Here is a 56,123-nt window from a genome sequence, read left to right as displayed (position 1 = left end):
GGCTCCATGCTGCACGACCTGCACGGCTCCGCCGCCTACCGCGCAAACCTCGTCACCGTCATGGCAAAACGAGCCGTACAAAAAGCAGGCTGACAAATACACCTCATCGTCATCCTTGTGGGAGCCCGGTTCGTAAGAGAACCGGGCTTTCGTTTTTTCACGGGAATACAAGGAAAAGGTCACACAATAAGTGTGATATAGACCGCGGAACGAAAATCCGGTTTGTGCTAGAACGATGGGTGAATTTGGGAAAACCAGAATTTTTGGCCCATAAAGGGACACAAATTCGTCTAATGGATGCATTGGGACGAGTCGGTGACTTTCAGATCGGGCGGCAAGAGGCCGAAAGGCGGGACAGAGGTATAAATGGCGGTATCAAATCAGCGGGCACCCAAAACCGGTGCTCCTCGGGAAAATCCCGTCGCGGTAGCCTTCCGGCCGATCCGGTCGGCATTCTGGGGGGTGGCGATCGTCAGTTTCGTCATCAACATCCTGATGCTCACCGGCCCGGTGTTCATGCTTCAGATCTACGACCGGGTCCTTGCGAGCGGCTCCGTCCCGACTTTGGTCGTGATCGGGTCCCTGGCAATCGTGCTTTACGTTTTCTATGGCATCCTGGAAGGCGTGCGCGGACGCATTCTATCGCGTCTCGGTCAGCGCGTTGACGCGCGGCTGTCCGGTATCGTCTACAAGGTATCCAACAGTCTGCCGGTGCGGTTGGGCCGCAAGTCGGCGCGCCTTCGGCCGGTTCAGGATCTCGACACAATCCGCCAGTTTCTGTCCGGACCGGGGCCGGCGGCCATTTTCGATATCCCCTGGCTGCCGCTCTATCTCGGCATCGTGTTTCTGTTCCACCCGCTTCTGGGGGCCGTCGGATTGGCCGGGGCAGTCATTATCTCGATCCTGATCGTGGCAAACGAATACATGTCCCGCGGACCGACCGAGGATGCGGCCGGTCAGTCTGGGCGCAGAACCGCGGCGGTTGAAAGCGGTCAGCGCAATGCGGAAGTCGTTGCTGCCATGGGCATGCAATCGACCCTCACGGCCCGCTGGGATGCGCAGAACACGGAATACCTGGCCACACAGCGCCGCGCCTCCGACACGACGGGTGTTTTCGGGACGGCCATCAAGACGATACGCTTCATCCTGCAGTCGGCCATTCTCGCTGTCGGTGCCTGGCTGGCCATTCAGCAGGAAATCACACCGGGTGTGATGATCGCGGCGTCGATCATGACCTCTCGCGCCCTGGCTCCGATCGAACAGGCTGTGGCCCAGTGGCGCGGTTTCGTCGCCAGCCGCCAGGCTCTGCGCCGCCTGCGCGAAGTGCTCCAGGTTGCCGATGCGGAGGAGCCCAAGATGGATCTTCCGCAACCGTCCAAGGGCATTACGGTGGAACAGGTCTTTTGCGGTCCTTTCGGTGAGCCGACACCTTACGTTCAAAACGTCACGCTTGATCTGCAGGCTGGAGACGGTCTGGGCGTGATCGGCCCGTCCGGGTCCGGCAAATCGACATTCGCGCGGGCTCTTGTGGGCGTTACCACACCGCTGCGCGGTGTGATCCGGTTCGACGGCGCGGAGCTTTCCCAGTGGGAAAGCAAGAAGCGGGGAGAATTCATCGGATACCTGCCGCAGGACCTGCAATTGTTCGACGGCACGATTGCCGAAAACATTGCCCGGTTCCGCGAAGACGCCGCACCGGAAAAAATCATCGAGGCGGCAAAGCTGGCCGACGTCCATGAAATGATCGTGGCGCTGCCGGAAGGATACAACACGGTCATTGGCAGAAGCGGGCGCTCCCTGTCCGCCGGGCAGCGCCAGCGGCTGGCGCTTGCGCGGGCGCTTTACGACAATCCGTTCCTGGTGGTTCTGGACGAGCCCAATTCCAATCTGGACGCGATCGGTGAAAGTGCGCTGACAAATGCCATCAAGGCGATGCGCGAAAAAGGTTCGATCGTTGTCGTGATCGCCCACCGTCCGAGTGCGATTGCAACGGTCGACAAGATCCTATGCCTCAAGGAAGGCAAGATGGCCGGGTTCGGTCCAAAGGAAGAAGTCCTGAAACAGGTTGTGCAACCCGTTCAGCCGATGCGCCAGGGAGCAGGAGCGGCCCGATGAAGAACTCAGATTCCATGAAGCATGCAGCGGCTGCCAATCCGGCCGACGAAGAGCTCAGCAAAACCGTTCGCAAACATCTGTTCTTCTCGCTGTTTGTCACGATTTTTGTTGTTGTCGGTATCGGTGGCTGGGCAACCTTTACCGAGATCTCCGGTGCCGTCGTCTCCTCCGGCACGGTCGTGGTGGAGAGCAACATCAAGCAGGTCCAGCATCGGGAAGGCGGCATTGTCCGCCAGATCAACGTCAAGGATGGAGATCTGGTTGAATCCGGTGATCTGCTGCTCAGTCTCGATGACACCGTCACGAGAGCCAACCTTGCCGTCATCACGAAGCAGCTCCGCGAACTGACAGCGCAGGAACTGCGCCTGGAAGCGGAGCGCGATGAATTGCGCGCGATTTCCTGGCCCGGGGACCGCATTGAAAGCCTGGGCGATATCGAACGCGGCCAGCAATTGCTGCTGGAAGCGCGCCAGAATTCGAAGGAAGGCCGCAAGAACCAGCTTGAGGAACAGATCCGTCAGTTCAACAAGCAATCCGAGGGGCTGGAGGCGCAGGTGACGGCCAAGGACTCCGAGATCGAGTTGATCAAGGAAGAACTGGCCGACCTTGACGGTCTGCTGAACAAGCAGCTGGTGTCCAAGAGCCGCGTATCGGCGCTGCGCCGGGAACAGGCGCGGCTTTCCGGAGAATATGGCGACCTCATCGCCCAGATCGCGCGAACCAAGGAGGCCATCAGCGAACGGCAGATCCAGATCCTGCAGATCGAGGAATCCTACCGCGCCGAAGTGCTGGAGCAGCTTCAGGAAGCGCGTTCGCGCATTGCGCAGCTGGAAGAACAGAAAATCGCGGCGGAAGACGAACTGACCCGTGTCGACATCCTGGCGCCGCGCAGCGGATTTGTGCACCAGCTTTCGGTTCATACGATCGGCGGCGTGGTCGCTCCGGGTGAAACGGTCATGCAGATCGTCCCGCGCGAGGATCAGCTCATTATCGAGGCACAGGTGCAGCCTGTCGACATCGATCAGCTTGCGCCTGGACAGGAAGCCAGGATCCGCTTTCCGAGTTTCGATCAGAGAACGACGCCCGAACTCAATGCAAAACTGCTTACGGTGGCTGCCGACCTGACCCAGGATGAACGGACAGGGTTGAGCTATTACACGGCAAAACTGGTCATTGACGACGCCGAAATGGAAAAACTCGGTTCCCAGACACTGGTCCCCGGCATGCCGGTCGAGACGTTCCTGCAAACGGGAGAAAGAACGGTGCTGAGTTATCTGGTGAAACCGGTCACGGACCAGATTGCGCATGCGATGCGCGAGCGATAATTCCTGTATATAAATGTCAAACATGAAGGGAGGCCGGCCAGCCTCCCTTTTTCGTCAGAGCACAAGCACGTCCACCGGCGACCCGGCTTTCAGCGCCGGCGCGTGCGGCGGTCTGACGATGAGAGCCCCGGATCTTGCCAAAAGGGCGAGCATTGAACTGTCCTGCTTGGAAAACGGAGTGGCGACGAGCCGTCCGCCGGCATCTTCATGCAATGTGGCGCGTATGTAGTCCTGACGCCGGTCGTTTTCGGGCAGATCACCTCCGAGTATTGCGTGTTTCGGGGCGGACGTACCGGCGGAGGAACCCAGCATTGCGTGGATCAACGGCTTGAGAAACAGCAACCCGCAAACCAGGCTGGAAACGGGATTTCCGGGCAGACCCAGAACCTTTGTGGTACCCAGCCTGCCAGCCATCAGCGGCTTTCCCGGACGCATTGCGATGCGCCAGAAGGCCAGATCCATGCCTTCCTGGCCGAGAACGTCCTGCACCAGATCGTGGTCACCGACCGATGCGCCACCGAGCGTGACCAGAATATCGGCCTTTTCGGTGATTGCCCGGCGAACGTGATTGGCAAGTTCAATCGGATCATCCGGCGAAATGCCAAGGTCCAAAGGTTGGCCGCCGCAATCTTCAACGAGGCCTGCAATACCGGCGTGATTGGAGGCAATGATCTGATCCGGACCCGGTTCCGCACCTGGCCGCACCAATTCGTCGCCGGTTGCGAGTATGGCCACTTTCGGCCGCCTGACGGCGGGAATGTCCGGGAAGTTCATGGCAGCTGCGAGCGCAAGGTGGCGATATGTCAGTTCAAGCGGCGGCTCAAGAAGAACCTGGTCCTTTTGAAAGTCGAGGCCGGCAGGGCGTACAAATGCACCTTGCGCAGGAATTTCCAGTACGGAAATACGGTTGCCGTCTGTTTGCGCGTTTTCCTGGATGAGGACTGTGTCGGCACCTTCCGGCAAAGGCGCACCGGTAAAGATGCGAACGGTCTGGCCCTTTGCGACCCGACCGGAAAAGCCATGGCCCGCAGGTGCTTCACCGATGACATCGAGTTTGGCGTCTCCGCCGGCAACGTCCTCGTGCCGGATTGCGTAGCCGTCCATTGCCGAGGCAGCAAAGGGCGGCTGTGTGCGCTTTGAAACCAGGTTTTCGGACAATGTCCGCCCGTTTGCCTGTTCCAGCGGGACATGTTCCGTTTCAAGCTTTTCAACGTCCGACAGGAGCTTTTGCAGCGCCTCGGCGACAGGCATCAGGCTCATCAGGTGCCGCCTTCGCTGCCGTCTTTTTCGAGCGTCCAGTGCCCGGATTTGCCGCCAGCCTTTTCGACCAGGCGTATGTCACCGATCACCATGCCCCGGTCGACCGCCTTGGCCATGTCGTAGATCGTCAGGCAGGTGAGGGAACAGGCCGTCAGGGCCTCCATTTCAACCCCGGTCTGTCCGCTGACCTTGGTCGTGGCCGTCACGACCAGCCCGGGCAGCGTTTCGTCCGGTTCGATATCCACCTTGACCTTTGACAGCATCAGCGGATGACAGAGGGGGATCAGTTCATGGGTTTTCTTGGCAGCCAGAATGCCGGCGATCCGTGCGGTGCCGATCACGTCACCCTTCTTTGCGTTTCCGGAGCGGATGAGCTCCAGGGTCTCGGCGCGCATTGTCACCGATCCGCGCGCAACCGCGATCCTGTGGGTGTTTTCCTTTTGCGAGACGTCGACCATGTTGGCAGCGCCCGCGTCATCAAGGTGCGTCAGTTTCCGGTCTTGCTGGGACATGGTGTTTCAGACCGCCGCGGAAACAGGCGAGCGGGACAAGAGATCCCGGGTGGCACCTGCGACATCGCTCTGGCGCATCAGGCTCTCGCCGATCAGGAACGTGGATATCCCGGCCTTGTTCATGCGGGACAGATCGTCCGGCGTGAAGAGACCGGATTCGCCGACGATAATCCGGTCGCCAGGCACCTGTGGGGCCAGAGCTTCGCTGGTTTCGAGGCGGGTTTCGAAGGTCTTCAGGTTCCGGTTGTTGATGCCAAACAGTCTTGAAGACAGTTTGAGCGCGCGCTCAAGTTCTTCCTGGTTGTGGACCTCAAGCAGAACGTCCATGCCGAGCTCAAACGCCGTCTCTTCAAGCGCCCTGGCAGTATCGTCATCGACGGCCGCAAGAATGATCAGGATACAGTCGCCGCCCCATGCACGGGCTTCGTAGACCTGATACGTATCATACAGAAAATCCTTGCGCAGCGCCGGCAGAGACACAGCGTCCCGGGCTTTGGTCAGAAATTCCGGTCTGCCCTGAAACGACGGCGTGTCCGTCAGCACCGAAAGGCATGCAGCGCCGCCGTCTTCGTAGGCCTTTGCCAGAATCGGCGGGTCAAAATCTTCCCTGATCAACCCCTTTGACGGGCTGGCCTTCTTGATTTCGGCAATCAGCGCGTAGTCACCGGCTGCATGCTTTGCCTCTATTGCGGCCTGAAAGCCGCGGGGAGGTGACTGGTCGGCAATCCGGTCCTTGAGATTTTCAAGGGATATGGCCGCCTTGGCAGCAGCGATTTCTTCGCGCTTGTAGGCTTCTATTTTCTGGAGGATGTCAGACATTGTCCTACCCGTTTGATGCCGCGACCAGCTTTTCCAGTGTCTGGGCGGATGTGCCGTCGTCGATGCTTGCCGCCGCCATTTCAACACCTTCCTTCAGGTTCTTTGCCTTGTCGGCGACCATGAGAGAAGCCGCGGCGTTGAAAAGGACGATATCGCGGTAAGCGTTCTTTGCACCTGCAAGAACCTGGCGCAGGGCCGCTGCGTTTTCTGCGGGCAGCCCGCCTTTCAGGTCCTCGGCCCTGGCAAGCGGCAACCCTGCATCCTCAGGTGAGATCTCGAATGCGGCGACGGTACCGTCCTTGAGTTCACTGACATATGTGGGGCCGGTGGTGGTGATCTCGTCCATGCCGTCGGATCCATGTACGATCCAGGCTTTTTCCGATCCCAGTTCCTTCAGGGATTGGGCAACCGGATCAAGCCATTTTTTGGCGAAAACACCGACCATCTGACGCTTGACGCCCGCAGGGTTCGAAAGCGGGCCGAGGAGATTGAATATTGTCCGCGTGCCCAGCTCCATGCGCGTCGGTCCGACATGCTTCATGGCCGCATGGTGGAGCGGTGCGAACATGAAACCGATACCCGCCTTGCGGATACAGTCCGAAATCCTGTCCGGGGCGATGTCGATATTCACCCCAAGTTCGGAGAGCGCCTCGGCGGCCCCGGACTTGGATGAAAGGGATCGATTGCCGTGTTTGGCGACCGGTACACCGCATCCTGCGACGACGATCGCGGTACAGGTTGATATGTTGTAGCTGCCGGAACTGTCGCCGCCGGTGCCGACGATGTCGATTGCGTCGTCCGGGGCGTCCACGGTGAGCATCTTGGAGCGCATCGTAGCCACCGCGCCAGTCACCTCGGCCGTGCTCTCACCGCGCACCCGAAGCGCCATCAGGAACCCGCCCAGTTGCGAGGGCGTGGCCGAACCAGACAGGATGACATCAAATGCCTGTCTGGCTTCTTCCGGCGTCAGGGTGTGACCATCTGCGACCTTGGCGATGAATTCCTTGAAAGTGGTCATGATCGTCGTCCGTTCCGGGTCAGGTCACTGCGGGTTCAGACCGATTGCCTGCGAAATACCGACCTCGTTAACCTCGACACCTGCCTCGTTCTGCCGGTCGGTGATGAACTGACCGAGAAGTGAATCGCTCATTTGCTGAGACAGCTGCTCGTTGAGAGCTGCGTTGGCCGAAGACGTCGCATCGAAATCCGGAACGGCCACCTCAGCCACCTTGAAGACAATCCTTTGCCCGTTGGCGGACGTGGCCACGGCACTGGTGCCGAGCGGGCCACCGAATACGGCTGTCATTGCCTCCGCGCCGAAGTCACCGGAAGGTGCATTGCGGGCAAGGTTCTCAGCCCGCTTGACTTCCAGTTCCGCTTCGCCCGCGAGGGTCTCCAGCGGTGTACCGCCCGCAAGCCGTGTCTGGATTTCTTCTGCCTTCTCGCTCAGCCGCGTCCGAGACTGGTCTGCTTTCCAGGCCGTGATGACATCGTTGCGGACTTCGTCGAGTGTCTGATCGCGTTCCGGGATCACATTGTCCACCTCGTACCAGAGGAACCCCTGGTCACCGAAAGGGAGAACATCGTTCTCAATCCCGACGTCACTTTCAAACACAGCCCTCAGCAAACCCTCGGCAGCCGGAAGTTCAACATCGTCGCCGGATGTCGACTTGCCCGACTGATCGAAAGCGGCAAGTGTTTCGACCGGGAGCGAAAACCGGTCCCCGACTTCATCGAGCAGCGCTCCGCCGGCGCGCGCATCTTCAACTTCGTCAAGCAGGTCAAGGATTTCGCGTTCTGCCTGTTCGGCTGCCAGATCCTGGATGATTTCGTCCTTGACTTCATCATAAGGGCGCGTGCTTTCCGGCAGCACTTCCTCCACATTCAAGATGACCGTCGAGAACCGGCCTTCCACGGCGCCGCTCGTTTCACCCTGGCCAAGCGAGAAGGCTGTGTCCCCGAGCGTTTCATCGAGAAAGTCGTCCTTGGACATGGTGCCAAGGGTGACGTCGTTGTTGCTCAATCCACGTTCGCCCATCAGGTCTTCGAAGGTCTTGCCAGCTTCGATCTCCGCGGCAGCTTCCTGCGCGGCCTCGCTGGAGGGAAACGACATCTGGCGCACCTTGCGCCGCTCGGGCTGGAAGTAGCGTTCCGCCCTTTGCTCGTACTCGTAGCGGGCGTCTTCCTCTGCGATGTCATCGGGTCTGGCAACCGTTTCCGGGGTCAGGGAGAGGATCTTGATTTCCCTGTATTCGGGTGCGCGGAAATCGGGCTTGTTCTCGTCGAAATAGGCCGTCAGCACCGGGTCTGTCGGTTCTTCGATTTCGCCAATGTTCGCGTCTGTCAAAAGCACGTAGTCGGCGGACCTTGTTTCGAACTGATAGGCGGAGAGAGCTTCCAGGTAACTGACCGGTGCCCTCAGGTTTCCGGCAATACCCTGCGACAGCTGATTTCTTTCCGCCGTGTGACGCCGTTGCACGACATATTCGTCTTCCTGATAACCGTAGGCGCGCAGAACCTGATCGAGCCTGGCGCGTTCGTAGCGGCCGCTCGGGCCACGGAAGGCCGGGTCCGACTGGATGAGCGTCGCAAGGCGCTGGTCCGAAACGCCCAGTTTCAGATCCTGAGCCGTGTTGCTCAGCGCTGCCTCGGCAATCAATCTTCCGAGAGCCTGTTGCGGAATGCCGAGCGCGGCACCTTCCTCGGCCGTCAGCGGCCGGCCGAATTGCTGCGCCAGCCGGTTGAGATCCTGGCGGTAGGTGCGGTCGAATTCGAATATACTTACTTCGGTCTCGCCGACCTTCGCAGCCGTGTTCTGACCGAAGCCCTGCAGGAAGTCGGTGACGCCCCAGATGGCGAAACTAAAAATCAGCAATGCGATAAACAGTTTGGCAACCCAGGTGCCGGCGCCTTTGCGCAGTGAGTCAAGCATGAAGACTTCCGTTTTATTTTCTTGTCCAAGGCCGTATTCGGCGATGCTCTACCAGGCCGCTTTGACCGGGGCGGGCGGATCATAATGACGTGGCGGCTTCCCCGCAAGACGGTCGGGAACAAAGTTCGAAGAAGAAAGAATGGTCCGCAAACCAAGGTGATTGCAACGCGGTTACGCATCTGCTCTAAAAGCGCCAGTTCCATCATCGGATATCTGGGAGACGAAAACAGATGAGCGCCAATATCAAGCCGCTTGTGGCCGGCAACTGGAAAATGAACGGGTTGCGCGCCAGCCTTGCCGAATTCCACAAGATGAAGGCCGGCTTGAGCGACGAGATGGCCGACTCCGTGGACACGATGATTTGCGCCCCCGCAACGCTCGTTGCGGCGCTGGCGGAGGTTGCGGGAAAAGGCGCGCCGGCCGTCGGCGGGCAGGATTGCCATGCGGCTGCCTCCGGTGCCCACACCGGAGACACTTCTGCCGAAATGCTCAAGGACGCGGGTGCAAGTGCCGTGATCGTCGGGCATTCCGAGCGCCGGACCGATCACGGGGAGACCGATGCTGACGTAAACGCCAAGGCCCGGGCCGCCTGGCGCGCGGGCCTGATTGCAATCATCTGTGTTGGCGAGACGGAGGCCGAACGCAAGGCCGGGCAGGCGCTCGATATCGTCAAATCACAGCTGGCCGGTTCTGTTCCCGATGGCGCGACCGCAGAAAACAGTGTCATAGCTTATGAGCCCGTGTGGGCTATCGGAACCGGACTGACACCGACAGCCGCAGACGTGGAGGAAATGCACACCGCCATGAGGGAAACCCTGGCGGCGCGCTTCAGCGGTGAGGGAAGCGCCATGAAACTGCTCTACGGGGGATCGGTCAAACCGGCCAATGCGGCTGAACTCATGTCCGTCAGCAACGTGAATGGAGCGCTTGTTGGCGGGGCAAGCCTGAAGGCGGACGATTTTCTCGGCATCCTGGCGGCCTATTCCTGAGCGCCCTGCACTTGAAGCTTTCGTCGCGAAGTCGCAATTGAAGGGTAGAAAGCGCGCGCCGACTGGTGTAGAAGGCCGCCAAACCCGAAATACAGATAGAATGGCATTCGATGGAAACCGTAGTCATCGTTATCCACCTTATGGTCGTGTTGGCCCTGGTGCTGGTTGTCCTCCTGCAACGCTCTGAAGGCGGCGCACTCGGTATTGGCGGCGGCGGTGGCGGCGGCGGCCTCATGTCGAGCCGCGGCACTGCAAATGTTCTGACGCGGGCAACAGCGGTGCTTGCCGTTGCATTTTTTGCAACATCGCTGACGTTGAGCCTCATCGCCCAGAACGAAGAAGCACCGAGCTCCATTCTCGATGCCGCACCCGCTGCAATTGACGGTGCTCCGGCAGGTACTGACGGCGCTCCGAGCGGCTCCGGCGGCATTCTCGATCAGCTGAGACCCCAGGGCGAGCCCTCCGGGCCGCAGGTGCCGGCCGCGCAATAAGCGCCTAGGCCACTTCCAAAGACATCTGCCCTGCGGCTTTGCCCGCAGGGTATTTTTATGTGTTGAGAACGCAACTCCCGAGTGGCCAAACGGCGCTCGGCAAGGATATGGTATTGGTCCATGGCGCGATATATTTTCATCACCGGCGGCGTGGTTTCCTCGCTTGGAAAAGGTCTGGCATCAGCGGCTCTGGGGGCATTGCTCCAGGCGCGCGGCTACAAGGTCAGGCTCCGCAAGCTCGATCCCTACCTGAACGTGGACCCGGGCACCATGAGCCCGTATCAGCACGGCGAGTGCTTTGTGACCGATGACGGGGCGGAGACCGATCTCGACCTGGGTCACTATGAGCGTTTCACCGGCCGGCCCGCCAATCAGCAGGACAACATCACAACAGGCCGGATCTACCAGAACATCATCGCAAAGGAACGTCGCGGCGACTATCTCGGCGGCACGGTTCAGGTGATCCCGCATGTGACCGACGCGATCAAGACCTTCGTCCTGGACGGGAACGAGGGTTATGATTTTGTTCTGGTCGAGATCGGCGGAACCGTCGGCGATATCGAAGGCCTGCCGTTTTTCGAAGCGATTCGTCAGCTCGGCAACGATCTGCCGCGAGGGGACGTGGTTTATGTCCACCTGACCCTGATGCCATACATTCCGAGCGCCGGGGAAATGAAAACCAAGCCGACACAGCACTCGGTCAAGGAACTGCGTTCGATCGGCATTCAGCCCGACATCCTCATGATCCGCTGCGACCGTCCCATCCCAGAAACGGAAAAACGCAAGCTGTCCCTCTTTTGTAACGTGCGGGAGAGTGCCGTCATTCCGGCCTATGACGTCAAATCGATCTACGACGTGCCGATTGCCTATCACCAGGAAGGGCTTGACGACGAGGTGCTGGCGGCATTCGGGCTCAAGGGCGCCCCGGCACCGGTGCTTCAGCGCTGGCAGGACATCTCGCAGGCCGTGGCCAATCCCGAGGGGGAGGTCAAGATTGCGATTGTCGGCAAATACACCGTTCTGAAAGACGCCTACAAATCTCTGATCGAAGCGCTGGTACATGGCGGTATCGCAAACCGGGTGAAGGTCAACCTGGAATGGATCGAATCGGAAACCTTCGAAAAAGAGGATCCGAGCCCCTATCTGGAGGGCGTTCACGGCATTCTGGTTCCCGGCGGTTTTGGCGAGCGCGGAGCGGAAGGCAAGATTGCGGCGGCGAGTTTCGCCCGCAACCGGAAGATCCCCTATTTCGGGATCTGCTTCGGCATGCAGATGGCGGTGCTTGAAGCCGCGCGCAACATGGCCGGGATCACCGACGCCAATTCCACCGAATTCGGCCCGACGAGCGAGCCGGTTGTCGGACTGATGACGGAATGGACCAAGGGCAATGCCAAGGAAATTCGGAACGAAGACGGCGACCTTGGGGGTACCATGCGGCTCGGCGCTTACCCGGCAAGTTTGAAGCCGGGTTCGAAGATTGCCGAGATCTATGGTGAAACGAGCGTTTCGGAGCGTCACCGGCACAGATATGAGGTCAATATTGGCTATCGCAGTCAGCTTGAAGATTGCGGTCTGATCTTTGCCGGAACGTCTCCAGACGGCATTCTCCCCGAAACCGTTGAAATTGCGGACCACCCCTGGTTCATCGGCGTGCAGTATCATCCCGAGCTGAAGTCGCGTCCGTTCGAGCCGCACCCGCTGTTTGCATCGTTCATCGGGGCAGCGCTGCAGCAGAGCCGTCTGGTTTAAGCCGACTTACCGGGAGGGGATGTCTTGCTAAGAGGTCTGGACCATATTGTCGTTGCCGTGAATGACCTGGACGCCGCAGGCCGGGCCTATGAAGCGCTCGGCTTTACCGTGACGCCTGAAAACAGACACCCCTGGGGGACCGCCAACCGGCTTATTCAGTTTGATGGATTTTTTATCGAACTGCTCAGTGTGGCCGAACCGGATCTCATAACGGAAACGGTCGGCAGGCAGTTTTCCTTCGGAGCCTTCAATCAGACGTTTCTCGCCAAACGTGAAGGCGCCAGCATGCTGGTGATGGACAGCCGGGATGCGGGCGCGGACAGGCAGGACTTCGAGAAAGCAGGGCTGTCCCTGTTCGACCCGTTTTCGTTTGAACGCGTCGCGCACCTGCCTGACGGATCGACTGCAAACGTTGCGTTCGACCTGACGCTTCTCCAGGACCCCTTAAGTCCCGGGATCGGCTATTTCACCTGCCACAACAAGTATCCGGAAAACTTCTGGAAGCCGGCGTTTCAGTCACACATAAATGGTGCAACAGCGATCAAATCGATCTACCTGATTGCCGAGGACCCGTCCGACCATCATGAGTTCCTGGGTGGTTTCACCGGTCAGAGGGAAATGCGTGCAACAAGCCTGGGGCTTGAGGTCGAAACCGCTCGGGGCAGGATTTCGGTTCTTAATCCGGCAGCGTACCGGGCTCTGGTCGGCGAACCTGCTGCCGAGGCCCTGCAGGGCGACCTTCCGCAACTTGCCGCAATAGAGATCGGGACGGATGCAGCGGACAGAACCGGAGTGTTTCCCGCAACCGGATTGCATGGCCTCACGGTGATCCTGTCGGCGGAAGAAAGCTGACCTGCGCCACATTCTCAACGGACCATTGGGAAAACAACCAAGGGCGATTGCGGATTGAAAACGCAACGTTAGACGATCGTGTGCCCTGAGCGGTGTGACATGAAAATTCGCTTGTTGAATCAATCAGTCCTTTTATAGTGAACTCCGATCAAGCGCGCGACCCTAAGGTCTGACAGCGGAGTTCTCGAATGCCATTTCAGCGTATTGCTTCTCGTTCCCGTCATCTTCTCCTAGCTGCTGCCGCACTCAGCCTGCTCGCAGCCTGTTCGGATGATTCGAAGCAGGCCGAGGCTCCGCCGGCGCCACCACCTTCAGTCACGGTCGCCAAGGTTGCCTCGCAGGATGTGCGCCAGAGTGAATCCTTCGTCGGACAGATTGCAGCGGTCGATCAGGTTGACCTGGTCGCCCGCGTAAGCGGGTTCCTTGAGGACAAGGCAGTCCCGGACGGGTCATTCGTGAAAAAGGATGACCTGTTGTTCACGATCGAGAAGGCCGAATACGAGGCACAGCTGACAAAGGCAAAAGCGGACCTTGCCAGCGCAAAGGCGGACGCAGCCCTCAAGGCCGCCGATGAAAAGCGGGACAAGGACCTGCTCGACAAGGGGCACGTCTCGGAAGCTGCCTACGAGGCGACACTCGCGCAGAAACAACAGGCCGAGGCATCGGTTGAAGCCGCGCAATCCTCGCTGCAGCAGGCAGAACTCAACCTGAGTTACACCGATATTTCCGCACCGTTTCCCGGGCAGATCGGCAAGAGTACTTTCAGTGTCGGGGAACTCGTCGGTCCGAACACCAGCTCACTCGCCAAGTTGATCAGGCTAGCACCGGTCTATGTCAACTTTTCCGTCAGCGAAGCTCAGTATCTGAACGCAGTCCAGACGCACAACATCAGCCCGGCCGATCTGTCTCCCGATGAAGCGCCGTCCATCAGTCTCGTGCTTCCCAACGGCGACAAGTACGGAGAGACCGGGAAAATCGTCTATATCGACAACGAGATCGATGCCACGACGGGCACGATTTCCTTCCGCGGTCAATTCGACAACAAGGACGTTCGCCTGCTTGCCGGAACCTACGTGACCGTGCTTCTGGAAGCACCGAACACGGAGACCGCTCTTGTCGTTCCCCAGGCGGCGATCCAGCGTGATCAGCAGGGTGCGTTTGCTCTAGCTATCACGTCAGACAAGAAGGTCGAGCAGAAATACGTCGAACTCGGTCAGCAGATAGGGACGAATTTTGTCGTCACGAAGGGGCTGTCGGAAGGCGAAGAAGTCATAACGGAAGGTCTGCAAAAAGTCCGTCCGGGTGTCGAGGTCGACCCCGTCCTCGCGTCCCAGCCGGCGGAGCAGAGCTAAATGTTTTCTCGCTTTTTTATCTACCGGCCAAAATTTGCGCTGGTGATTTCCATTGTCATCACGATCGCCGGTATTCTCGGCTATGTGTCGCTGCCGGTTGAGCAGTTTCCGAATATCACACCTCCCGTGGTGAACGTGTCGGCGACCTATACGGGCGCCAATGCCGAGGTTCTGGAGGAAACGGTCGCAGCTCCGATCGAGGGGCAGGTCAACGGCGTCGACGACATGATCTACATGCAGTCGACCAGTAATGACAGCGGCAACTACTCGCTCAACGTGACCTTCGCGGTCGGGACGGACCCGGACATTGCCACGGTCAACACGCAGAACCGCGTATCGCAGGCGACCAGCCAGCTGCCGAGCGAAGTGACCGCGAACGGTGTGACCGTTCAAAAAGCCAGCACCAATATGCTGCTGGTGATCACGCTTTATTCGCCGAACGGCACCTATGATCCCGTATTCCTGTCGAATTACGCCTCGATCAACCTGAAGGACTCGCTTGCGCGTGTTCAGGGTGTTGGCCGCGCGGATGTGATGACGGATTTCGCCTACGGCATGCGCATCTGGCTTGATCCGGACCGCCTGACCAGCCTCGGCATGACCCCGACAGACTTCATTGCGGCGGTGCAGGACCAGAACATCCAGGTCGCCGCGGGTCAGATCGGCGCACCGCCGGTACCGGACGGGCAGCAGTTCCAGTACACGATCAAGGCGAAGGGCCGGCTCGCGACACCGGAAGAGTTTGAAGACATCGTTCTGAGAACCGGTGAGGACGGGGCGATTGTGAAGATCGGGGATGTGGCCCGGGTCGAACTCGGTGCCCAGTTCTACAACGCCTCCGGTGAGTTCAACGGCCAGCCTTCCACCGTTCTCGCGATCTATCAGGCACCTGGTGCAAACGCGCTGCAGGTTTCTGAAAACGTTCTTGCCCGCCTGGAAAACCTTGCGCAGGCATTTCCGGATGATGTCGAATATGCCGTTCCCTTCAACACGACGGACTTCGTGCAGGCATCGCTGGACGACGTGATCGCGACACTGTTCCTGACGTTCCTGCTGGTTGTGTCCGTGGTGTTCATTTTCCTCGGAAACTGGCGCGCAACGATCATTCCGACCGTTGCCATCCCCGTGTCTCTGATCGGAACGTTCGGTGTGCTGCTTGCCCTCGGCATGTCGCTCAACACGATTTCCCTGTTCGCGCTGGTCCTGGCGATCGGCATCGTGGTCGATGACGCGATTGTCGTCGTGGAAAATGTGGAACGCATCATTGCGGAGGAGGGGCTCGCCCCCAAGGAAGCCACCGCCAAGGCGATGGAGCAGATCACCAGTCCCGTTATTGCAACGACGCTGGTGCTGCTCGCCGTCTTCGTGCCGACGATCTTCATGCCCGGCATTACCGGCCGGCTCTATTCACAGTTCGCCGTAACGATTTCCGTATCGGTCGTGATCTCGTCGATCAACGCCCTGACGCTGTCGCCGGCCCTCTGCGGTCTCATCCTGAAGGCGCGTTCCGGCCCGCCAAAAGGGCTCATGGGCCTGTTCGACCGCGGCATTACCGGTGTGCGCGACGGCTATACGGCCATCATCCGGCGCCTTGTGCGCGTTGCCTTTGTCGGCCTGATCATCGTTGCGGGTGCGATTGCCGTGATCATGTCGCTCGGCAGCACCTTGCCCCAGGGCTTTCTGCCGTCGGAAGATCAGGGCTACCTGATGGTCGATGTGCAGCTTCCGGACGGTGCCGCCCTTCAAAGGACGGAAACCGTGACCGAGCGCGTGGTTGAACTGACGCAAGCGGTTCCGGGCGTTGAGAACGTCGTTATCGTGAACGGCTATTCGATCCTGAACGGCGCGACCTCGTCCAACGCTGCGCTCGTGATTGCAACAATGAGCAACTGGGAAGAGCGGCAGGAACCGAACCTCCGAATCAATGCCATTCTGGCGAAGTTCTGGGCCGATTTCTCAACGATACCGGGTGCCAATATCATCGCCTTCAACCCACCGCCGATCCCCGGTCTCGGGACGACCGGCGGCGTTCAGATGATGATGCAGCAAACGGGTGGCGGCACGCCGCAGGATCTGGCGTCCGCGGTCGGGTCGATGGTCTATTCGGCGAACCAGAGCCCCGATATCGCGCGGGCCTATTCGACTTTCCGCGCGAATGTTCCTCAGGTGTTTGTCGACCTTGACAGGGAAAAGGCCAAGACGCTCGGGATCGGTGTTTCCGATGTCTTCACGACGCTGCAAGCCTATCTCGGTTCGTTCTATATCAACGACTTCAACATCTTCGGGCGTGTCTACAAGGTCATGATCCAGGCCGAAGGGCAGTATCGCGACAAGATCGAGGATATCGGCCGGCTTTACGTCCGGTCCCAGGACGGCACCATGGTGCCGCTGCGCAGCATCCTGACAACCGAGAACGTGCTCGGTCCGCAGATCCTGACACGCTACAACATGTTCCGTGCTGCGGCCGTCATGGGTGATCCGGCCCCGGGCGCGTCGACCGGTGTTGTCATCAACGAAATGGAATCGGCGGCCGAAGAAGCCATGCCGCCGGGATACACCTATGAATGGACGGGTACGGCGCAGCAGCAGCAGGGTGCGAGCAACATCGTTCTGTTCATTCTGATGCTGTCGATCCTGTTCACCTATCTCTTCCTGGTGGCCCAGTATGAAAGCTGGTCAATGCCTGTCGCGATCCTCATGTCCGTGTCCTTCGCGATCATGGGGGCGCTCGTGGCGGTGTTCGTGACCGGTGGGGACGTCAACCTCTATACCCAGATCGGCATGATCATGCTGGTCGGCATGGGGGCGAAAAACGCGATCCTGATCGTGGAATTCGCGATGGAGCAGCGTGATACCGGCAAATCGATCATGGAGGCTGCCACCGAGGCTGCCCATCTGCGTTTCCGCGCGGTGATGATGACGGCGCTCTCGTTCCTGCTCGGCGTGGTGCCGCTGATGACGGCGTCCAGCGCCGGTGCGGCCAGTCAGAAGGCCATCGGGTTCGCCGTCTTTGGGGGCATGCTGTTCGCGACCGTGATCGGTGTCCTGATGATCCCCGTGCTCTACGTCTGCCTTCAGTACATTCGCGAGAAAGCCAAGAAGATGCTCGGCGGGCAGGGACATGTCAGCCGGAGTGCGCCGGCCGGGTAAAGAGACCTCAGGATGGCTGAAAAGTGCGAAACCAGGTGAGATTGCCCGTTCGGTTGGTGAACAAATATACGGCGCTTTCACCTGGCAGGCGATTTCTGCTTGTTCAAGTGCCTTTCGCGGTTGTCGCAGTTTTGCTTTTGCTCACCTTGCCTGAACCAATAGGGGAATACTTGGGCGGAACTGTCTTGCTGGCGGTGTTTGTCGCTTTCATTTGGGACGACGTGAAGTTTTGGCCTCGGCTTTTCACGAGGATTCTGAAAGGAGACGGACCGCGACGTTGTCCGAAAAGCGGGAGATTGTGCATCCTGTGCGAGGGAAGCTGCCAATCCGCACACCAAGACAAAACGCTGTGAGGATTTCCTTTTTCCTGAACGGGACTTTGTTCGTGGCTCGGTCGGAGCAATCCAATTCCTCGCCTTTCCCGTAGATCACTCCAAATGGTTCTTTCTGATTGGTGAGATCGTTGATCGAAGTTTACTACGACGGCAAATGCGGGCTCTGTTCACGGGAGATCGGCTACTACAAGCGGCTGACACCGAAAACCAGCATTGTCTGGAATGACATTGCCACCCATCCGGAGTTGCTTCAGGGCACCGGGATGAGCCAGTCCGATGCTCTGCTTTATCTCCGCGTGCGCGATGATGACGGCGCAATACAGACCGGTCTGGATGCTTTTCTGGTGATCTGGCGGCAGTTCAGAGGCTGGCGGCTGCTCGCAATGCTGGCCACCTTGCCGGGTATCTATCGCGGCGTTGCTTTCGCTTACCGGAAATTCGCCGACCAGCGCTTTAATCGCCATGCCCATTGCCAGGCGAGTCTTCAGCCTTCTGCAGCGCCCGCAAGGTCCAGCACCTAGGATCAGCTCCCCAGCTGTGCCTCAATCGCCTTGATGATCTTTGAAGACGTCGGTTTCGTGGGCGTTGAGAACCAGGCGACGATCGATCCGTCCGGCCCGATCAGGTACTTGTGAAAATTCCAGTAGGGGCGGGCAGCTGACCCGAGCGTCTCCGCCGCCCACCGGTAGAAAGGGTGGGCAAGGTCTCCCTTTACCTGCGTCTTTGCGGTCATCAGGTATTTCGCGCCGTACTTGGCTTCACAGAACCCGGCAATCTCAGTGCTCTCCAGAGGCTCCTGATTGCCGAAATCGTTTGACGGCACCGCGATCACCACCAGTCCGCGCGATGAATAGCGCTCATGCAACTCTTGCAGGCCGGCAATCTGTTTGCTGAAACCGCATTTCGTTGCCGTATTCACGACAAGGACCGGTCTTCCCGAAAACTGGTCGAGTGGCAGTGCGCTGCCATCAGGCATCTCAAAGGAAAACTGCAGGGCACTTCCGTTGCTCTGGTCAGCTGAGACCTCGATCGCACTCGCCGTCGCGGCAACGGTTGCGCCAGCAACGAGGTTCAGAATGTTTCCGATCCGGGGCATGGTGTCGTCTCCTGTCAGCTGCTTTTATTACGCAGCCCGGAGCGCGTTCGGTTCACACGTTCGTGGCAAATGCAATGTGCCTGCGTTTATTAAGCACCAGCATTCGGGTCTACCGGGTCGAATATCGTTTCGATGGCCTGAAACATGGTTTTGTAGACACCGATTTCGTCCTTGGCGAAGTCTCCATGCGGGATCGCCTTCTTGGCTTCCTGCAGCAGGTCAGACCTGATGGCATCGAGATCGATGCCGGTTTCCGCCGCGCGCTTTTCAAGTTCGACGTGAAGCCGCTTTGCGATACCGGCATAGGCGACGATTGCTGTGACCATGTGGGTCGGTTCTTCCGGGATCGGAACCTTCATCCGGGCTGTCTTCCTCTGTGCTAATTGCCGTCTCGTTTATTACGCACAAGTCTTGCGAGAGCATGGCAGCATTACAGGTCATCTGCGGCCAGTGCCAGAAGGAAGTTCGGTCCTGTTTGCTTGAAGTGAACTTCGGTGTCGCGGCGGTTCGATCCTTCGAAATGCGCGGTTCCGTCGAACGGGCAGAGATCTCTTCGGCGCTTCAACTGATGTGAGTCGAGTGCCAGACGTGTTTGACTGTCATGTAGTTTTCCAGGCCTTCGGATCCGCCCTCACGCCCGTAGCCGCTGGATTTGACGCCTCCAAACGGGGTTTCGGGCATGGATGCCTCAAGCGTGTTGATCGACAGGTTGCCGACTTCAACCTCGTCGATAAGGCGGTCAATGTAATCGGCCCGGTTGGTGAAGGCATATCCGGCAAGACCGAACGGAACCGAATTTGCCTCGTGAATGGCTTCGTCGAGTGAAGAGACCGGGTTGACGACCGCCACCGGACCGAAGGGTTCTTCCCGCATGATGCGTGCGTTGTCTGGCACGTTCAGGAGCACGGTCGGCTGGAAAAAGTAGCCGCGGTCGGTTTGCCTTGCCCCGCCAGTGGCCACAATGGCCCCTTTGGCGCGCGCATCTTCAACCAGATCGGTCAGCGCCGGAACCCGTCTTTCGTTCGCCAGCGGACCCATCTCCACAGCGTCATCCATACCGTTACCAACCACGGTCGCCGCAGCGCGTTCGACGAACTTTTCGGCATATCGTTCGAAAATCCGTTCATGTGCGAAAAAGCGTGTGGGCGACGTGCAGACCTGGCCGGCGTTTCGCATCTTGCGTATCGCGCCGGCCTCTGCGGCTTCATCGATCGCAGTGTCTTCGCAGACAATCACCGGCGCGTGGCCACCCAGTTCCATCAGAACGGGCGTCATGTGCTGGGACGCGAGTGTGGTCAGATGGCGGCCGACAGAGGTCGATCCGGTAAAGGCCACCAGCCGAACCGCATCCTGCGGGATCAGGTAGCCGGAAATCTCGGATGGCCGGCCGAATACGAGGTTCAGCACACCTGCCGGCAGACCGGCATCCTCGAAAGCCTTGGCAATATGCAATGCACCTGCTGGTGTTTCTTCTGCTGCCTTCAGGATAATCGAGCACCCCGAGGCAAGCGCGCCGGCGATCTTGCGCGCCGGCTGGCTCATAGGAAAGTTCCACGGCGAAAAGGCGGCGACGACGCCAAGCGGCTGGTGATGAACCGCAAATTTGTGACCTGGCGCGGCGGGAATGATACGCCCGTAAGTCCGCATTGCCTCGCCGGCATCCCATTCGAAAAACTCAGCTCCCCGAATGACCTCAAGGCGGGCCTGCTTCAAGGGTTTTCCGTGCTCCAGCGTGATCGAACGGGCAATTGCCTCCTGTCTTTCCCGCAAAAGAGCGGCGGCACGCAGGATCGTGTCGGAACGCTCCCGGGGAGACGTTTTGCGCCAGATCCTGAACCCCTTCACTGCGGCTTCAAGTGCGTCGTCAAGGTCCTTGGCAGACGCACAAGGCAGGCGTCCCAGTTCGTCTTCGTTGGCGGGATTTACAACGGGCATGTCGGAACCGGTCGTGCGCCATTCGCCTGCGACAAAAAGCTTTAACTCTGGGTACATATGCCGGGCTCCTCAGTCTCTGTTGTTTGTGATCACGTATTGCGCGGCATCGTTTCAAGTAAATTGGTCGAATACAGATATCGCATTGGCGAATACCAGGGCCTCATCGTGCGGCGCTCGCCGCATGCAAGGCGGCCTTGAAAGCCCGGCCTGCGGGTGAAAGATCGTCGTTCGCTCGCAGGGAAACACCGATCGGTCCCTGTCCGAAGGGGACGGTCCAGTCCAACTGGCTCAGGTTCCCCTTGGCGATGTCCTCAGACACGACCTCTGCCGGCATCAGGCCTATCAGGTTCCGCTTCTGCAACAAGGACCTGTTCGTGAGATAGGAAACCGACTCGATCATGACCGGCGGCACGTATTGCTGCTGTCCCACGAAAAACTGGTCCGCCTGCCGGCGCAGGGTGGTTTCCAGCGGCGGCAATATCCAGCCGAACGGCTTGGTTTGCGCAAAAGCGATATTTTTCCTGTCTGCCAGCGGATGCTGCGTACCGCAAATCGCCAGGATGCGGTCCTCGAACAGTTTTTCCTGCCGGATCTTGTCGCGATGGCGGTGCGACGGCAACCTGCCGACCACCATATCGATTTCACCCGACAGCAGCCCGGGCATCAGAACCTCGTTTGTCCCTTCGCTTACCTTCACGGCGACATTTGGCCGGTCCGCGAGCAAGATCTCGATCGCGGCGGGAATCAGGCTGGTCGATGCTGCCAACAAGGTGCCAACGACCACGCGGCCGGAATTGCCTTCGTTCAGATCGTCGAGTTCCTGAGCGGCATTGGACACCTGAGCGAATATCAGCTTGCCGTGCCGTATCAGTGTCTCTCCGAAAACGGTGGGGACGACGCCTCTGTTGGTCCGGCTGAAAAGCCTGACCTCAAAGTCCAGCTCCAGGTCCTGGATCATTTTCGTCGCCGCGGGTTGCGATATGCCGAGTTCCTGAGCCGCGTTCTGGATGTTTCCATGCGTGCCGACCGCTACAAGCAGCCGCAACTGACGGAGCTTCAGGCGGGTCAGGGCACGATCAACAATGCGGGAGTGGCGACCTGTCATCCTATATCGACACCGGTTGCGTGATTTGCTCAAGCTTGGCCAAGACGCTCATTGCCGCGAGTGCCGAGCTGCGCGGCGTGTCCGGCAGCGTGTTGCCGGTAATCTCAAAGCGGAAGTGACCGAATTCACCCGACGCCTCGATTTCATGAATGTTGCGGTCGATCGCCGGATCCGCAATCAGGCGTACCTCTGTTTCATCGAAACCCGGACCGGCGAGAGCGACGGCTGCTGCAACATTGGCATTCTTCGGATACGCAAGGGCTGCCTGCCGGGCCGTGCCTTCGAAGTGCGTGGCCGCACCGGTCAGGTTTTCAAGGTCCAGCCGATCGGCTGCCGGAGACCCCCGCCAGCCCTGCGGCGGCTTGCGTCCGACATAGCGAACAGATGTCAGCTTGCCGACCGCGGCTGCACGAAGGCAATCCAGCGCACCGACGGCGCCGCTTGCAAGGTAGAGCGTGGCGCCTTTTTCACGGGCAGACCTTTCCAGGCGCTCGGCGACCTGCCTGTCTGCCAAAGCCCCGATGGAAACGGTGATCAGGCTGAACCCGCGGGACAGAATATTCGGGCCATGGGTTGCAAGCGCCTCATGTCCTGCACAGTCGATGACGAACGCGGTGTCCATGGGGAGTTCCGCCACCGACCCCACAAAATGGCCGGAAGCGCCACCGACAGCCTCCGGTCTCACCAGAACGGCGTTGACGCTGTGGCCGCGCGCTGCCAGGGCGTCTTCAACATATTGGGCAATCGCGCCTTTGCCGATCAATGCGATCTTCATGACACTGGCATAGCGCGAACATGGCAAAAGCTAAACTGACAACTTTCTGATATAGCTTTTTCTGATATCCAGTTCTTTGCTTCCCGGTTGGATGCCGCGCACGTATTTGGCTTTCTGTGGCATCTCTCCGAGGCGACTACCAAAGAGCAAAAGCGGATGAAATACACAAAACAAGAAGCCAAAGCATATGCCCGTGAAAACATGACCGGAATTTGGGCCGCCGCTCTCAATCCGTTCAACGAAGACCTGTCGATGAACGAGGCTGGCCTGCGTTCGAACATCCGCCACTGGATTGATGATCTGAACATCCAGGGCCTGTTCATCGCCGGCAAGCAGGGCGAATTCTTTTCCATGAGCCTTGAGGAACGGAAACGCAATTTCGAGATTGCCGTTGACGAATGCGACGGCAAGGCGGGCGTCATCGTCTCCGTATCCGATCAAAACATGGAGACGGCGCTTGAATTGGCGCGTCATGCGCAAGTCTGCGGAGCGGACTTCATCGTCCTGCACGCGCCTGTCCTGAGTTTCGTTCACGACCGCAGCGAAGTGCTCTACCAGTATTACAAGCGTTTCTGCGACGAGCTTGATATCGGCATTGCGATGTGGAGCCACCCTGACAGCGGGTATCTGATGCAGCCGGAGGAATGCGCGCGCATCGCCGAACTGCCCAATATAGTCGCCATCAAATACTCCGTACCACGCGAGATGTATGTGAAACTGACCTACATGGTCGGCGACAAAATTCAGGTTTCGACATCTGCCGAACACGAGTGGCTGGACAATATCCTGGAATTGAACTGGAAACTCTATCTGTGTTCTTCGCCACCCTACCTTCTGCAGAGCAAAAACGATCAGCGGATGAACGAATACACGCAGCTTGCTTTAGCCGGAAAGGCGGACGAGGCGAGGCGGGTCTTTGACAGCCTTAACCCGGTTCGTGATGCAATAAAACGGACGCGGCCGCCGGGCAAACCGACCGCGTTCGGCAAGTACTGGCAAGAACTCCTGGGCCAGACGGGCGGGCGTGTTCGGCCGCCGATGCTGGAACTGAACGAAGCTGAAAAACAACTCGTCCGCAACGGTTTCCATGAGTGCGGTCTCAAGCTCTGACCTGGATGCAGCTATAATGTATTCGGATACCTACATGCTGATAATTTCTTTGCGGTTATGAGCAAAACCGCCGAGGATTTTGAAAAATCAAGGAGACTGTCATGTCTAAATTGAAGGCATTCAATTTCAAGGCTTGGATCGACGAACACCGTCATCTTCTGAAGCCGCCCGTCGGCAACAAGATGGTCTTTGAAGATTCCGATCTGATGGTGACCGTTGTAGGTGGCCCGAACAAGAGAACGGATTACCATGACGACCCGGTGGAAGAGTTTTTCTACCAGCTTGAAGGCGACATGCTCCTGAAAATCTATGACGGCGAAGAGTTTTATGACGTGCCGATCCGGGAAGGCGAAATCTTCCTGCTGCCCCCCCACGTGCGGCATTCGCCGCAGCGGCCGCAGGAAGGGTCGGTCGGTCTTGTCATTGAGCCGAAACGGCAGGAAGGGCAACTGGACGCAATCGAATGGTATTGTTTCGAGTGCGGCGCACGTGTCCACCGTGCGGAGATGCAACTGAAATCCATCGTTGAGGATCTGCCGCCGGTCTACCAGAAATTCTACGCGTCCGAAGAAGCGCGCACATGTCCGAAGTGCCAGACCGTGCACCCGGGCAAAGAGCCGCCTGAAGGCTGGGTCGTCCTATAAATTCAATGAAAACGGGGAACAGCATGAGTTACTTTCGAAAAATTGTGGTCTCCGCCGCAACACTGCTGGCGTTGACATCCTGGTCGGCTCAGGCAAAGGAGTTTCGGCTCGGCCTGATCACGCCGCCACCGCATATCTGGACCAAGGCAGCTGAAGCCTTTGGCGAGGAACTGTCCGAGGCAAGCGGCGGGGCGCACTCCGTTTCGGTCTTCCCGGCGCGCCAGCTCGGCAACGAGGCCGAAATGCTGCAGCAGCTCCAGACCGGTGCACTTGACATGGCTTTCATGACCGTAGCGGAAGTGTCCAACCGCGCACCGGAACTTGGTGCGTTCTACGCGCCGTATCTCGCAGACGATATCGGTCACGCCGGCCGCATCTTGCGTTCCGACACGGCGAAGTCGATGCTCGAACCACTGCCTGGTCAAGTGGGTGTCGTAGGTGTCGGGTATGGCATGGCCGGCCTCCGTCAGATTGTCAGCCGCGGTGAAATCAACTCCTCCGAGGATCTGTCCGGTTTGAAACTCCGGATCACGCCTTTTACGCCCATCCTCGATTTCTACAACGCCGTGGGCGCCGCACCGACGCCGATGCCGCTGCCCGCCGTCTATGACGCGTTGGCCAATGGACAGGTGGACGCGATAGACATGGATGCGGAACTGATCTGGGTTCTGAAATATTATGATCACGCCGATACGATCGTTCAGTCGGATCACATGATGTTTCCAATGGTCGGTTTGGTCTCCGCAAAGGTTTGGGCCGGTCTGTCGGACGATGATCGCGCCATGGTCGCCGAGTTGATGGCCAAACATGTCGACAGCACCATCGACAGCTATGTCGAAAAGGAAGCTGGCTGGCTTGAGCAGATCGAAGGCACGGGCAAGGCCTACAAGAAGGTCGACGCGTCATTCTTTGGTGATGCCATCGGCGAATGGAACGCAATCTGGTCGGAAAAAACCTCTTCGCTTGACGCCTTGCGGGAAACCGCGGCAAGTACCCAGTAGGGACTTGGGTCAAAAGTGAGATGGCGCGGTTCAAACCGCGCCATTTTTCATGGGGAAATCGTGATGCTGCATCAGCTGTCGGCGTTTTGGGCGCGGCTGGAAATCTGGGGCGCTGCCATCATGGCCGTGCTTGTCACCTTGTTGATCCTGCTGAACGTCGTGACCCGGACTGCCGGAAGTGCCCTGTTCTGGGTGGACGAACTGGCTATCTACGCCATGGTCTGGATGACATTCCTCGGCGCGTCGGCAGCGTTGCATTATCGCAGTTCCGTTTCGATTACGGTTCTTGCAGACGCCGTGCCGGAACGTATCAAACGGCTGATCGTCAAGAGCGTTGACTGTGTCGTGTTTCTGTTTTCCCTTGCCATGCTTTGGCTGTGCTGGCGGTGGTTTCTGCCGCTGGAATTGGCAACGGCCGGCTTCGAGATCCAGGCCTTTCAGGGCAAAACCTTCAACTTCATCTACGCCGAGCCGACGTCGACGCTTGGATTTCCGAAATATCTGTTCTGGCTGGTGATGTGGCTTTTTGCGCTTGGGGCAACACTCCATTCGACCGCCAACCTTCTTGGGAAGTACGCAAAGGGGCGCAGCAGATGAGCACTGTTGTTTTTCTGGCGGCGTTGTTGCTTTCCGTTCCAGTCGCGATTGTGCTCGGTGTTACTGCGATCTGGTACATCTGGGAGAGCGGCAACACCGTTCTCTACGATAGTTTCGCTCAGAAGATGTTCGGAGGACTGGAGAATTACGGCCTGCTCGCCATACCCTTGTTCATGTTGACCGGCGAGTTGATGAACGAAGGCGGGATGACCCGTCGGCTCATTGTCCTGGCACGGGTGTTTGTCGGCGGGTTTCGCGGCGGGCTGGCTTACATAAACCTGCTTGCAAACATGTTCATGGCGGCGATCATCGGTTCTGCGACCGCACAAATCGCTGTCATGTCGCGTGCGATGGTGCCGGCGATGGAGGAGGAGGGATATGACAGGGGCTTTGCCGCAGCAACGACGGCAGCCGGTGGTTTGCTGGCTCCGGTGATCCCGCCATCCATGATGTTCGTCATTTTCGGTGTTCTGGCACAAATCCCGATTGGAGAGATGTTCATCGCCGGGATCGTGCCGGGCCTGATCCTCTCGGCAACATTTGCGCTGGTGATTACGTTCATAGGCTGGCGGCAACAGTTTCCCAAAGGAAACTGGATGGGCGGACGCGATATCCTGAACGCCGTTTTGGGTGCCCTTCCGGCGCTGTTGATCCCGCTCGCGATTATCGGCGGTATCCTCTTTGGTATTGCAACCCCCACTGAGTCGGCAGCGATAGCGTCGCTGATCGCCTTCATCGTCGGGTGGCTGTTCTACAGGGAACTTGAGCCCTCCAAACTTGGCGAGATGTTCAAGCGGACAGCCGTCAACGCATCGATGATCCTGTTCATGATTGCCGCTGCCAGCGTTTTTGGCTGGGTGATCATCTACGAAGAACTTCCGCAGAAACTGGCTGGCCTGATAACGTCGATTACATCAGACCCTTTCACCTTTCTGCTGATCGTCAACATTGCGCTGTTGCTGGTTGGCATGGTGATCGACGGTATCGCGGCGATCATCCTGATCACGCCCATTCTCCTGCCGATCGCCACGGGTTCCTATGACATCAGCCCATACCAGTTCGGGGTGGTCGTCTGTCTGAACCTTGTGCTCGGACTGTTGACGCCGCCTGTCGGCATCGGGCTGTACATTGCCTCTTCCATGAGCGGAACAACACCGAGTGCGATCCTCAGATCTCTCTGGTATTTTCTGTTCGCGGTGACGGGAGTACTTATTCTCTTGAGTTATTTCCCGATTTTGTCGACAGCGTTTGTGTGACACGCGGGCGCAAATCGCAATCGGTTCATCCGCTGCAGGCAAACGGACACAACAACAGCAAAAGCAACAATTCAGATCGCCGAAAATCTCTCACTCTGGAAGGAGAGCTGTTCCAAACGCGTTGCTGCGTGGTTCCCTCCAAAGCCGATCGCTTTTGTGCTTTTTCCTAAGGTCCTGCGGTTTCGTGTTTCACTTGAACAGGGTCCGCCTGTGGCGTGCTACTGGTCGCCGTTTCAATTATTGAAATTTCGAGTTGATCGAGCATGGAACCAACGGCACCGCAATTTGCGCAATCGCCGCTACACGTCTTTCGGACCGCATTCGAAGAGATGGTATCTTCAGTGCTACGACAAGCCATCGCGGTGCGTCTCCCTCGGTGTTCAGACGAATTCCGTGCCCCTCTTTCATTTGGATTGAAGGCCGAAGTTTAAGCAAAATCAATACTGAATACTACGTATTTCAAGTATTAGAATGATTCCAGATTTTATTTATTCTAATTCAAAACTGTGTATTGCGATGATTTGTAAGGCTCTGTTGTTTTTCTTCATATTGCTCGAACTATAGTGGGGCAACTCAGACCAGAGTCTGGAAAAGCCGTTTTCGTTTGCATCAGTGGGGCGGTGGAGCGACACATCAATCTCTTCAATCAAGAGCCTCCGGCATGTGTTTGTTGGTGTGCAGGCTTAGCCACGAGCTTGGTTCCCACCGCAATCCAGATGCGCTGTGATGGCAGGTCGATGCATGCGTATAGACAAGAACGTATCTGTCGTTGCCCGAAAATGTCGAACGCGCAGGGCATTTTGCTCGGGCGATCCTCGGGCCCAAATTGCTGAAAAAGGGCGTGGTAGTGCGCTCAGCAACCTCGTATTCATCAGCGCATCATTTCTCGTCTGCGCGGCTTTGCTGAAGATACCATTGAATTCGATACGATCGTGGCCAAGGGTGATGCAGCAGAGCAGGAACATAAGAACCGCGCGGCGTCGCGCGGATTTCGAATAACGCGCAAATTGCGCCGAGCTGGAAAATTACTTATTTTTTGAAGAGGTTGTTTTGGTGAGCCGACAGGGGTTCGAACCCTGGACCTACTGATTAAAAGTCAGTTGCTCTACCAGCTGAGCTATCGGCTCTCACCAAAGTCCCGAGGCGGTCGGTGGAGACAGGCTCGCCGTCGCGTCGGTGGCGTGTGTTTAGGCTGACAGTGGGGACATTGCAAGAGGCAAAATTGATTTTTTCAACAACGCATCGAAAAACAACAAAGGGCGCTGTGTCATTCATTTACACAACGACAAAATTCGCCATGAAATTATATCCATGAGTATTAATTGCAAAATAACAATACCAATTGGTAAAGTAGTTGAAAGATTCGCAGATATAGTAGCTTAACGTTTCTGGGATATATTCGTATTCAAGAAGATAAAGATTATTCTACTGCGAAAACTGTCAGGTGGCGCAATATAGTTTTGTGTTGTAGCTTGTAGCGTCATGAGGAGGTCGCATGCGTACGACGACAATGGATACTCATACAAACTCCGTCGAGTTTGATTTCGTGAAAGGGCACATCGCTGCGACGATGACCCTTATACATGCGCTCATCGATCAGGGTGTTATTGATCGTGAGCAACTTGATGCTTTTTTTGCTTCTTTTATCGGTGAACTCCCACACAATCGCGAAACCCTTGGTCTTCGTCTCATTCTCGATCAATGGCGGCAAGGCCTCAGAGAGGGCGACCCGGAAGAAGAGTTGAAGGGCATGATCTTTGAGGTGATCAGCGGAGGGCAATCCAACTAGGAAACGGTGCAGGCGGTTGGGGCAGGGGCCGTTGCACTTTCCCGATTGAACCAGAGGGAAATGGGCGCTCAGGCGCCTTTTTTGATTCTCCCGTGCAATCCTGCCGTCGCGATTGGTGCCGTACCCGTGCTGGTCAAGAACCGGCAGTTTTGCTATTCGTGATCGGGAGTGTGTTCGTGGTTTTCCAGACGTCAGGTGTCTGTTCCATGTGTTTGTCTGTTTTTCGTAATCCAGCCAGTTGCTTCTCGAACCGGACTTTAAACAGTCTGGCCCTTTCGCTGCTGGCAGCCTTGTTTGTGACGGGTGGCGCGTTGCAGCCGGTACCGGTCCACGCATCGGAGCAGAGTTTCATCACCATCGGCACTGCCGGGGTCACGGGGGTCTACTATCCTTCCGGAAGCGCCGCCTGCAGGCTTGTCAACCGTCAAAGGGCCGAACACGGTGTGCGTTGCTCAGTTGAGGCGACGCTCGGCTCCATCGCGAACATTGAACTTATCCGTTCCGGTGATCTTGATTTCGGGTTCGCACAATCCGACTGGCAGTATCATGCGTTTCTCGGGACGTCCGTGTTCGAGGAGACTGGGCCCTTCTCTGATCTTCGATCCGTCTTTGCATTGCATGCTGAAGTTGCGACAATTGCCGTCAAGGCCTCATCCAGTTTCCGGAACTTTCATGATCTGCGCGGCGCCCGGATTGACATCGGCAGCGCGGGATCTGGATCAGAGGCCTCCTGGAACACCCTCGTGTCCGGCCTGGGATGGTCAGATGCGGACAGGCAGGGGTTTTCAAGAAGGAGCAGTTCGGAACTGGCGGAAGCCTTGTGCAATGATGAGATCGACGCCTATTTCCAGCTGATCGGCCATCCGGCCGCATTGATCGAAGAGACCATAGAGCAATGCGATATTCGCCTGATCGGGGTGGACAGCAAAGACGTTGCCGCTTTTGTTGAACAAGAGCCGTATTACATGCCGGCGTCTGTGCCGGCGGGTCTTTATGAACTGGGTGAGCCGACCGGTTCGTTCGGTGTCGTTGCAACGATTGTGACGTCCGCTGCGATGCCGGAGGACATTGTCGCGGCTCTTGTTGCCGCCGTGCATGAGAATTTCGATGATTTCTCCGATCTGCACCCGGCGCTCAGCGTTCTCACACGGCCCGACATGGTCGGTGAAGGCGTTACGGCCCCGCTTCATCCCGGCGCTGCGAAGTATTTTGAGGATCAGGGCCTGTTGCCACCAAAGGACGAAAACCGGGCAAACTAGCCTATGGACCCATAGACGCGACGCACCAATGGCTTCCGCTCTCCAAAAGGTGACACGCAATTGTCTTGGAGTTTGGTGATTCCGGGGCTAAATCAATGCTCGAATTTCCAGCCGGTCTAAACCGGAACGAAATTGAGTGAGACCGGAAAAACAGATGATCCTCGAAGAAACGTCGATACTTATTGCCGTTCTGGCCGGAGTTGTGTCCTTTCTTTCGCCTTGCGTGCTGCCTCTCGTGCCGCCTTACCTGGGTTACATGGCCGGTGTCTCGCTGGAAGAACTGGCCAATGACAACGAGGACAACCGCGCGGCTGCACGCAGGGTGTTTCTGACCTCGCTGGTCTTCGTGCTCGGCTTTTCAACCGTCTTTGTCATGCTCGGCGCGACAGCCAGTCTCTTGGGGCAGGTTATCCGTCAATACCTTGATTTCCTTGGCTATATCGCCGGTGCCGTGATCATAATCATGGGGCTGCACTTTCTGGGCGTCTTCCGGATCGGGCTTCTTTACCGGGAGGCGCGGTTTCAGGTTACGCGCAAACCTGCCGGGCCGCTTGGAGCCTATGTGATGGGTCTCGCCTTCGGGTTTGGCTGGACGCCGTGTATCGGTCCCGTGCTGGCCGGTATTCTGACCTTTGCCGCAGCGAAGGACACGGTCGGGCAGGGCGTGCTGCTCTTGACTGCCTATGCGGTGGGTCTGGGTCTGCCGTTCCTGATCGCGTCCCTGTTCGCCGGCCCGTTTCTCAAGTTCATGCAACGGTTCCGAAAGCACATGGGTGCCGTTGAGAAAACGATGGGCGGGATGCTTGTCGTGACCGGCGTTCTGTTCCTGACCGGTCAGATGGCCGTGTTCTCTTACTGGCTTCTGGAGACCTTTCCGGCCTTTCAGACAATCGGTTAGCCGGTGAACTCAGCTGAGTTGACATTTTCCCACTTGGGCGGATCAAACCTTCACGCGTTGGTGGTGTGTATTCGGGATCGGCGCCGATTTCAGCGGACAGTTTCGTGGCTTGGTTTCAGAATGCGGGGACACCTGAGGCGTGACGCACATGCCAGGTGATCAGAACCCCGTTTCCCTGAATTCGGCAGCCGTCACCAAAGGGTCGCCCGCATAAAGAGCGGGTCTGCAGAGTTCCGTCACATCAAGCAGGTGCAGGCAGGCAATGGACGCGTCCGCCGCATTGGCGAAGGGACCGATCATGAGGGCGATGCCGCCTTCTTCCGTCTGCTTTTCCATGAGGAGCGGGCGCAGGTCGCGCATCCGTTCCTCGTTCTGTTCCTTGAAATCCGCCCAGGCCTTTGCGGCACTTGCGCGTGTCCGGTAGTGTCCTATGACGGCCCCGAAATCGCTCCGCCTGATCTGGCTGTCACGGCCCGTTCCCCGGATCTGGCCGGAGGGCGCGGACGGGCTGATGACTCTCGGGGCCAAAGTCGTGGTTGTCGGGTTGGCGTTGAACGCTTCAACGTCTGCCGGTTCGTCGGGTATCGATGCCGTGGTGAGCGAGGACGTGTCATCGGCGGCAGGCGATATGATCCTGACGGGTTCGCTCTCGGCGTTTTCAGGGGCAGGTATCGTTTGTGGCGGAGGCAGCAGCCGAACCCCTGGCGCCTCTTCGGATGTTTCCATCCCTGGTGCTGACGCCACGACCGGCTGCGAAGACGGTGCGGAAAGGCTCGACGTCCGTGTTTGCGGCGGCGTTTCCTGTTTTGCCACCGGCATATCGCGAACGGAATTAACTGCCGCAGCCGCGCCGGATCTGTCCGTGACAACTTTTCCAGGTCGCGGTGCAATCGGCTGCAGTGCTCTGGTCTTGGCGCGCTCGGTAGCGGCAAGTTTTGCCAGTGCGGCTTCCTGTTCAAGCGCAGCAATGCGGCTCGAGTAGATCAGGTTCTGCTCAGTCAGCGCCGCCAGCCGGCGCCGCAGGCCGACAACTTCGCGTTGAAGGACTTCAATTTGACTCTGTTGCAGGTTCTGATCGCTCCCTGAGCCCTGTGAGGAGACTTTGGCGATTGCCACCGGAGCAGGGGCATTGATCGAAGCTGTTGTTTCAATCGGGTCGCCGGCCGCGAGCGTGACGCCGGACGGGAGTGCCTGCCCGGCGGGAAAGGGGGCAAACGGACGGCTGCCGAACTGGTAGGACGCGAGCCCGATGGTTCCCATGAACACAGCCGCGAGCGCCCAGGACAAGATCCCGACACGGGACGGTGTAAATGTGTCCCGCACGATTTCACGCGTCGTTTTTGGGGCCTGGGGTTCGAGCAAGGGGTTTGTTCCGGGTCCTATTCGCGAATCTGCGCAATGATACTGTATCAGGCGCTCATTATGGTTAATCAAAACAAAACGGGAATGGCCTGGACTTCACATCTTTCAATGTTCTGTGGATCGGGGCATATAAGGTCCCCCGAGTTCGTCTCTTGCCCGGAAATCTGAGTTGGATTTTGCATGTCCGATCGTACTTGTCTTTCAATTGTTCTCGCCGCAGGTCTGGGGACCCGCATGAAATCGGATCTGCCGAAGGTGCTCCACGAAGTTGGCGGACTTGCGATGGTCGGTCACGTCCTGAAGGCGCTCTCCGGTGCCGGAGCGGACCGTGTTTCGGTCGTGACCGGTCCGGACATGCCGGCTCTTTCCAATCTGGTTGCCGATCTGATGCCGCCGGCCCGCTGCCACGTGCAGGAGGAGAGACTGGGAACGGCGCATGCCGCGCTTGCGGCCCGGGACGCACTTCTCCAGGAAACGGACGATGTTCTGGTTCTTTTCGGCGACACGCCGCTCGTAACAGCGGAAACGGTTTTGAAGGTGCGGTCCGCGCTGGAGCAGGGCAGCGATCTTGTCGTGCTCGGATTCGAGACGGAAAATCCATTCGGATATGGGCGGCTGCTCACGGAAGGCGGCAAACTTCTTGCGATCCGCGAGGAAAAGGATGCCTCGGACGAAGAACGAAAAGTGACGTTCTGCAATTCGGGTATCATGGGCTTTTCAGGCAAACATGCGCTGTCGCTGATGGAGGAGATCGGCAATGCAAATGCCAAGGGGGAGTATTACCTGACCGACGCTGTCGAGATCGCGAACCGGCGCGGGCTCAAGGTTTCGGCCGTTGCCGGTTCGGAAGTGGAAACCCAGGGGATCAACACACGGGCGCAGCTCGCGTCGTGCGAACAGGATTTTCAGAACCGCATGCGCCACGCGGCCATGGATGACGGTTGTACGCTTCTTGCGCCTGAAACCGTGTTTTTCTCTCATGATACGCTGCTTGAACCAGGGGTGACGGTGGAGCAGAACGTCGTTTTCGCCCGAGGCGTCAAGGTGAGTTCAGGGGCAACAATTCGAGCCTTCAGTCATCTTGAAAGTGCCGATGTTGCAAGCGGATGCGTCGTCGGACCCTATGCACGCCTGCGGCCAGGGACTGTTCTTGGGGAAGGCGCCAAGATCGGAAATTTCGTGGAGACCAAGAACGTGACGTTCGGCGCGGGTGCGAAGGCAAATCACCTGAGTTATATCGGCGACGCCAGTGTCGGTTCCGCGAGCAATATCGGAGCAGGCACGATCACCTGCAACTACGATGGATTTCTCAAGCACAGGACGGAAATTGGCGCCGGCAGTTTCGTGGGGTCGAATTCAACCCTGGTCGCGCCGGTTGTGCTCGGGGATGGGGCATTTGTCTCTGCCGGGAGCGTGATCACGGAGGATGTCCCGGCCGATGCGCTCGCCTTCGGCAGAGCGCGCCAGGACATCAAGAGCGGCCGGGCCAAGACCTTGAGAGAGCGGTTGAAATCCGAGAAGGACGCGAAGGTCCGGCGGTCGGCCAAACCCGCGTCCTGACATTTTCTGAAACACGTATTGATTTCAATTTTTGGCACGCCGTCGTCTAAAGCATGGTGGCTTTTCTTCAGTTTGATAGGGGTTTTTCATGTGCGGTATTGTTGGGGTTCTGGGGAAGATTGAAGCTGCTCCACGCATAGTCGATTCTTTGAAACGCCTGGAATATCGCGGTTATGATTCGGCCGGCGTAGCAACGTTGGTCGACGGAGCACTGGTCCGCCGTCGGGCGGAGGGCAAACTGCGCAACCTTGAAGCAGCCCTTGATGCCACTCCGCTGGCAGGCTCTTCCGGTATCGGCCATACAAGATGGGCGACGCACGGCGCACCGACCGTCGCCAATGCGCATCCCCATCAGGCCGGGTCCGTCGCAATTGTTCACAACGGCATAATCGAAAATTATCTGGACCTGCGCGACGAGGTTGTCTCGAACGGTGCGGTGCTGTCCACCGAAACCGATACGGAGGTGGTTGCGCATCTGATCCATGCGGCGTTGGCCAAAGGAATGTCTCCCCGCGACGCCGTTGCCGAAACGCTGCCACGTCTCAAGGGCGCTTTCGCGCTCGCCATGCTCTTTGAAGGCGAAGACGATCTTATGATCGGTGCGCGCAAGGGGTCTCCGCTGGCCATCGGTCACGGCGAGGGCGAGATGTTCTTCGGCTCGGACGCGATTGCGCTGTCGCCGTTTACCGACCGGATTACCTATCTGGATGAGGGCGACTGGGCGGTTCTGACCCGGTCCGGCGCGCAGGTTTTCGACCTGAACAACGCGCCCGTGGAGCGGCCCGAGGCGCGCTCCTCCGTCACATCGAGCCTGATGGAAAAGGGCAACTACAAACACTTCATGGCCAAGGAGATCCATGAGCAACCGGAGGTGCTGGGCCACACACTGTCTCGCTATTTCGACTACACCAGCAACACGGCCAAAGTGGCCGGTGCGGACAAACTGAAGTTCAGGGATCTGTCCAGGCTGATGATCTCTGCCTGCGGCACGGCCTATCTTGCCGGTCTTGTTGCCAAGTACTGGTTCGAGAAATACGCCCGGCTTCCGGTCGAAATCGATATCGCAAGCGAATTCCGCTACAGGGAAACGCCTGTGAGCGACAGGGATGCCGCCCTGTTCATTTCCCAGTCGGGAGAGACGGCGGATACACTCGCTTCGCTCCGCTACTGCAAGGAGAACGGAGCCGCCATCGGTGCGATCGTGAATGTTCCCGAAAGTACGATTGCGCGCGAAGCGGACATGGTGTTTCCGACAATCGCCGGGCCGGAAATCGGCGTGGCGTCGACCAAGGCCTTTACCTGTCAGCTCGCCGTTCTTGCAGCTCTTGCAATCCAGGCAGGCCGGGAGCGAGGCCATCTGTCCGCCGAAAGCGAAAAAGCGCTAGTTGGAGAGTTGACCGAAGTTCCGAGCCTGGCGTTGAAGGCGCTTGCGGGCGAAGCCGAAATCGAAAAGCTGTCGCAACCGCTTTCGAAGGCCAACAATGCGCTTTATCTCGGCCGCTCGACGAATTTCCCGCTTGCGCTTGAAGGGGCTCTGAAGCTCAAGGAACTGTCCTATATCCATGCCGAGGGTTACGCGGCGGGCGAATTGAAACACGGCCCGATCGCGCTGATCGACGAGAACATGCCGGTGTTCGTGATCGCGCCATATGATGCGATCTATGAGAAAACGGTCTCGAACATGCAGGAAGTCGCTGCACGTGGCGGCAGGATCGTGCTGATTACCGATGCCAAGGGCGCGGAAGAAAGCGGCGGGGCGGCGGAAAACACTGTCATCATGCCCGACATGACCGACATTGTTGCCCCCATCATCTACGCGCTGCCGGTCCAGTTGATCGCCTATCACACGGCGGTTTTCATGGGCACGGACGTGGACCAGCCGCGTAACCTCGCCAAGTCAGTGACGGTGGAATAACCCCATGTCGGAGCAAGCTGAACCGGTCATTGCGCCGTTTGAAGAAGGCCATCGGAAAGAGGTCATTTCGCTCTGGCAGTCCTGCGGTCTCACGCGGGCCTGGAATGATCCGGACAAGGACATTGACCGCAAGCTTTCGGACCCCCAGGGAGGCTTTTTTGTCCTGTTGCAGGCAGACAAGGTGATTGGGTCCGTGATGGCAGGTTACGATGGCCATCGCGGGGCGATCTACTATCTCAGCATCGATCCCGAGCACCAGTCGTCCGGCCTTGGACGGCTGTTGATGGAACACTGCGAGGAGTTCCTGATCGGGCTCGGCTGTCCCAAGATCAACCTTTTCGTGAGGCAGGGCAACGAGGCCGTCATGAAATTCTACGATGGTCTCGGCTATGCCCCTGAAAAAGCGGTGGCGCTTGGAAAACGGCTTATTCCGGACGACTAGAGCATCGGGCGGTAAGTGAGCACAATTTGATGTTGGCAAGCAGCTCATTCGACAAGGCGCGTCGCGCAGAGCGATGCGGTGTATCGGGCAAGCGGCGCTACGCTGCCGATGGGCTGCTTTCCAGCACCCGAAGGCCGGTCTCCTTTGCCCGCTGAAATCGTTGGATCGCACTTGTGGTGGGAATAGGTGAGGCAATCACGGTTGTGTCTTCGGGCCGGATGGGCGGCTGACAACATAGATTGCGCAACCGATAATGGTAAGAGCGACGACGGCGGCCAGCCAGTGTGCGGGGGCGGTTGACCAGTAGAAGAAAAAATAGCCGAACGTCATGCCCGCGACTGCGATGGCCTTGGCCTTTACCGGAATGGCACCGTGCTCGCGCCAGGCAATGACAGGCGGACCGATCACGGGATGGTTCAGAATTCTGGCTTCAAGCGCGGGCGAAGAGCGCGCGAAACATCCGGCAGCCAGGATGAAAAAGATCGTGCTCGGCAAAATCGGCAGAAAAGCTCCGATAATTCCGAGGCCCACACATCCGGTTCCCAGAAGTTTGAACGTGAAACGCCGCAATCCTGCCTCCGCAATCGGCATTTTTAGGGTATATCGCTGAAAAATTAATCGAGCGAAGTATACCGCACTGCGATAAAGATAATTATGTAGTGTGGATCACACTGTAAGACGAGCACTCAACAGGAATCCGGTCGTTTTCACTTATGAGCCGCAACAAGCATAAACCAGAAGATACGCCGATCAAGGGCCACAGGCCGGGTGCGGCAACGCGCCTGCGTAACTATTTCCTGACCGGCCTTGTCATCACCGGTCCCATCGGCATCACGCTCTGGCTCACCTGGACCTTCATCAAGTGGGTGGACGGCTGGGTCAAACCCTTCGTTCCCAAGATCTACAATCCAGAAACCTACCTGCCATTCTCCGTTCCCGGTTTCGGTTTGATCGTTGCGATCTTCGTGCTGACGATCGTTGGATTTCTTGCTGCCAATTTCCTCGGCCGCAGCCTGATCTCAGCCGGCGAGGGTATTGTTGGTCGCATGCCGCTTGTTCGTAATGTTTACAGTGGCTTGAAGCAGATCTTTGAGACAGTGCTTGATGAACGCGGCAACAGCTTCACCAAGGCGGCCCTTATCGAATACCCGCGCAAGGGTCTGTGGGCGATCGTGTTCATCTCGACCGAAACAAAGGGAGAAGTCGCAGAGCGCCTGCGCAAGAAAGCGAGCACGGTTTCCGTGTTTCTGCCGACAACCCCGAACCCGACGTCCGGTTTCCTGCTATTCGTTCCCAAGGAGGATATCGTCGAGCTTTCCATGGGGGTCGAAGACGCCGCGAAACTGGTCATTTCGGCAGGTCTGGTCAGCCCGGATCTCCCTGATATCCTGGAAGATGTCATCGCCGAGCCGGAGAAGCTGGAGCGTATCCGCAAACGCGAGGATGCCTGATCAGCCGGCCCGCAACAGTCTGATCGCCGCATCGCGGCCGAAGAGATAAAGCAGGCTCCGGAGCGCCTGGCCCCGGTCTGATTTCAGATCCGGGTCTGTTTCCAGAATAAGCTTTGCGTCGTCGCGGGCAACTTCCATCAGGTCTGCATGTTCGTCAGCGCGGGCGATCCGGAAGCCGGGCGTGCCGGACTGGCGCGTTCCGAGAATTTCCCCGCCGCCACGCAGTTTCAGGTCTTCTTCCGCGATCAGAAAGCCATCATTGGTCTCGCGCATGATGTTGAGGCGTGCTCCGGCCGTCTCGCCCAGCGGGCCCTTGTAGAGCAGCACACAGGACGATGGCTTGTCGCCGCGCCCGACGCGTCCGCGAAGCTGGTGCAGTTGCGCAAGACCGAACCGTTCCGCATGTTCGATGACAATGATGGTTGCGTCCGGAACGTCGACGCCGACCTCGATCACGGTTGTCGCGACCAGAACTTTCGTATCGCCGTTCTTGAAGGCGGACATGGCAGCGTCTTTTTCGTCCGCGCTCATGCGGCCATGCACCAGTGATACCGGCTGCCTGAGGGCGTGCTGAAGAACACGGTGCCGGTCTTCGACGGCGGCGAGATCGATCTTTTCCGATTCCTCGACCAGCGGACACACCCAATAGACCTTCTGCCCCTCGGCAATGGCAGCGCCAACTCTTCCAATGATCTCGTCCAGACGATCGAGTGAAACGGAGACCGTCTTGATCGGTTTGCGTCCTGCAGGCTTGTCGGTGAGACGAGAGACGTCCATGTCCCCGAAACAGGTCAGGACGAGTGTGCGCGGGATCGGTGTCGCCGTCATGACGAGAACATCGACCCCCTGTCCCTTGCCCGACAGGGCGAGCCGCTGGTGGACACCGAATCGGTGCTGTTCGTCGACAACCACCATGGCGAGATTCCGGAATGTCACCGAGCCCTGAAAAAGCGCGTGGGTTCCGACAACGAGATCGATCTCGCCTGCATCCAGTTTTTCCTGCAGCAGGCGCCGCTCCTTCTGGCTGTCCTTGCCGGTCATAAGGGCAAGCCGGATACCGGTCTTTTCGCAAATAGGCATCATGGACGCAAAATGCTGGCGCGCGAGAATTTCGGTCGGGGCCATGAGCCCGCCTTGTGCACCGGTTTCGATCACCTGCGCCAGCGCCGCGAGCGCAACGACTGTCTTGCCCGAGCCAACGTCACCCTGCAGGAGGCGCAGCATTCTGGTTGGTTCGGCAAGGTCCTGATTTATCTCCTTTATCGCATTCGACTGGCTGCTGGTAAGCTGGAAGGGCAGGGCGTCGATGACAGCCTTTTGCAACTTTCCTTCCGGCTTTCTGGATATGCCGCCAAGCGTGCGCATGTTGGCGCGGACCATCGCCAGGGCGAGTTGGCTTGCCAGGAGTTCGTCATAAGCGAGGCGCTGCATATAGGGGGACTGGGGTTCGATGTCCTGACGTTCCCTGGGCTGATGCAACGTCTGCAGGGCGTCGTAAAAATCGGGCCAGCCGTTCTTCTGCAGATGAGGCAGATTCAGCCATTCGGGAAGATGCGGTACCCGTTCCAGGGCCGCGCGCATGGCCTTTTGCAGCGTTTTGGAAGCCAGCCCCGCCGTCAGGGGGTAGACCGGTTCAATTGCCGGCATCTGGGCCGCTTCCTCGGGCTTGAGCGAATAGTCCGGATGCACCATCTGCGGACGGTCGTTGAACCACTCGACCTTGCCGGACACGATCCGCCGTTCGCCCTCGGGAAAGGTTTTCTCCAGCCAGTCCCGTCTTGGATGAAAGAACACGAAACTGATCTGTCCCGTATCGTCATACGCCGGGATCTTGTAAGGTGCCTTGGAGTGTCTCGGCGGCGCCTGGTGCCGTCCGATCGTGACATCGAGCGTTACGATGTCGCCGTTTTCCGAATAGGCAATCCCGGGCCTGTGCCGCCGGTCGATCAGGTTATGCGGGATGTGAAAGAGCAGGTCCGAAACCGTGGCGTCCCTGTCCGGTTGCCCACCGACAAGCGCTGAAACGAGCTTGGCGATTTTTGGGCCGATGCCCGGCAGCGTTGAAACCGGGGCAAACAGGGGATCGAGAACCGGCGGGCGCATCTTGAATGAAGAAACCTCTGCCTTGAGGCATTCGCTTGGTGAAATTCATTGCCAGTTTTGCCACGAAGCGGAGGATCGGTGCAACAGGTGGAACAATATGTGAACAAATAAGTGGAGTATGAAACGAGAAAGGCCTGACAATCCCGTTTTGCAGCGCTATATAACGCTCACGATTTCACAATGCGTTGGCGACCCGTCGAGACGTTCCGTTTCCGGTTTTCGCCGACCCGTTTCCAGATAGGCCACCCATGTCAGATACGACCGGCAGCACCAACGATACTTCCGACACCGTGCGCGACTCGCGGCGCAAACGTATCCTGTTCCGTTGCTGGCACAGGGGCATGAAGGAAATGGACCTTTTGCTGGGCGGCTTTGCGAATGCGGAAATCGACCGGCTTTCGGAAGAAGAACTTCTGGAACTGGAACATCTCCTCACAGCGCATGACCAGGATCTTTACGCATGGATGACCGGCCGCAAGCCGTTGCCCCCCGAGTGGGACGGGCCGCTTTACCGCCGGATCATTGCCTACCACGATGCCGCCGGTCCTGCCGGTTTCGTCAATTAAACAGGACGACCTGCTGTGTTTGAGAGCCTCTTGAACGACCAGGCCAACGTGACTCTGGCCGGTGTACCTGATGGCGCGGAGAGCTACGCGCTTGCCAGGCTTCTTGCCGAGAGCAGCACCGACGGGCTTGCGCTCGTCTTCGTTGCGCGTGACGCGACCCGCATGGCGATGGTCGGCGAGGCTCTGGCGTTCTTCGAACCTGACGTGGATATCCTGCAGCTTCCTGCCTGGGACTGTCTGCCATATGACCGTGTTTCGCCAAATCCGGCGATCAGCGCGCGGCGGCTTCTGGCCCTGGGGCAACTTGCGCGCGGGGTGCCCAAGGGGCGGAAAACCGTTCTGATGACGACGCTGAATGCCGCCGTTCAGCGAATGCCGGAACGCGGTTTCATGGCAGATCAGACGTTCTCGATGGCGCCCGGAAACCAGGTCGACATGACCGCAATTTCCAACTGGATGGAAATGAACGGGTTCTCGCGCACGCCGACGGTGCGTGAAACGGGCGAATACGCGGTGCGCGGCGGCATCATCGATCTCTATGCTCCCGGTTCAGAGGAACCGGTCAGGCTCGACTTTTTCGGCGATACGCTCGAATCCATCCGCTCCTTCAACGCCGAGACCCAGCGTACGTCAAAACAGCTGAAGCGCCTCGATCTCGTTCCGATGAGCGAAGTTGTCTTGTCGGAACAAGCGATTTCGCGGTTCCGGCGCTCCTATCTGGCGATGTTTGGCGCGGCCAGCCGCGAAGACGTTCTTTATCAATCGATCAGCGATGGCCGGCGCTATGCGGGCATGGAACACTGGCTGCCCCTGTTTCATGAGCGGCTTGAGACGCTGTTCGACTATATTGGCGACACGCCGCTTGTTCTGGATGCAAACGCGACCGACGCGGTCCGGGAGCGGCTCGATCAGGTCTCCGAACACTTCACGGCGCGTCAGGACGCGCGGGAAATGGGAGCAAGTGCCGGCACGGTGCCCTACATGCCGGTCGAGCCGGGAAAGCTCTATTTTTCGGAAAGCGAGTGGACAGCCACAGTCGCCGACAGAGCAAGCGCCACGCTTGATCCGTTCACACCACCGCCTGGAACCGGAAAGACGGTTATTGAGCTCGGCGGCAAACAGGGGCGCAGTTTTGCAGCCGAACGTGCCGCCGGGGACGTCAACATATTCGACGCCCTGACAACGCATGTGCGTGAGCTTCAGAGCGCCGGCAAGCGAACGGTCATTGCTTGCTGGTCCGAGGGGTCCCGGGACCGCCTTGGTCAGATCCTGGGCGATCACGGTCTTGGTGCGGTACAGGAAGTCGGCACGCTCAAGGACGCGGACCAGCTTCCGGCCAAGACGACGGCACTGTGTGTCCTCGGCATCGAACATGGTTTCGAACTCAAGGATATAGCGTTTGTCGGCGAGCAGGACATTCTCGGCGACCGGCTCGTGCGCAAATCCCGGCGCAAGTCCAAGGGCGCCAATGTCATCACCGAGGCAACCGGCCTTTCCGAGGGCGATCTTGTTGTTCATGTCGAGCACGGCATCGGACGGTTCATCGGTCTGAAAACGATCGAGGCGGTGGGTGCGCCGCATGATTGCCTGGAGCTGCAATATGCAGGCGGCGACAAGCTTTATTTGCCGGTGGAAAACATCGAGCTTTTGTCGCGCTACGGATCGGAAGACCAGGAAGCCCAGCTGGACAAGCTGGGTGGCGGTGCCTGGCAGGCGCGCAAGGCGAAGCTCAAGAAACGTATTCTTGAGATCGCCGACGGTCTCATCAAGACCGCCGCCGAACGGGCGCTGAAAACGGCACCAGTGGTGGAGACGCCGGAAGGGGTCTACGACGAGTTTGCGACCCGGTTTCCCTATGAAGAAACCGATGATCAGTTGACGGCGATCGACGCGGTTTTCGACGATCTTTCCTCCGGCCGCCCGATGGATCGCCTGATCTGCGGCGATGTCGGCTTCGGCAAGACGGAAGTCGCGCTGCGCGCAGCCTTCATCGCCGCGATGTCGGGCCGTCAGGTCGCGGTTGTCGTGCCGACAACGCTGCTGGCCCGCCAGCATTACAAGACTTTTTCCGAGCGTTTTCACGGTCTGCCGATCAATGTCGGCCATGCCTCCAGGCTTGTTCCGGCCAAGCAGCTGACGCTCACAAAAAAGGGCATTGCCGACGGTTCCGTCGACATCGTTGTCGGAACGCACGCGCTACTTGGAAAATCAATCAAGTTCCGCGACCTCGGACTTCTGATCATCGATGAAGAGCAGCACTTCGGCGTCAAGCACAAGGAGCGGCTGAAGGAACTGAAATCGGACGTCCACGTGATGACGCTTTCGGCAACGCCGATCCCGCGCACGCTGCAACTGGCGCTGACCGGCGTGCGCGAACTGTCTCTCATCGCGACGCCGCCGGTCGACAGGCTTGCCGTTCGGACCTTTGTGTCACCCTTCGATCCACTGGTGGTGCGCGAAGCGCTCTTGCGGGAGCATTACCGCGGCGGACAGAGTTTTTATGTGTGTCCGAGGCTTGCGGACATAGCCGATCGGCTGGCCTTTCTGGAAGAACAGGTGCCGGAGCTGAAGGTTGCGGTTGCCCACGGGCAAATGCCTCCGGGCGAACTCGAAGACGTGATGAACGCCTTTTACGAAGGCAAGTACAACGTTCTTCTGTCGACCACGATCGTGGAATCGGGTCTGGACATTCCAACGGCAAACACGCTGATCGTGCACCGGTCGGACATGTTCGGCCTGGCGCAGCTCTACCAGTTGCGGGGCCGTGTCGGCCGGTCAAAGACGCGTGCCTATGCGTTGTTCACGGTGCCGGCCAACAAGACGCTCACGGCGACGGCCGAACGGCGTTTGAAAGTGCTGCAGTCGCTCGAAACCCTCGGCGCTGGCTTTCAGCTTGCCAGCCACGATCTTGACATTCGCGGGGCGGGGAACCTTCTCGGCGAAGAACAGTCCGGGCACATCAAGGAAGTCGGCTTCGAGCTTTACCAGCAGATGCTGGAAGAGGCGGTTGCGCAGCTCAAGGATGGCGGTGCGGATTTCGGCGAAGAACAGTGGTCACCCCAGATCAATATCGGCACGCCCGTTCTCATACCTGAGGATTATGTTGCCGACCTGCAGCTGCGTCTTCAGCTTTACCGGCGGCTCGGCGATGTCACCGAGGCTGAGGAGATCGACGCCTTCGGTGCCGAACTGATCGACCGGTTCGGCCCGCTGCCGGAGGAGGTCCAGCATCTTCTGAAGATCGTCTATATCAAGGGTCTGTGCCGCAAGGCGAATGTGGAGAAGGTGGATGCCGGTCCGAAGGGCATGGTGGTCAGCTTCCGCAATAGCGAATTCTCCAATCCGGCGGGGCTCGTCTCCTATATTGCGGAGCAGGGCGTTCTTGCGAAGATCCGCCCGGACCAGCGCGTCGTGCTGACACGGGACTGGGAAAAAACCGACTCGCGCCTCAAGGGCACGGCGACGATCCTGACGAAACTGGCAAAGATGGCGGCGGCGTAGGGACCTGGCAGGTGCAGGTGGATTTCATGTCTCCTGCCAACCCTTTTCGCCAATCAGCGGTACAAAGGCGACACCGCCGAGATCTTCCGTCGAGAACTCTGTGTCGGATTTCTTGCGGACCCGATAGAGGGACTGGGACGATCTGGAGTGACCGGCCGGGATAATTAACCGTCCACCGGCACGCAGTTGCTGCTTATAGGCTTCCGGGACAGACGGCGCTGCGGCAGAAACCAGGATAGCGTCGAACGGAGCATCTTCCTGGTGGCCCAGAGTTCCGTCTCCGCAATGCACGGTGACATTAGAACAGCCTGCCTGCGCGAGTGTTTCCCGCGCCTTTTCCGCAAGATCGGGAATGCGCTCAATAGTGATCACACGCTCGCAGAGTTGCGAGAGCACGGCGGCTGCATAACCGGAGCCGGTGCCGATTTCCAGGACCTTGTCGGTGTTCGCAAGTTCCAGTTGATCGCACATCAGCGCAACAACATAGGGCTGGGAGATTGTCTGGTAGTGACCGATAGTGAGCGGCCTGTCCGCGTAAGCGTGCTTTTGCAGGTTATCGTTTACGAAGAGGTGCCTTGGAACCGAGCGCATCGCGTCAAGAACGCGGGCGTTCCGCAGGCCGCGGCGCTCCAGCTGTTCCCGCACCATGGTGTCACGCTCTTTTTGTTTCGGGTCCATCGGCTTTCTCGGGGACTTCCGCAAATTTGGACGCGTTTGAATAACAATCTCAAGACTCTATTAAACCTAACCTCTCATAGTGGTGATACCAAGCGGCCATCAGTACAGCGTCAAGGTCCTTCAGAGTGCCCCGAGCAGCGACACGTCAGCGTAAGCAATCCTTTCTCCGCCGTCTCATCACGCCCGCAATCGCGATTGCAGCGCTTGGATATTTCGGTTTCCATGCCATGAGCGGCGAACTTGGAATGGTCGGGCGCGCCATGATTGAAAGCCAGGTATCGGAGCTGGAATCGGACCTGGAAGAGCTGATTGCCGAAAGACAGGAGCTGGTTTCAAGAGTCAGCCTGCTGCGTCCGGAAAGCCTTGATCCGGACATGCTGGATGAACGCGCACGGTTGAACCTCAATCTCGTGCACACAAACGAGTTGGTGGTGCTGCGACCCGGGCGCCGTTACGAAGTGAACTGATTTTCAGTTCATTTTTGCATGTCAACTTGATTTCAGTTAAAATTAAAATTATTTAATATAATCAGCATCTTAAATCGCTTCGCATATCCCATTAAATATGATTGGATTGACATGTGCAACAGGATAAGTTGCAGCTACCTGTCTTAGGGGAAACGTCACGCCGAGAAGAGGGTTATGGCCACAGCATCAAAGACCACTTCCGCTCGCTCCAAGAGCGCCAGCCGGACCCGCAGCACCGCCAAGAAAGCGAAACCTGCGATCGCCGAGTTCGACAAGGACGATGAACTCCACGCTTACCGAGAAATGCTTCTGATCCGCCGATTCGAGGAAAAAGCCGGACAATTGTACGGCATGGGCCTCATCGGCGGTTTTTGTCATCTGTATATCGGGCAGGAAGCTGTCGTCGTCGGTATGCAAATGGCAAAGAAAGACGGCGATCAGATGATCACCGGCTATCGCGATCATGGCCACATGCTGGCCATGGATCTCGATCCAGGCGCCGTCATGGCCGAGCTCACCGGCCGCCGGGGCGGCCTGTCCAAGGGCAAGGGCGGTTCCATGCACATGTTCTCCAAGGAAAAGCATTTCTATGGCGGGCACGGCATCGTGGGGGCCCAGGTGTCGCTTGGCACCGGTCTTGGCTTTGCCAACAAGTATCGCGAGAACGGCAATGTCTCCATGGCTTTCTTCGGTGATGGGGCCTCCAACCAGGGGCAGGTCTACGAAAGCTTCAACATGGCCGAGCTGTGGAAGCTTCCCGTTGTCTACGTGATCGAGAACAACAAGTACGGCATGGGAACGAGTGTTTCGCGTGCTTCGGCGACGACGGACCTGTCGCAGCGCGGCGCATCCTTCGGTATTCCCGGTGAGCAGGTCGACGGCATGGACGTACGCGCCGTCAAGGCCGCGTCCGAAAAGGCTCTGGCTTGGTGCCGGGACGGCAAGGGTCCGTACATCCTTGAAATGATCACCTACCGCTACCGCGGCCACTCCATGTCGGATCCGGCCAAGTACCGGTCCAAGGATGAAGTCCAGAAGATGCGGACCGAGCACGATCCGATCGAACAGGTCAGAGCCCGTCTGATCGAGAAGAAATGGGCGTCGGAAGACGACCTCAAGGCCATCGACAAGGACGTGCGTGCCCGTGTCGCCGAAGCCGCTGAATTTGCTCAGAACGATCCGGAACCGGATGCGTCTGAACTCTACACAGACATTCTGCTCTAAGGCCGGGGGACAATATGCCGATTGATATTTTGATGCCGGCGCTCTCGCCGACAATGGAAGAGGGCAAGCTCTCCAAATGGCTCAAGGCCGAGGGCGATGCTGTTACTGCCGGCGACGTGATCGCCGAAATCGAAACCGACAAGGCCACGATGGAAGTCGAGGCCGTTGATGAGGGGACGCTTGGCAAGATCCTGGTTCCGGAAGGGACGGACAACGTCAAGGTCAACGAAAAGATCGCCGTTCTTCTCGGTGAAGGCGAAGATGCAAGCGCCCTCGATGCGGCGGCTGCTGCGCCTGCAGCAGCTGCTCCGGCCGCGGCTGCGCCCGAAGCGCCCAGCGCACCGGCCGCGCCTGCCGCCCCGGTTGTTTCCGAACCAGCCGAAGATCCGGAAATCCCTGCCGGAACGGCAATGAAAAGCTCGACGGTGCGTGAAGCGCTGCGTGACGCGATGGCCGAGGAAATGCGCCGCGATGCCGATGTCTTCGTCATGGGTGAGGAAGTCGCCGAATACCAGGGCGCCTACAAGATCACGCAGGGCCTGCTGGATGAATTCAGTGCCAAGCGCGTTATCGACACACCGATTACGGAACACGGCTTTACCGGTCTTGGTGTCGGCGCCGCGATGGCGGGGCTGAAGCCGATCGTTGAATTCATGACCTTCAACTTCGCCATGCAGGCGATTGACCAGATCATCAATTCGGCGGCAAAAACGCTCTATATGTCCGGTGGACAGATGGGCGCTCCGATCGTGTTCCGCGGTCCGAACGGCGCGGCTGCCCGCGTCGGTGCGCAGCACTCGCAGGACTATGCGTCCTGGTACGCGCATGTTCCGGGCCTGAAGGTGATCCAGCCTTATTCTGCAGCCGACGCCAAGGGCCTTCTCAAAGCGGCCATCCGCGATCCGAACCCGGTCATTTTCCTGGAGAACGAGATCCTCTACGGCCACTCGTTCGAAATCCCGGACATGGACGACTTCGTGCTGCCGATCGGCAAGGCGAAGATCGAGCGCGGCGGCACCGACGTGACCCTCGTGTCCTGGGGTATCGGCATGACCTACACGCTGCAGGCGGCCGACGAACTTGCGGCCATGGGCATTTCCGCGGAAGTCATTAATCTGCGCACGATCCGTCCGCTCGACATCGAAACGGTTCTCGCTTCCGTCAGGAAGACAGGCCGGATCGTCACGATCGAGGAAGCCTTCCCGATGTGTTCGGTGTCTTCCGAGATCGCCTATCAGGTTCAGGAACAGGCATTCGACTATCTGGATGCTCCGATCCTGCGCGTGACCGGCAAAGACGTTCCGATGCCCTATGCGGCAAATCTTGAGAAGCTTGCATTGCCGAGCGTTCCGGAAGTCATCGAAGCGGTCAAGGCCGTGACGTATACAGCCTGAGGCGAGGGAGACGGACATGCCAATCAATATCACCATGCCGGCCCTTTCCCCGACCATGGAAGAGGGCAACCTTGCCAAATGGCTGGTCAAGGAAGGCGACCAGGTTTCTGCCGGTGATGTCATCGCCGAGATCGAGACCGACAAGGCGACAATGGAAGTCGAGGCAGTGGACGAAGGCACGGTCGGCAAGATCGTGGTTCCAGAAGGTTCTGCCGGGGTCAAGGTCAACGAGCTGATCGCCGTGCTTCTGGAAGACGGCGAGGATGCCGGGTCCATCGACACGGCTGCAGCCAGCCCGGCGCCTGCAGCGGCAGCTGCTCCAGCCGAGGCACCCGCCGCTGCTGAACCGGCTGCGGCAGCGTCCGCACCGGCCGGTCCGGCACCTGTTGCCAATGACGGCTCACGCATTTTTGCCTCGCCTCTGGCGCGGCGTCTTGCCAAGCTGAACAGCCTCGATCTTTCCGCTCTGACCGGCACCGGCCCGCATGGCCGGATCGTCAAGCGTGACATCGAAGCCGCCATTTCGGCCGGAACCGGAAAGGCTGCTCCGGCAGCCGAGGCTCCAAAGGCAGCGGCCGCCGCACCGGCGCTTGCGGCAGGGCCGTCCGCGGACCAGGTTCTGAAGCTGTTCGACGACGATTCCTACGAACTCGTGCCGCATGACGGCATGCGCAAGACGATTGCGAAACGTTTGACGGAATCCAAGCAGACGATCCCGCATTTCTATGTCTCGGTCGACTGTGAACTCGATGCGCTTCTTGCACTCCGCGCACAGCTCAACGGGGCTGCGGCAACCGACAAGGACGGCAAGCCGGCCTACAAGCTGTCGGTCAACGACATGACCATCAAGGCGCTCGCGCTGGCATTGCGCGACGTTCCGGATGCGAACGTCTCCTGGACCGACGAAAACATGGTCATGCACAAGCATGCGGATGTTGGCGTTGCCGTTTCGATCCCGGGCGGACTGATCACGCCGATCATCCACCGGGCGGAAGAAAAGTCCCTGTCGGTTATCTCCAACGAGATGAAGGACCTTGGCAAACGGGCGAAAGAGCGCAAGCTCAAGCCGGAAGAATATCAGGGTGGCACCACGGCGGTCTCCAACATGGGCATGATGGGCGTGAAGGATTTCTCGGCGGTCGTGAACCCACCGCATGCGACGATCCTTGCCGTTGGGGCCGGCGAAAAGCGCGCCGTCGTCAAAGATGACGCCGTGGCGATTGCCACGGTCATGACGGTGACGCTCTCCACGGACCACCGCTGCGTTGACGGTGCGCTTGGTGCCCAGTTGCTGGGCGCCTTCAAGGGCTACATCGAAAACCCGATGAGCATGCTGGTCTGATGCTTGCTCTGCGGCGCGGTCCAGACACCGCGCCGTATCTGAACGATGACTTCTTTCGCCGGGGAAGAACACCATGGCTGATACCAACTACGATGTGATCATCATCGGCTCCGGGCCGGGTGGTTATGTAACCGCAATCCGTGCTTCGCAGCTCGGCCTCAAGACCGCGATCGTCGAGCGCGAGCACATGGGCGGCATCTGTCTCAATTGGGGCTGCATTCCGACCAAGGCGCTGCTGCGGTCCGCCGAAATCTACCACTACATGCAGCATGCCAAGGATTACGGCCTGTCCGCCGAGAAGATCTCCTTCGATCCGGCTGCCGTCGTCAACCGGTCGCGCGGTGTCTCCGGACAGCTCGCTGGCGGTGTCGGTTTCCTGATGAAGAAGAACAAGGTCGACATCATCTGGGGTGAGGGCAAGGTAACGAAGGCCGGTGAAGTGACCGTGTCCAAAACCTCCAAGAAGGCGATGGAACCGCAGCACCCTGCGCCGAAGGGCACGAAGGGCGAGGGCGTCTACAAGGCCAAGCACATTATCGTTGCAACGGGCGCGCGCCCGCGCGTTATCCCAGGCATCGAGCCGGATGGCAAGGACATCTGGACCTATTTCGAAGCCATGGTGCCCCCGACAATGCCAAAGTCTCTGATCGTCATGGGATCGGGCGCGATCGGTATCGAGTTTGCGTCTTTCTACAAAACCATGGGCGCGGACGTGACGGTCATTGAAATGATGCCGACGATCATGCCGGTCGAAGACCCCGAGATTTCCGGGCTCGCCAAGAAGCAGATGGAAAAGCAGGGCATCAAGTTCCTGCTCGAGGCAAAGGTTTCGCAGGTCAAGAAGGGCGCCAAGGGTGTCACGGCGACCGTTGAAACCAAGGACGGCAAAAAGCAGGACCTGACGGCTGAAAAACTGATTTCGGCGGTTGGTGTCGTCGGCAATATCGAGAATCTCGGTCTTGAGGAACTCGGCGTTAAAACCGACCGTGGCTGCGTCGTTATCGACGGCTATGGCCGCACAAACGTCCCCGGCATCTATGCCATCGGTGACGTTGCCGGACCGCCGATGCTCGCACACAAGGCGGAGCATGAAGGCGTGATCTGCGTCGAGAAGATTGCCGGCAAGGATGTCCATGCCATGGACAAGTCGATGATCCCGGGATGTACCTACTGCCATCCACAGGTCGCGTCGGTCGGTCTGACCGAGCCCAAGGCGAAGGAAGCCGGCTACGACATCAAGGTCGGGCGTTTCCCCTTCATCGGAAACGGCAAGGCGATTGCACTTGGGGAACCGGACGGGCTCATCAAGACAATCTTCGATGCCAAGACGGGGCAACTGCTGGGGGCCCATATGGTTGGCGCGGAAGTAACCGAGCTTATCCAGGGCTACGTAGTCGCCATGAACCTGGAAACAACGGAAGAAGACCTAATGCACACGGTGTTCCCGCATCCGACGCTTTCGGAAATGATGAAAGAGTCGGTGCTGGATGCCTATGGCCGTGTTCTGAACATGTAGCCCGGACCATTGGTGATCCCGGCATGGGTCGGGATCGCCGCGTCAAGCGGAGTTATCAGGGTGTTTGCCTATCTTCTGGATGGATTGAGATTTGTCTGTCGGGAGGGGAGCTGGACGCTCAGACCGCACGAAGCGACGACCTTGAACGCGGCCATCGATCGGCTTCCGGCAGACAATGCCGAACGGGCGCGGCGGCAGCTCTCGCAGCGCTTCTTTGTCGAAAGACAGTCGAACGGCCGGGTCCCCTGTTTCCGCTACTATCAGGTACACGGGGACAACCTGCTCGCAGACCCGTTCGCCTCGGGAACGCATTTCATAAACGTGCGCCTGAAAGCATCCAACCGAAACATCACGGCCAAGTGCGTGTTGCACGAGGGCATCGTATTCGGGCTGGAGTTTCCCAAGCCCCAACGGTTTTTCAAAGGCAATCCGGTCGAGGTCACTGCGGTGAGTTGTGATACCGCAGGGTTCAGTTACACTGATGTTCTGGACCGGGCGGAACACGGGTCCGGCAAGATTGACTGACGCGGGAGGGTTGTCATGGATGCAAAGTCAATTCTGATCTGGGTCGCGATTGGCATTATCGCGGGTTGGCTCGCAAGTATCCTCGTCGGCGGCGGCGGCCTGATACGGTATCTGCTTACCGGGATCATAGGTGCGTTTGTAGGCGGATTCATCTTCAAGTTCTTCGGGATTAACATCGATCTCGGCAATCCCTATCTGAATGAAATATTGGTGGCTGCCATAGGGGCCGTTGTCGTCGTGCTGATCGCGCGTATTCTGGCTTGAACCGATCATCGGATCGGGGCCTCGATGCGCAGCGTCTGAAAAGGAACAGGTATGGGGCTCATTATTTCTGCCATTATCGGGCTGATCGCGGGTGCTGTCGCCCATAGGGTGCTCAACAGCCGGGGAGGGTTTCTCGGGAGCCTTGTTGTCGGTCTGATCGGCGCTCTTCTGGGCGGTGAATTGGCATCGATCCTCAACCTGAACCTGGCTGGTGGTGTCATCGACCGGCTGATCGTTGCCATTGTCGGCGCGATCCTGTTCCTGTTTATCTGGAAGAAAGTGTTCAAGTGACGCCGTGCGACTTTCTTCAGATGCCTGTGGACGGGATGCGCCGTTTGCGCTGCTCGGTACGGGACAGCGGCCGGGGGAGCCTGATCGATTGATGGAAAGACAGCTGGAAACGCCGGAATTCAGGCTCGCCACATACGGAACACTTGCACCGGGACGTGCGAACCACGCTCAGCTTGCCGATATTCCCGGCCGCTGGAGAGAGGGAAGCGTGCGCGGCCGCCTCGTGCAGTCGGGCTGGGGAGCTGCGCTTGGGTTTCCCGGGCTGGTGCTCGATCCCGAAGGACAGACCATCGAGGTCCTAGTTTTCGAGTCGCCGGAACTTGTCGAACACTGGGACCGGCTGGATGCATTCGAAGGCGAAGGCTATGAGCGCGCCGAAACGCTTGTCCGCACGGAAAATGGCGACGTACCGGCGTATATCTATGTCGTTTCGGACAAGCCTCCACGCTCCCAAAGCCAGAGCAGCGATCCAGCTATCAATGCCTTTCCGCTGATCACGAAGGACAAGTTGCGGTACGCGGACACGGATCGCCAGGGACATGTCAACAATGCGGTATTCAGCACTTTTCTCGAAACGGGGAGGGTTGAACTGCTCTTTGGCGACGAACTGATGTGTGAGGGCGCCTCATTTGTCATCGCAAGGCTCGAACTTGATTTCCTTTCCGAGATCAATTGGCCCGGCGAGGTGCAGATCGGCACTGCCGTCAAGGAGATCGGTCGCAGTTCCTTCAAGCTCATTCAACGTGTTTATCAGGACGAGCGTCCGGTCGCGCAGGCGATGACGGTTATTGTTCAGATGAACGATGCAACGCGAAAATCGCTGCCGCTGTCCGAAACGGCCCGCCAGCGGTTTTCCGAGTTGTTCAGGCCTGCACTCAGCACATAGCTGACGCGGCACCATTTCACCTTGACCTTTCCAGGGAATAGAGACACTTAAGGCCCATGGTTACGATCGTAGACACGCTCAATCGCCCGCGGCAAACATCCGATGTGCGTCCGCGCCACCCGGAAAAAGAGCACCGCCCGGATAACCCGATTCAGCGCAAACCGAAATGGATCCGTGTCAAGGCGCCGACATCGCCGATCTACCGTGAAACCAAGGATGTTGTTCGCAACAACAATCTGGTCACGGTTTGCGAAGAAGCCGGTTGTCCGAACATAGGCGAATGCTGGTCCAAGAAACATGCAAGCTTCATGATCCTGGGGGATACGTGCACACGTGCCTGTGCCTTCTGCAATGTCCGGACGGGGATGCCTGGACCAGTCGATCCGAACGAGCCCCAGGGTGTTGCCGATGCGGTTGCCACGATGGGACTGGAGCACGTGGTTATCACCTCCGTGGACCGCGACGACCTGGACGATGGCGGCGCAAAACACTTTTCGGATGTCATCGCAGCGATCCGGCAAACGTCTCCGTCGACGACGGTCGAGGTTCTGACGCCCGACTTTCTCAGGAAAGAGGGCGCGCTCGAAACGGTAATCGAAGCAAAGCCGGACGTCTTCAATCACAATCTTGAAACGGTGCCTTCCAAATATCTTACCGTCAGGCCCGGCGCGCGCTACTTTCATTCCATTCGCCTGCTGCAAAAGGCAAAGGAGCTGGACGCGGAAATGTTCACCAAGTCCGGGATCATGGTCGGGCTGGGTGAGGTTCGCAACGAGGTTCTGCAGCTCATGGACGACCTTCGGGCGGCAGATGTGGACTTCTTGACGATCGGTCAGTACCTGCAGCCTTCGAAGAAACATCATCCGGTGATGTCCTTTGTCACCCCCGAGGAATTCAAGGGCTATGAACGTATCGCCTACGCGAAAGGCTTCCTGAAGGTTTCGGCAAGTCCGCTGACGCGGTCTTCACACCACGCGGGTGAAGATTTCGCGGACCTGCGCGCGGCGAGAAAAGCCAAGCTTGGTCATTGAACGGAAGCCAATACGCCGAATGCCAACTTTTTCTTCAACGCACAAAGTCAATCACAAAGCGGACGACATGTTCCGACTTGTTGCGGACATTGAAAAGTATCCGCAATTCGTTCCGCTTTGCCAGGATTTGCATGTCAGGGGCAAAAAGCAGCTCGACGGCGGACGGACGGTGCTGGTGGCCGACATGACCGTGGCTTACAAGCTGTTCAAGGAGACTTTTACCAGCCGGGTCGAGTTGCGCCCGGAAGAGCAGACAATCCTTGTTGAATACCTGGACGGACCCTTCAAGCATCTTGAGAACAAATGGACTTTCGAAGAGGCCGGCGGGGGTGCCTGCAATGTCGGCTTCTTCATCTCCTACGAGTTCAAAAGCCGCACGCTCGGGTCGCTCATGGGGGTGATGTTCGACAAGGCGTTCCGGAAATTCTCCAGCGCCTTTGAAGCGCGTGCGGACGAAGTCTACGGGGTCTGAGCCGGGTCTACGGACGCGTCACTTGTATTGCTTGAAGGCATCCCGGATCGTGCGCAGACGGCTCGATTTCATGTCGAGTGGCTCGTTCTCCGCCCGTATCTTGGCGACTTCCTTTTCTGACAGGCCCAGGTCGTCCAACGTTGCGAAGGCATCATTGTCCTTGCAGACAATGGTGCGGCTCTTTCCGTCGTTTTCCTCAAGGACAAGGGTTCGGCCGGCAGCGTTCTGTTCTTCCGTCCAGATGACCGTGCCCGCAGACACCCAGAACACGCGTTCGCAGTAGCTGGCCTGATGGTAGCCGTCCTTCGGCTTTGTCAGTATCTCGTGAAAACCGGTGAATTCCCCGTTCGAATATTCCGACCGGATATAGAAGTCGTTTTGGGCGAATACCGCCGTTGCGCTGCAAACAACCGTCAGTGACGCTATCGCCTGACTAGCAAAAGAGCGCTTCATGCGTGTGCTCCTCTCCTGAACCCAGATTAGCCCCACTGCATGTATCTTAAGCTGCTTTGTTTACCTGTCCGTTACCGGATTGGTAACGATTTGATCTATTCGTCGTGGAACGATTTGGTAGCCTTTTCCTTGCGCTGTGCGTTGAAGGCGTCACGGATCGCGGCGAACCGGTTTGCCTTGTCGAGCGCGGTACCACCATTTTGAATAACGACCCTCGGATCGTCGGAGATACCGAGACCTTCCAGGGTCACCTGTTGGTCCGGGCGATCGCAAATTGGCCGCCAGCCCTTGCCCCAGTTGAATTCGACGCGGACTTCGTAGTCGTTCTCCACCTCAAGCTGCGTCCAGGCGACCGTGGCATACCGGACCCAGTAGGACCGGTTACAGTATTCGACCTCCACGAGACCATCGGATTGTCTGTTGTAGATCCGGTGTGAGCCGCGGAAATTCCGGTTGTCGTCCCGGGAGATGATATAGGTGTCGCCAACTGCTGGAATTTCGCTTTGTGCACCGGCATGCGTCGATGAAATCAGGAGAAAGCCAATCGTGAGCAGAAATTTCTGAAATTGCATTGTGCGTTTTCCCTACCGCTAAGCCAATCATGTGCTGGCGTGGCCAGCGCAATTTTAATGGTTTGTTCTCAAAGTAGAGGGCGAACTTCACTATCAGATTGAAAGCCGGGCAGGCGTTTTATTAAAACTTTAAACGCTCGTAAAAAGTGCAGTATTTGAAGATTTCGCTCGCATTGCACCTACGGCAAATGAAGTTACATACCGAGGCCGCTCTCGGATTTTTCAAAAACGCTCGTGCGAAACATGGCGCCGATCGTTGCCAGGCGGCTGGCGGTTGAGGGGGCAGTCGACAGGCCAGCCAGGACTTCCCGCGCGTCCATGGTAATTCCCAGGTCCGCCAACGTAACCTCGCGCTCGGGATTCGCGCATATCGGACGCCAGCCCTTGCCGAAGTTGAATTCCACGTGAACGATGTGGCCGAATTCCGCTTCAAGCTCCGTCCAGGCGACGGAACTGTCGCGCACGAAGTATTCATTGCCGCAGTAGCTGACCCGCTTCGTATCGGCACTTTCATTCTTGAAAAGCTTGTGGCTGCCAATGAACTTGCCGGCGTGATCTCTCGAAATCAGGTAGTAGTCGCCCGGTTTCGGCAACGAATCCGCGTGAGAGACTGTGGCAACACAAAGTGCAGCGAGAAGCGTCGCGAGACGTAATATCATTGGTGTAAGCAATCGATGTTCAACCCAACGTAAGGCATATGGGTTTTTGCCCTTTTTCGCCAGCGGGAACTCGATCGATCGTTAATGAGACTTTGCGTCCTTG

The 56,123-nt window shown here is 58.3% G+C and carries 52 protein-coding genes, 1 tRNA gene and 1 pseudogene (1 of these 54 cut by a window edge); 35 read left to right on the top strand and 19 right to left on the bottom strand.

Translation table 11 applies throughout. From position 1 onward, the window contains the following. The 3 genes and pseudogenes from RBB49_RS17430 to RBB49_RS17420 form a co-directional block, all read left to right on the top strand. Positions 1-93: pseudogene (locus tag RBB49_RS17430) on the top strand (carbon monoxide dehydrogenase); the annotation flags it as partial. 273 nt (positions 94-366) lie between these two features. Further along, complete coding sequence (locus RBB49_RS17425; protein ID WP_306144120.1) at positions 367-2,115, top strand: type I secretion system permease/ATPase; 1,749 nt, start codon at positions 367-369, stop codon at positions 2,113-2,115. Then, complete coding sequence (locus tag RBB49_RS17420; RefSeq protein ID WP_306144119.1) at positions 2,112-3,440, top strand: HlyD family type I secretion periplasmic adaptor subunit; 1,329 nt, start codon at positions 2,112-2,114, stop codon at positions 3,438-3,440. The genes RBB49_RS17425 and RBB49_RS17420 overlap by 4 nt, the downstream gene beginning before the upstream one ends. A 54-nt stretch (positions 3,441-3,494) precedes the next feature. Here RBB49_RS17420 and glp read toward each other — a convergent pair whose 3' ends face one another. The 5 genes from glp to RBB49_RS17395 are packed head-to-tail and all read right to left on the bottom strand — an operon-like array spanning position 3,495 to position 8,963. Then, positions 3,495-4,700: a gephyrin-like molybdotransferase Glp gene (gene glp, locus RBB49_RS17415; RefSeq protein WP_306144118.1), complete on the bottom strand. Its 1,206-nt coding sequence runs from the start codon at positions 4,698-4,700 to the stop codon at positions 3,495-3,497. Then, positions 4,700-5,212 carry a cyclic pyranopterin monophosphate synthase MoaC gene (gene moaC, locus RBB49_RS17410; protein WP_306144117.1) on the bottom strand — a complete coding sequence of 171 codons (513 nt, stop codon included), beginning with the start codon at positions 5,210-5,212 and terminating at the stop codon, positions 4,700-4,702. Before moaC ends, glp begins: the two co-directional genes overlap by 1 nt. Positions 5,213-5,218: 6 nt before the next feature. Continuing rightward, positions 5,219-6,031: an indole-3-glycerol phosphate synthase TrpC gene (gene trpC, locus RBB49_RS17405; RefSeq protein ID WP_306144116.1), complete on the bottom strand. Its 813-nt coding sequence runs from the start codon at positions 6,029-6,031 to the stop codon at positions 5,219-5,221. A gap of 4 nt (positions 6,032-6,035) precedes the next feature. Then, positions 6,036-7,049, bottom strand: coding sequence for an anthranilate phosphoribosyltransferase (gene trpD, locus RBB49_RS17400; RefSeq protein WP_306144115.1), 1,014 nt, complete (start codon positions 7,047-7,049; stop codon positions 6,036-6,038). A 24-nt stretch (positions 7,050-7,073) separates the two neighbouring features. Beyond that, on the bottom strand, positions 7,074-8,963 hold the full coding sequence (locus RBB49_RS17395) for a peptidylprolyl isomerase (RefSeq protein WP_306144114.1): 1,890 nt from the start codon (positions 8,961-8,963) through the stop codon (positions 7,074-7,076). A 230-nt stretch (positions 8,964-9,193) separates the two neighbouring features. On the opposite strand from RBB49_RS17395, the gene tpiA reads away from it, so the two are divergent. The 7 genes from tpiA (at position 9,194) to RBB49_RS17360 (ending at position 18,402) form a co-directional block, all read left to right on the top strand. Then, the gene (gene tpiA / locus RBB49_RS17390; RefSeq protein WP_306144112.1) at positions 9,194-9,952 is read left to right on the top strand and encodes a triose-phosphate isomerase; all 759 of its coding nucleotides are present in this window, start codon (positions 9,194-9,196) and stop codon (positions 9,950-9,952) included. A gap of 110 nt (positions 9,953-10,062) precedes the next feature. Then, positions 10,063-10,443, top strand: a complete 381-nt coding sequence (gene secG / locus RBB49_RS17385; protein WP_306144111.1) for a preprotein translocase subunit SecG — start codon at positions 10,063-10,065, stop codon at positions 10,441-10,443. A gap of 120 nt (positions 10,444-10,563) precedes the next feature. After that, entirely contained in the window at positions 10,564-12,192 is a 1,629-nt protein-coding gene (locus RBB49_RS17380) for a CTP synthase (RefSeq protein WP_306144110.1), read from the top strand. Between the two features lie 24 nt (positions 12,193-12,216). Next, positions 12,217-13,044, top strand: a complete 828-nt coding sequence (locus RBB49_RS17375; protein WP_306144109.1) for a VOC family protein — start codon at positions 12,217-12,219, stop codon at positions 13,042-13,044. A 188-nt stretch (positions 13,045-13,232) separates the two neighbouring features. Next, entirely contained in the window at positions 13,233-14,396 is a 1,164-nt protein-coding gene (locus RBB49_RS17370) for an efflux RND transporter periplasmic adaptor subunit (RefSeq protein ID WP_306144108.1), read from the top strand. After that, complete coding sequence (locus RBB49_RS17365) at positions 14,397-17,546, top strand: efflux RND transporter permease subunit (protein ID WP_306144107.1); 3,150 nt, start codon at positions 14,397-14,399, stop codon at positions 17,544-17,546. 463 nt (positions 17,547-18,009) lie between these two features. Then, on the top strand, positions 18,010-18,402 hold the full coding sequence (locus tag RBB49_RS17360) for a thiol-disulfide oxidoreductase DCC family protein (protein WP_306144106.1): 393 nt from the start codon (positions 18,010-18,012) through the stop codon (positions 18,400-18,402). A 2-nt stretch (positions 18,403-18,404) separates the two neighbouring features. Here the strand turns inward: RBB49_RS17360 and RBB49_RS17355 are convergent, their stop codons facing one another. The 5 genes from RBB49_RS17355 to RBB49_RS17335 all read right to left on the bottom strand — a co-directional run bounded on the left by RBB49_RS17355 (position 18,405) and on the right by RBB49_RS17335 (position 22,792). After that, entirely contained in the window at positions 18,405-18,977 is a 573-nt protein-coding gene (locus tag RBB49_RS17355) for a glutathione peroxidase (RefSeq protein ID WP_306144105.1), read from the bottom strand. A gap of 89 nt (positions 18,978-19,066) precedes the next feature. Beyond that, positions 19,067-19,336 carry a hypothetical protein gene (locus tag RBB49_RS17350; RefSeq protein ID WP_306144104.1) on the bottom strand — a complete coding sequence of 90 codons (270 nt, stop codon included), beginning with the start codon at positions 19,334-19,336 and terminating at the stop codon, positions 19,067-19,069. A gap of 202 nt (positions 19,337-19,538) precedes the next feature. Beyond that, on the bottom strand, positions 19,539-20,969 hold the full coding sequence (locus tag RBB49_RS17345) for an NAD-dependent succinate-semialdehyde dehydrogenase (protein ID WP_306144103.1): 1,431 nt from the start codon (positions 20,967-20,969) through the stop codon (positions 19,539-19,541). A 103-nt stretch (positions 20,970-21,072) separates the two neighbouring features. Continuing rightward, entirely contained in the window at positions 21,073-22,017 is a 945-nt protein-coding gene (locus RBB49_RS17340) for a LysR family transcriptional regulator (protein ID WP_306144102.1), read from the bottom strand. A gap of 1 nt (position 22,018) precedes the next feature. Next, positions 22,019-22,792: an aspartate dehydrogenase gene (locus RBB49_RS17335; protein WP_306144101.1), complete on the bottom strand. Its 774-nt coding sequence runs from the start codon at positions 22,790-22,792 to the stop codon at positions 22,019-22,021. A 201-nt stretch (positions 22,793-22,993) separates the two neighbouring features. Between RBB49_RS17335 and RBB49_RS17330 the strand changes: the two genes are divergently transcribed. The 5 genes from RBB49_RS17330 (at position 22,994) to RBB49_RS17310 (ending at position 27,400) form a co-directional block, all read left to right on the top strand. Continuing rightward, positions 22,994-23,902: a dihydrodipicolinate synthase family protein gene (locus RBB49_RS17330; RefSeq protein ID WP_336623430.1), complete on the top strand. Its 909-nt coding sequence runs from the start codon at positions 22,994-22,996 to the stop codon at positions 23,900-23,902. Positions 23,903-24,003: 101 nt separating this feature from the next. Next, positions 24,004-24,546 (top strand): 3-hydroxyanthranilate 3,4-dioxygenase, encoded by a 543-nt coding sequence (locus RBB49_RS17325; RefSeq protein WP_306144099.1) that lies wholly within the window; start codon positions 24,004-24,006, stop codon positions 24,544-24,546. Positions 24,547-24,569: 23 nt separating this feature from the next. Beyond that, positions 24,570-25,547, top strand: coding sequence for a TRAP transporter substrate-binding protein (locus RBB49_RS17320; protein ID WP_306144098.1), 978 nt, complete (start codon positions 24,570-24,572; stop codon positions 25,545-25,547). A gap of 63 nt (positions 25,548-25,610) precedes the next feature. Further along, positions 25,611-26,144 (top strand): TRAP transporter small permease, encoded by a 534-nt coding sequence (locus RBB49_RS17315; RefSeq protein ID WP_306144097.1) that lies wholly within the window; start codon positions 25,611-25,613, stop codon positions 26,142-26,144. Beyond that, positions 26,141-27,400: a TRAP transporter large permease gene (locus RBB49_RS17310; RefSeq protein WP_306144096.1), complete on the top strand. Its 1,260-nt coding sequence runs from the start codon at positions 26,141-26,143 to the stop codon at positions 27,398-27,400. Before RBB49_RS17315 ends, RBB49_RS17310 begins: the two co-directional genes overlap by 4 nt. A gap of 1,051 nt (positions 27,401-28,451) precedes the next feature. Here RBB49_RS17310 and RBB49_RS17305 read toward each other — a convergent pair. Then, positions 28,452-28,527 (bottom strand) — tRNA-Lys (locus RBB49_RS17305). A gap of 368 nt (positions 28,528-28,895) precedes the next feature. Between RBB49_RS17305 and RBB49_RS17300 the strand changes: the two genes are divergently transcribed. The 3 genes from RBB49_RS17300 (at position 28,896) to RBB49_RS17290 (ending at position 31,346) form a co-directional block, all read left to right on the top strand. Beyond that, complete coding sequence (locus RBB49_RS17300; protein ID WP_306144095.1) at positions 28,896-29,189, top strand: hypothetical protein; 294 nt, start codon at positions 28,896-28,898, stop codon at positions 29,187-29,189. A 206-nt stretch (positions 29,190-29,395) separates the two neighbouring features. Beyond that, the gene (locus RBB49_RS17295) at positions 29,396-30,448 is read left to right on the top strand and encodes a TAXI family TRAP transporter solute-binding subunit (RefSeq protein ID WP_306144094.1); all 1,053 of its coding nucleotides are present in this window, start codon (positions 29,396-29,398) and stop codon (positions 30,446-30,448) included. Positions 30,449-30,605: 157 nt separating this feature from the next. Further along, positions 30,606-31,346 carry a cytochrome c biogenesis CcdA family protein gene (locus RBB49_RS17290; protein WP_306144134.1) on the top strand — a complete coding sequence of 247 codons (741 nt, stop codon included), beginning with the start codon at positions 30,606-30,608 and terminating at the stop codon, positions 31,344-31,346. Between the two features lie 159 nt (positions 31,347-31,505). Here RBB49_RS17290 and RBB49_RS17285 read toward each other — a convergent pair whose 3' ends face one another. Further along, positions 31,506-32,708, bottom strand: coding sequence for a hypothetical protein (locus tag RBB49_RS17285; RefSeq protein WP_306144093.1), 1,203 nt, complete (start codon positions 32,706-32,708; stop codon positions 31,506-31,508). Between the two features lie 180 nt (positions 32,709-32,888). On the opposite strand from RBB49_RS17285, the gene glmU reads away from it, so the two are divergent. From glmU to RBB49_RS17270, 3 genes are all read left to right on the top strand, one after another. Next, positions 32,889-34,268, top strand: a complete 1,380-nt coding sequence (gene glmU / locus RBB49_RS17280; protein WP_306144092.1) for a bifunctional UDP-N-acetylglucosamine diphosphorylase/glucosamine-1-phosphate N-acetyltransferase GlmU — start codon at positions 32,889-32,891, stop codon at positions 34,266-34,268. Between the two features lie 88 nt (positions 34,269-34,356). Further along, positions 34,357-36,183 (top strand): glutamine--fructose-6-phosphate transaminase (isomerizing), encoded by a 1,827-nt coding sequence (gene glmS, locus RBB49_RS17275; RefSeq protein ID WP_306144091.1) that lies wholly within the window; start codon positions 34,357-34,359, stop codon positions 36,181-36,183. A gap of 4 nt (positions 36,184-36,187) precedes the next feature. Beyond that, positions 36,188-36,625: a GNAT family acetyltransferase gene (locus tag RBB49_RS17270; RefSeq protein ID WP_306144090.1), complete on the top strand. Its 438-nt coding sequence runs from the start codon at positions 36,188-36,190 to the stop codon at positions 36,623-36,625. Positions 36,626-36,820: 195 nt separating this feature from the next. Here the strand turns inward: RBB49_RS17270 and RBB49_RS17265 are convergent, their stop codons facing one another. Next, positions 36,821-37,216 (bottom strand): YbaN family protein, encoded by a 396-nt coding sequence (locus RBB49_RS17265; RefSeq protein ID WP_306144089.1) that lies wholly within the window; start codon positions 37,214-37,216, stop codon positions 36,821-36,823. A gap of 122 nt (positions 37,217-37,338) precedes the next feature. Here RBB49_RS17265 and RBB49_RS17260 point away from each other — a divergent pair, with 122 nt between their 5' ends. Then, positions 37,339-38,076: a DUF502 domain-containing protein gene (locus tag RBB49_RS17260; RefSeq protein ID WP_306144088.1), complete on the top strand. Its 738-nt coding sequence runs from the start codon at positions 37,339-37,341 to the stop codon at positions 38,074-38,076. On the opposite strand, the gene recG is transcribed toward RBB49_RS17260, so the two are convergent. After that, the gene (gene recG, locus RBB49_RS17255; RefSeq protein ID WP_306144087.1) at positions 38,077-40,179 is read right to left on the bottom strand and encodes an ATP-dependent DNA helicase RecG; all 2,103 of its coding nucleotides are present in this window, start codon (positions 40,177-40,179) and stop codon (positions 38,077-38,079) included. A gap of 248 nt (positions 40,180-40,427) precedes the next feature. On the opposite strand from recG, the gene RBB49_RS17250 reads away from it, so the two are divergent. Beyond that, positions 40,428-40,745, top strand: coding sequence for a succinate dehydrogenase assembly factor 2 (locus RBB49_RS17250; protein WP_306144086.1), 318 nt, complete (start codon positions 40,428-40,430; stop codon positions 40,743-40,745). A gap of 15 nt (positions 40,746-40,760) precedes the next feature. Continuing rightward, a complete protein-coding gene (gene mfd / locus RBB49_RS17245; RefSeq protein WP_306144085.1) occupies positions 40,761-44,246 on the top strand; it encodes a transcription-repair coupling factor in 3,486 nt (1,161 codons plus the stop codon). Positions 44,247-44,270: 24 nt separating this feature from the next. Here the strand turns inward: mfd and RBB49_RS17240 are convergent, their stop codons facing one another. Then, positions 44,271-44,924 (bottom strand): protein-L-isoaspartate(D-aspartate) O-methyltransferase, encoded by a 654-nt coding sequence (locus RBB49_RS17240; RefSeq protein ID WP_306144084.1) that lies wholly within the window; start codon positions 44,922-44,924, stop codon positions 44,271-44,273. Between the two features lie 125 nt (positions 44,925-45,049). On the opposite strand from RBB49_RS17240, the gene RBB49_RS17235 reads away from it, so the two are divergent. From RBB49_RS17235 to RBB49_RS17180, 11 genes are all read left to right on the top strand, one after another. Next, complete coding sequence (locus tag RBB49_RS17235) at positions 45,050-45,391, top strand: septum formation initiator family protein (protein WP_306144083.1); 342 nt, start codon at positions 45,050-45,052, stop codon at positions 45,389-45,391. A 174-nt stretch (positions 45,392-45,565) separates the two neighbouring features. Beyond that, positions 45,566-46,615 (top strand): pyruvate dehydrogenase (acetyl-transferring) E1 component subunit alpha, encoded by a 1,050-nt coding sequence (pdhA, locus tag RBB49_RS17230; protein ID WP_306144082.1) that lies wholly within the window; start codon positions 45,566-45,568, stop codon positions 46,613-46,615. Between the two features lie 14 nt (positions 46,616-46,629). Continuing rightward, positions 46,630-48,009 (top strand): pyruvate dehydrogenase complex E1 component subunit beta, encoded by a 1,380-nt coding sequence (locus RBB49_RS17225; protein WP_306144081.1) that lies wholly within the window; start codon positions 46,630-46,632, stop codon positions 48,007-48,009. A 16-nt stretch (positions 48,010-48,025) separates the two neighbouring features. After that, positions 48,026-49,351: a pyruvate dehydrogenase complex dihydrolipoamide acetyltransferase gene (locus RBB49_RS17220; protein WP_306144080.1), complete on the top strand. Its 1,326-nt coding sequence runs from the start codon at positions 48,026-48,028 to the stop codon at positions 49,349-49,351. 73 nt (positions 49,352-49,424) lie between these two features. Continuing rightward, on the top strand, positions 49,425-50,867 hold the full coding sequence (lpdA, locus tag RBB49_RS17215) for a dihydrolipoyl dehydrogenase (RefSeq protein WP_306144079.1): 1,443 nt from the start codon (positions 49,425-49,427) through the stop codon (positions 50,865-50,867). 12 nt (positions 50,868-50,879) lie between these two features. Continuing rightward, positions 50,880-51,392, top strand: coding sequence for a hypothetical protein (locus RBB49_RS17210; RefSeq protein WP_306144078.1), 513 nt, complete (start codon positions 50,880-50,882; stop codon positions 51,390-51,392). A 15-nt stretch (positions 51,393-51,407) separates the two neighbouring features. Continuing rightward, on the top strand, positions 51,408-51,656 hold the full coding sequence (locus RBB49_RS17205) for a GlsB/YeaQ/YmgE family stress response membrane protein (RefSeq protein ID WP_306144077.1): 249 nt from the start codon (positions 51,408-51,410) through the stop codon (positions 51,654-51,656). A 51-nt stretch (positions 51,657-51,707) separates the two neighbouring features. Next, on the top strand, positions 51,708-51,947 hold the full coding sequence (locus RBB49_RS17200; RefSeq protein WP_306144076.1) for a GlsB/YeaQ/YmgE family stress response membrane protein: 240 nt from the start codon (positions 51,708-51,710) through the stop codon (positions 51,945-51,947). Positions 51,948-52,038: 91 nt separating this feature from the next. Beyond that, complete coding sequence (locus tag RBB49_RS28375; protein ID WP_336623429.1) at positions 52,039-52,833, top strand: thioesterase family protein; 795 nt, start codon at positions 52,039-52,041, stop codon at positions 52,831-52,833. A gap of 56 nt (positions 52,834-52,889) precedes the next feature. Then, positions 52,890-53,864 (top strand): lipoyl synthase, encoded by a 975-nt coding sequence (gene lipA, locus RBB49_RS17185; RefSeq protein WP_306144075.1) that lies wholly within the window; start codon positions 52,890-52,892, stop codon positions 53,862-53,864. A 19-nt stretch (positions 53,865-53,883) separates the two neighbouring features. Beyond that, a complete protein-coding gene (locus tag RBB49_RS17180; protein WP_306144073.1) occupies positions 53,884-54,336 on the top strand; it encodes a type II toxin-antitoxin system RatA family toxin in 453 nt (150 codons plus the stop codon). 18 nt (positions 54,337-54,354) lie between these two features. Here RBB49_RS17180 and RBB49_RS17175 read toward each other — a convergent pair whose 3' ends face one another. The 4 genes from RBB49_RS17175 to RBB49_RS17160 all read right to left on the bottom strand — a co-directional run. Beyond that, a complete protein-coding gene (locus RBB49_RS17175; RefSeq protein ID WP_306144072.1) occupies positions 54,355-54,789 on the bottom strand; it encodes a hypothetical protein in 435 nt (144 codons plus the stop codon). 95 nt (positions 54,790-54,884) lie between these two features. Continuing rightward, a complete protein-coding gene (locus RBB49_RS17170) occupies positions 54,885-55,361 on the bottom strand; it encodes a hypothetical protein (RefSeq protein ID WP_306144071.1) in 477 nt (158 codons plus the stop codon). Positions 55,362-55,555: 194 nt separating this feature from the next. Next, complete coding sequence (locus RBB49_RS17165; protein WP_306144070.1) at positions 55,556-56,020, bottom strand: hypothetical protein; 465 nt, start codon at positions 56,018-56,020, stop codon at positions 55,556-55,558. 81 nt (positions 56,021-56,101) lie between these two features. Then, positions 56,102-56,123, bottom strand: partial view of a CinA family protein gene (locus tag RBB49_RS17160; RefSeq protein ID WP_306144069.1) — the end only. 503 nt of this gene lie beyond the right edge of the window; only the last 22 of its 525 coding nucleotides appear in the window; its start codon lies off the right edge, out of view — the gene reads right to left on this strand; its stop codon occupies positions 56,102-56,104.

It is taken from the genome of Roseibium sp. MMSF_3412 (assembly GCF_030733265.1).
Lineage (GTDB): Bacteria > Pseudomonadota > Alphaproteobacteria > Rhizobiales > Stappiaceae > Roseibium.
Note: the sequence above shows the minus strand (reverse complement) of the source record. Positions and strands in the feature narration are given on the sequence as shown.

What these genes read in the sequence shown, in the direction of transcription:
- RBB49_RS17425 (WP_306144120.1), top strand. Translation starts at nt 367, where the DNA reads ATGGCGGTATCAAATCAGCGGGCACCCAAAACCGGTGCTCCTCGGGAA.
- RBB49_RS17420 (WP_306144119.1), top strand. Translation starts at nt 2,112, where the DNA reads ATGAAGAACTCAGATTCCATGAAGCATGCAGCGGCTGCCAATCCGGCC.
- glp (WP_306144118.1), bottom strand. Translation starts at nt 4,700, where the DNA reads ATGAGCCTGATGCCTGTCGCCGAGGCGCTGCAAAAGCTCCTGTCGGAC.
- moaC (WP_306144117.1), bottom strand. Translation starts at nt 5,212, where the DNA reads ATGTCCCAGCAAGACCGGAAACTGACGCACCTTGATGACGCGGGCGCT.
- trpC (WP_306144116.1), bottom strand. Translation starts at nt 6,031, where the DNA reads ATGTCTGACATCCTCCAGAAAATAGAAGCCTACAAGCGCGAAGAAATC.
- trpD (WP_306144115.1), bottom strand. Translation starts at nt 7,049, where the DNA reads ATGACCACTTTCAAGGAATTCATCGCCAAGGTCGCAGATGGTCACACC.
- RBB49_RS17395 (WP_306144114.1), bottom strand. Translation starts at nt 8,963, where the DNA reads ATGCTTGACTCACTGCGCAAAGGCGCCGGCACCTGGGTTGCCAAACTG.
- tpiA (WP_306144112.1), top strand. Translation starts at nt 9,194, where the DNA reads ATGAGCGCCAATATCAAGCCGCTTGTGGCCGGCAACTGGAAAATGAAC.
- secG (WP_306144111.1), top strand. Translation starts at nt 10,063, where the DNA reads ATGGAAACCGTAGTCATCGTTATCCACCTTATGGTCGTGTTGGCCCTG.
- RBB49_RS17380 (WP_306144110.1), top strand. Translation starts at nt 10,564, where the DNA reads ATGGCGCGATATATTTTCATCACCGGCGGCGTGGTTTCCTCGCTTGGA.
- RBB49_RS17370 (WP_306144108.1), top strand. Translation starts at nt 13,233, where the DNA reads ATGCCATTTCAGCGTATTGCTTCTCGTTCCCGTCATCTTCTCCTAGCT.
- RBB49_RS17365 (WP_306144107.1), top strand. Translation starts at nt 14,397, where the DNA reads ATGTTTTCTCGCTTTTTTATCTACCGGCCAAAATTTGCGCTGGTGATT.
- RBB49_RS17355 (WP_306144105.1), bottom strand. Translation starts at nt 18,977, where the DNA reads ATGCCCCGGATCGGAAACATTCTGAACCTCGTTGCTGGCGCAACCGTT.
- RBB49_RS17350 (WP_306144104.1), bottom strand. Translation starts at nt 19,336, where the DNA reads ATGAAGGTTCCGATCCCGGAAGAACCGACCCACATGGTCACAGCAATC.
- RBB49_RS17345 (WP_306144103.1), bottom strand. Translation starts at nt 20,969, where the DNA reads ATGTACCCAGAGTTAAAGCTTTTTGTCGCAGGCGAATGGCGCACGACC.
- RBB49_RS17340 (WP_306144102.1), bottom strand. Translation starts at nt 22,017, where the DNA reads ATGACAGGTCGCCACTCCCGCATTGTTGATCGTGCCCTGACCCGCCTG.
- RBB49_RS17335 (WP_306144101.1), bottom strand. Translation starts at nt 22,792, where the DNA reads ATGAAGATCGCATTGATCGGCAAAGGCGCGATTGCCCAATATGTTGAA.
- RBB49_RS17330 (WP_336623430.1), top strand. Translation starts at nt 22,994, where the DNA reads ATGACCGGAATTTGGGCCGCCGCTCTCAATCCGTTCAACGAAGACCTG.
- RBB49_RS17325 (WP_306144099.1), top strand. Translation starts at nt 24,004, where the DNA reads ATGTCTAAATTGAAGGCATTCAATTTCAAGGCTTGGATCGACGAACAC.
- RBB49_RS17320 (WP_306144098.1), top strand. Translation starts at nt 24,570, where the DNA reads ATGAGTTACTTTCGAAAAATTGTGGTCTCCGCCGCAACACTGCTGGCG.
- RBB49_RS17315 (WP_306144097.1), top strand. Translation starts at nt 25,611, where the DNA reads ATGCTGCATCAGCTGTCGGCGTTTTGGGCGCGGCTGGAAATCTGGGGC.
- RBB49_RS17310 (WP_306144096.1), top strand. Translation starts at nt 26,141, where the DNA reads ATGAGCACTGTTGTTTTTCTGGCGGCGTTGTTGCTTTCCGTTCCAGTC.
- RBB49_RS17300 (WP_306144095.1), top strand. Translation starts at nt 28,896, where the DNA reads ATGCGTACGACGACAATGGATACTCATACAAACTCCGTCGAGTTTGAT.
- RBB49_RS17295 (WP_306144094.1), top strand. Translation starts at nt 29,396, where the DNA reads ATGTGTTTGTCTGTTTTTCGTAATCCAGCCAGTTGCTTCTCGAACCGG.
- glmU (WP_306144092.1), top strand. Translation starts at nt 32,889, where the DNA reads ATGTCCGATCGTACTTGTCTTTCAATTGTTCTCGCCGCAGGTCTGGGG.
- glmS (WP_306144091.1), top strand. Translation starts at nt 34,357, where the DNA reads ATGTGCGGTATTGTTGGGGTTCTGGGGAAGATTGAAGCTGCTCCACGC.
- RBB49_RS17270 (WP_306144090.1), top strand. Translation starts at nt 36,188, where the DNA reads ATGTCGGAGCAAGCTGAACCGGTCATTGCGCCGTTTGAAGAAGGCCAT.
- RBB49_RS17265 (WP_306144089.1), bottom strand. Translation starts at nt 37,216, where the DNA reads ATGCCGATTGCGGAGGCAGGATTGCGGCGTTTCACGTTCAAACTTCTG.
- RBB49_RS17260 (WP_306144088.1), top strand. Translation starts at nt 37,339, where the DNA reads ATGAGCCGCAACAAGCATAAACCAGAAGATACGCCGATCAAGGGCCAC.
- recG (WP_306144087.1), bottom strand. Translation starts at nt 40,179, where the DNA reads ATGCGCCCGCCGGTTCTCGATCCCCTGTTTGCCCCGGTTTCAACGCTG.
- RBB49_RS17250 (WP_306144086.1), top strand. Translation starts at nt 40,428, where the DNA reads ATGTCAGATACGACCGGCAGCACCAACGATACTTCCGACACCGTGCGC.
- RBB49_RS17240 (WP_306144084.1), bottom strand. Translation starts at nt 44,924, where the DNA reads ATGGACCCGAAACAAAAAGAGCGTGACACCATGGTGCGGGAACAGCTG.
- pdhA (WP_306144082.1), top strand. Translation starts at nt 45,566, where the DNA reads ATGGCCACAGCATCAAAGACCACTTCCGCTCGCTCCAAGAGCGCCAGC.
- RBB49_RS17225 (WP_306144081.1), top strand. Translation starts at nt 46,630, where the DNA reads ATGCCGATTGATATTTTGATGCCGGCGCTCTCGCCGACAATGGAAGAG.
- RBB49_RS17220 (WP_306144080.1), top strand. Translation starts at nt 48,026, where the DNA reads ATGCCAATCAATATCACCATGCCGGCCCTTTCCCCGACCATGGAAGAG.
- lpdA (WP_306144079.1), top strand. Translation starts at nt 49,425, where the DNA reads ATGGCTGATACCAACTACGATGTGATCATCATCGGCTCCGGGCCGGGT.
- RBB49_RS17205 (WP_306144077.1), top strand. Translation starts at nt 51,408, where the DNA reads ATGGATGCAAAGTCAATTCTGATCTGGGTCGCGATTGGCATTATCGCG.
- RBB49_RS17200 (WP_306144076.1), top strand. Translation starts at nt 51,708, where the DNA reads ATGGGGCTCATTATTTCTGCCATTATCGGGCTGATCGCGGGTGCTGTC.
- RBB49_RS28375 (WP_336623429.1), top strand. Translation starts at nt 52,039, where the DNA reads ATGGAAAGACAGCTGGAAACGCCGGAATTCAGGCTCGCCACATACGGA.
- lipA (WP_306144075.1), top strand. Translation starts at nt 52,890, where the DNA reads ATGGTTACGATCGTAGACACGCTCAATCGCCCGCGGCAAACATCCGAT.
- RBB49_RS17180 (WP_306144073.1), top strand. Translation starts at nt 53,884, where the DNA reads ATGCCAACTTTTTCTTCAACGCACAAAGTCAATCACAAAGCGGACGAC.
- RBB49_RS17175 (WP_306144072.1), bottom strand. Translation starts at nt 54,789, where the DNA reads ATGAAGCGCTCTTTTGCTAGTCAGGCGATAGCGTCACTGACGGTTGTT.
- RBB49_RS17170 (WP_306144071.1), bottom strand. Translation starts at nt 55,361, where the DNA reads ATGCAATTTCAGAAATTTCTGCTCACGATTGGCTTTCTCCTGATTTCA.
- RBB49_RS17165 (WP_306144070.1), bottom strand. Translation starts at nt 56,020, where the DNA reads ATGATATTACGTCTCGCGACGCTTCTCGCTGCACTTTGTGTTGCCACA.